The organism is Siculibacillus lacustris, assembly GCF_004328075.1.
In the GTDB taxonomy this organism is placed as follows: domain Bacteria; phylum Pseudomonadota; class Alphaproteobacteria; order Rhizobiales; family Ancalomicrobiaceae; genus Siculibacillus; species Siculibacillus lacustris.
In genome coordinates, this window is sequence record NZ_SJFN01000012.1 from 55036 (window position 1) to 110608 (window position 55573).

Consider the following 55573-nt stretch of genomic DNA (forward strand, 5'->3'; position numbering starts at 1 on the left):
AGACGCCGAGGCGCGAGAACCAATAGGCGTCGTTGCGGAGCATGGTGCGGTAGGCCGAGCCGTCGAAGGCCAGCGAGGTGCGCTTGACGAAGCGCAGGAAGTCGGAGAGCCGGCCGAGGTCGAGCTCGCCGAGGCCATAGCCCTTGAGTTCGAGCCAGGCGGTGTTGATCGTCTCCCACATCTCGGCGGTCAGCGCGGTGCGCACCGCGCGGGCGTTGAAGCGGGCGATCTCCAGGCAGTTCTTGATCGACGAGGGATTGGCCGGCGAGAAGGCGAGGAAGTCGACGGCGCTCTCGGCGGTCGCCTCTTCGCCGTAGACCTCGGTGAACAGCTCAAGGCAGCCGGTGGCGGCCAGCGCCGATTCCCATTCGTTGCCGGTGGCGCCGTAGCTGCTCGGCAGGGCGGCCAAGCGGTGGGCGGCGTCGATGATCCGGGCGGTGTTCTCGGCGCGCTCGACGTAGCGAGAGAGCCAGAACAGACTGTCGGCGGTGCGGCTGAGCATGGGCGTCGTCCTGGGATGGCGCGGGCGGGCGCGCTCCGTCGTGGATATCAGGCGCGGGGGGCGGACTGCTGCTGCTGTTGCTGTTGCGACTGCTGGGCGAAGGTGCGGGCGACGTCGACGATCCAGGTGTCCTTGGTGCCGCCGCCCTGGCTCGAATTGACCACCAGCGAGCCGGATTCGAGGGCGACGCGGGTCAGTCCGCCGGGGACGATGCGCACGCCGTCGGCGCCGGTCAGCACATAGGGCCGGAGATCGACGTGGCGCGGGGCGACGCCTTCGTCGACGAAGGTCGGGCAAGTCGACAGCGCCAGGGTCGGCTGGGCGATGAACTTCTCCGGGTGGGCCTTGAGCTTGGCGCGGAAGGTCTCGATCTTGGCCTTGTCGGCCTTGGGGCCGACCAGCATGCCGTAGCCGCCGGAGCCGTCGACCTCCTTGACCACCAGTTCGGGCAGGTGGTCGAGGACGTATTTCAGGGCGTCCGGCTCGCGGCAGCGATGGGTCGGGACGTTCGACAGGATCGCGTCCTTGCCGGTGTAGAAGCGGATGATCTCCGGCATGTAGGAATAGACCGCCTTGTCGTCGGCGACGCCGGTGCCGACGGCATTGGCCAGCGTGACGTTGCCGGCGCGGTAGGCGGCCATCAATCCGGGCACGCCGAGCACCGAATCCGGGCGGAAGGCGAGGGGGTCGATGAAGTCGTCGTCGAGGCGGCGATAGATCACGTCGACGCGCTTCGGCCCTTCGGTGGTGCGCATGTAGACGATGTTCTCGCGCACATAGAGATCCGAGCCCTCGACCAGCTCGGCGCCGAGCTTGTCGGCGAGGAACGAGTGCTCGTAATAGGCGGAATTGAACGGGCCGGGGGTCAGGAGCCCGACGGTCGGATCGGCGGCGGCGGTGCGCGGGGCCATCGACTTCAGGGTGGCGAGCAGGTCGTCGGCGTAGTTCTCGACCGGGGCGATGCGGTGGCGGGCGCAGAGTTCCGGGAACAGCCGCAGCATCACCTCACGGTTCTCCAACATGTAGGAGACGCCGGAGGGGGTGCGGGCATTGTCCTCGAGGACGTAGAAGGTGTCGGCGTCGACGCGGACGATGTCGATGCCGGCGATCGACACCCAGATGTCGTGGGGCAGGGTGATGCCCTGCATTTCCGGTCGGTAGCAGGGATTGCGGTAGATCAGGTCCTCCGGAACGATGCCGGCCTTGACGATCTCGCCTTTGGAATAGACGTCCTTCAAGAACATGTTGAGCGCGGTGACGCGCTGGCGCAGGCCGGCGGCGAGGCGTTCCCATTCGAGGTTGGTGATGATCCGCGGCACGATGTCGAAGGGGATCAGGCGTTCCTCGCCCTCGGCGTCGCCATAGACCGCGAAGGTGATGCCGATGCGGCGGAACAGGAGTTCGGCCTCGTGGCGGCGCTGGCGCAACAACTCGACGGGTGTGTCGCGCAGCCAGGTCTCGACGATCTCGTAGCCCTGTCGGCACTCGCCGCCGAAGCCGGTCATCTCGTCGAAGGCCGTGGTCGTCATCGCTCGCCTCTCCCTCGCACGGCACGTCGAGCGCGTGCTTCGAGGATCATCTTCGACCCGGAAAATCTCGCGCGCAAGCGACTTCGGCGGTCAGGAAAATGGGAAAAACGGCTGATTTTGCTCAGGGTTCCGGCGGATTGCCCAAGGTTTGGGCAGGATTTCGGGCGCGGTCCGAGCGCGCGCCGGCGGGGCGCTCGCGGTGGCCGCGGGCGGCGCGGGCGGGGAGATCCGGCGCGGCGATTCCCGTCGTCCGGCGCCGTGCGGAAATCGCGTATGAGGGGATATTTCGAATCCCTACCGGCCGTGGGGCTTTCAGAACGAGTCTGCGTTCTGACCCTCATATTCGCGTAACGACCTGCGTGGACGTCGTCATCGTTCACGATGGGAGATTCGCAAAACGATTTCGCATCCGGTCGGCCTTCCCGACGAATGACTGACGGAGCATCAAAATGCCCATGCCGATGGTCTTCCGGAACTTCGCCGGTGCGTTCCACCAGGATGTGGTCGAGTTTCACGGCACGTTCGAAGCCGCGGTCGATGCGGTCGTCGACGAAGTTCCGGTCGGCGACTGTCGAGAACTGGCGGACTTCATCGACACACTGTTGACGAGCGGGCCGGACGTCTGTGAGCGCGTGTGGGAGGAATCGCCGACCAGTGTGCTGTTCTCGCATGCCGAAGGCTTGATGCTGATGCTCGCCGATTGTCGCGATCGGTTGCGCGCTCGGGCAGATCGAGGGCCGCGACCATGAGGACTCTCGATCCGTTCGAAACGGCGAGCGGCGGCATGCCGGGGTGAGGGTCTGCACCCACCGGTTGCGCGAGTCCGCCGTCGCCCTCACACATGATCCCGGACGGTTGCGGGGATTCCGCATCCACACCGCCTGCCCGACGAACTTCGACCGAAGGAGGACTCCATGAAAATTCCTCCCTACTTTCAACGAGCCTCCGAAGGCTTCTATCAGGGGGCCCTCGAGTACGGTGGCCACACGGTCGAGGACTGTGTCGGCTTCGGCGTCGGATCGGTCCCTCAGAGCCAATGTCCGACGCTGCTCGAATGGCTGGACTTCCTGATCGCCTCGCCGCCCGAGGTGGTCGCCGAAGCGTGGTCGTCGCTGCGCTGCGAGTACGATTGGGAGGATCCGGAGTTCATCCGCGACATCCTGCGCCAGATGCGGGAGCTATGCGCCCACCGTGTCGCCACCGGCGGCGGCGGCATGCCGGGGTGAGGGCCTGCACTCTCCGGTTGCGCGGATCCGCCGTCGTCCTCATACACGACCCCGGACGGTTGCGGGGATTCCGCATCCACACCGCCTGCCCGACGAACTTCGACCGAAGGAGGACTCCATGAAAATTCCTCCCTACTTTCAACGAGCCTCCGAAGGCTTCTATCAAGGAGCCCTCGAGTACGGGGGCCACACGGTCGAGGATTGTGTCGGCTTCGGCGTCGGAATGGTCCTCCAGAGTCAATGTCCGGCGCTGCTCGAATGGCTGGACTTCCTGATCGCCTCGCCGCCCGAGGTCGTCTACGACGCATGGTGGTCGCTGCGCTGCGAATACAAATGGGTGGAACCGGAGTACATCCGCGAGATCCTGTGCCAGATGCGGGAGATCTGTGCCCACCGTGTCGCCACCGGCGGCGGCGGCATGCCGGGGTGAGGGCCTGCACTCTCCGGTTGCGCGGATCCGCCGTCGTCCGGTGACCTCGGGTCCTTCGAAACCGCGGGAACGGTCCAATCCCGATGTGGCGGACACGCCGGCGGCCGGTCGCGCCGCGGATCATCTGGGAGATGTTCGTCGCGGTCCGGCGGAGCGTGGTCGAACGGCTCGCGAGCCTGCCGCGCGCGCGGGTGCGCCCCGACGGCTGAGACCCCGCGCGGCCGGCGCGATCGCCGGACCGGGCCGGGCGTGCGCTCATGGGCTTGTCCGGACGGCTGCCGCAGTGGTAGCTGAATGTGCACAAGCATTCACCGAGAGGAAACCACCATGAACAAGCTGCTGATCTTCGCCCTCGTCGCGGGAACCCTCGGCTGGGCGGGCGCCGTCCAGGCCGAACAACTGTTCCTCAAGGACACCTTGAAGACCTGGGATCGCGAGAAGGCCGGCGGCGGCGAGGGCACGCTGGCCGGCAAGTTCTCCTTCACCCGCAACGACACCAAGAAGGAAGAGGCGATCAAGGAGATCGGCTGGATGACCTTGAAGCCCGGCGCGTCGGTCGGCCTGCACAAGCACGACGCCAACGAAGACGCCTACATCATCATCTCCGGCGAAGGCATCTTCACCGACACCGCCGGCAAGGAGAGCCCGGTCAAGGCCGGCGACATCACCATCGCCCGCAAGGGCGAGTCCCATGCGCTGAAGAACGCCGGCAGCGAACCGCTGGTGTTCCTGGACGTCATCGCCGCGCAGCAGTGACGCGACCGGGACGCGCCGCGACCATCGGTCGGGCGATGCTTTCGACCCCGGCCCGGAACGCGAAAGGGCGGCCCCGTACGGGACCGCCCTCTTCTGATCTGCGCGAGGATCGGTGCGCTCAGGCGGCGCGGATGGTCGCCAGGAAGCCGACCACCTTGGTGTGGAGATCGGCGGCGTGACCGGCCACTTCGCCCGACACGTCGAGCACGCGGCGGGCGCCGTCGCCGGTGCGTCCGGCGGCCTGGGCGACGTCGGCGATGATCGAAGTCACACCGTCGGCGCCGACCGAGGCCTGGGTGACGCTGGTGACGATCTCGTTGGTCGCCTGGCCCTGTTGGTCGACGGTCGCGGCGATCTGTTCGGCGGAGGCGTTGATCTCCTGGACGGTGGTCGCGACGCCGCCGATCGCCGTCACCGCGCGGTCGGTGGTCGCCTGGATGGCGGCGACCTGCTGGCCGATCTCGGTGGTCGCCCGCGACGTCTGCGTGGCGAGTTCCTTGACCTCGGCCGCGACCACCGCGAAGCCGCGGCCCGCTTCGCCGGCCCGCGCCGCCTCGATGGTGGCGTTGAGGGCGAGGAGGTTGGTCTGGCCGGCGATGTCGGAGATCAGGTCGACGATGGCGTTGATCCGCGAGGCGGCGGTCTCGAGTTCGCCGATGATCTCGGCGGCGGAGCGCGCCGCTTCGACCGCCGAGCGGGCGCGCCCGACCGAATGTTCGACCTGACGGCCGATCTCCTGGACCGAGGTGCCGAGTTCCTCCGCCGCGCCGGCGACCGCCGCGACGTTGGTCGAGGCCTGTTCGGCGGCGGCGGCGACCGAGGTCGACTGGGCGAGAGTGGCGGTGGCCGAATCGCTCATCGCCCGCGCCGTGGACTGCATCTCGTCGGCCGACGACGACAGGGTGGTCACCGCGGCGCCGACCGCCCGTTCGAGATCGTCGGCGAGCGACAGCATGGTCTGGCGACGGCGCACCTCGGCCTGCTGCTGCAGATCGTGGGTGGCGGCCTCGAGTTCCTTGTTGCGCGCCAGGCTCTCCTTGAAGACCTGGACGGCGCGGGCCATCTCGCCGATCTCGTCGCCGCGCTCGAGCGACGGGACGATCGCTGCTTCGTCGCCCTCGGCGAGGCGGCGCATGGTCTCGTTCATGCGCTGGAGCGGACGGCTGATGCGGCGCTGGACCACGACGATGCCGCCGGCGACCAGCAGCAGCGAGGCGGCGAGCGCGGCGATCGACAGGGCGAAGGCGCCGCGCGCCTCGGCGACGACCTGTTCGGCGCGCAGCACCATCTGGTCGAGGGCGACGTTGGCGAGATCGACGACCAGGCCGGCGCGGGCGGTGTCGCGCGGCTGCAGGTCCTTGATGTCGATGCCGGCCGGCTGGCCGGTGGCCAGCGCCTCGAACAGGCGCACCGTATCGGCCCACGCCGGTCCGGAGAAGTTGCCCTCGTCGGCCTTGCGGAAGGCGGCGCGGACCACGTCGGCGACACCGTCGGCGGACGCCGCCTCCTTGACCACGGTCCAGGCGCCGAGGGCGCGGCCGCGATCCTCGAAGGCCGCCGCGGCCTCGGTCGGCGTCCAGGCCCGACCGGCGGCGACGGTGAACTGGGCGCGACCCTGCGTGACGCCGTATTGGACGCGGGTCGCCCAAGCGGCGCGCTTGATCGCCAGATACTGGTCGACGGTCTTGTCGGTGTTGCCGGCCGAGGCGTCGACCGCATCGGTGGTGGCGGTCAGGGCATCGAAGAAGGCCTGATAGGTCGCCAGTTCGGTCTGTTGCGCCTGCGGATTGCGGGAGGCCTTGGGGGTGCGGGCCTCGCGGTCAAACTCGGGCTGGAGGCGGACCATCGCCGCCTGGGCGTCGCGCAGACGCGGCAGGGTGGCGAGCGGACCGGGCAGGGCGGCGGCTTCGATCTGGGCGATCACCTCGCGATAGCCGCCTTCGATGGTCTTGCGATAGTCGGCGATCTTGGCGAGCTGGGCCCCGTCGGCGGCGGCTTCGCCGGACAGGGCCGAGCCGAGGGCGCCGCGCTCGAGGCGGGTGGTGAGCAGGGTCGACAGGAGAATCCGGCTCGACCGGCTCGACGACAGAATCGCCTCAGCCGCCGATTGGCGTTTGATCGAACCCTTGAGGTCGATCCCGCCGTAAGTAAATACCACGAGACCCATGGCGCCCAGGAAGAGTCCGAGGACCCATTTGATCGAGAGTGTGCGCAGGATAGCCATTTATCACCCGGATACGAAGCCACGTTACATGGCTGCACCATCGGAGAGCCCGATTAAGGTCGAGTGAACGCAACTATCCTTTGTGCTAGATTACGTTACGTCATGTTCATCTGCCGAAGCGCGCCGCGTCGGCGCCGCTCCGGCCGGGGTCACAGCAGCTTCAGGCCCTTGAAGCTGGCGTGGCCTTCGCGGCCGATGACGATGTGGTCGTGCACCGAGATGCCCAGCGACTTGGCGATGTCGACGATCTGGCGGGTCATCTGGATGTCGGCGGTCGACGGCGTCGGGTCCCCGGACGGGTGGTTGTGCACCAGGATGATGGCGCTGGCCGACAGTTCCAGCGCCCGTTTGACGATCTCGCGCGGGTAGACCGGCGTGTGGTCGACGGTGCCGGTCTGCTGGACCTCGTCGGAGATCAGGCCGTTGCGCTTGTCGAGGAACAGGATGCGGAACTGCTCGCGGGTCTCGAAGGCCATCGCCGAGCGGCAGTAGTCGATCACCTGGGACCACGACGACAGCACTGTCTTCTTGGCGACCTCGCCCTTGGCCATGCGCAAGCCGGCGGCGCGCACCAGCTTCAGGTCGGTGGCCACCGCCTCGCCGATCCCGGGGATCTCGCGCAGCCGCTGTTCCGGTGCGCCGAGCACCTCGGCGAAGGAGCCGAAGCGGGCGATCAGGGTCTTGGCGAGGGATTTGACGTCGCGCCGCGGGATCGAACGGAACAGCACCAGTTCGAGCAACTCGTAGTCGGGCAGGGCATCGCCGCCGGCGTCGCGGAAGCGCGCCTTGAGGCGCTCGCGGTGGCCCAGCCAATGGGCGTCGCCGGACGGAGGTGTGACGGCCGGCACCTCGTCGAATCCGCTCATGCGGTCCGCCTCCCCGATTCCCCCGCTCGCCCCTCGGCCATTGTCAGATGCGATAGGGGGGCTTGTGAAGACCCTTCGGCGACAGCGTGAAGATCTCGCAGCCGGTCTCGGTGACGCCGACCATGTGCTCGAACTGGGCCGACAGCGAGCGGTCGCGGGTGACCGCGGTCCAGCCGTCGGCGAGCACCTTCACGTGGGGGCGGCCGAGGTTGACCATCGGCTCGATGGTGAAGACCATGCCGGGCCTGAGCTCGACGCCTTCGCCGGGAATGCCGTAGTGCAGGATGTTGGGCGTGTCGTGGAACAGCCGGCCGATGCCGTGGCCGCAGAAGTCGCGCACCACCGAGCAGCGCTCGGCCTCCACGAAGGTCTGGATGGCATAGCCGATGTCGCCGGTGGTGGCGCCGGGCTTCACCGCGGCGATGCCGAGCATCAGGCTCTCGTACGTCACGTCGATCAGCCGCTCGGCGGCGCGCTTGACCTCGCCGATCGGGTACATGCGCGAGGAATCGCCGTGCCAGCCGTCGACCACGAAGGTCACGTCGATGTTGACGATGTCGCCGTCGCGCATCGGCTTGTCGTTGGGGATGCCGTGGCAGACCACGTGGTTGAGCGAGGTGCAGACGCTCTTGCCGTAGCCGCGGTAGTTCAGGGTCGCCGGCAGGGCGCCGCGATCGAGGGCGAAGCGATAGACGAAGTCGTCGATGGCCTCGGTGGTGACCCCGGGGCGGGCGAGCTCGGTCACCGCGTCGAGGCATTCGGCGGCGAAGCGGCCGGCGCGCCGCAACCCTTCGAAGGCATCCGCCCCATAGAGACGGATGGCTCCGGTGTTCTTCAGCGGAGCGGTGGCGGCATCGACGTAGGTGACCATGTCGGCGTGTTTCACCCTGTGGCTCTCGATCGTGCGGGGGGATCCCGGCGCGTCTCGGAACGGAACTGCGGCGCGGCGGCGGCGTTCGGCCGAGCGGTGCCCGGCGCAATATAGTGCGGCGAGGTCGCCGGGGCAAAGGCGGCGTCAGCCGAGCCCGTCGATCGGGATCTCCCGCTCGACCACGATGGTCTCCTCGGTGATCCGCGTCGCCCAGGCGATCGCCTCGACGCCGGCGGCGCGGGCCGCCGCGAAGGCCAGCGCATAGGCCGGGTCGATGTCGGCGGCGAGGCGGAAGCGGGCGCAGTCCGAGCGATCGACCAGATAGACCATCACCGCCCGGTCGCCGGCCGCGACCCGGGCGGAGAGTTCGACGAGGTGCTTGGCGCCGCGGGTGGTGCGCGCGTCGGGGAATTCGGCGACGCCCGGCACACGGCTCAGGGTGACGTTCTTGACCTCGACCCAGGCGCGACCGCGGATCGGATCCTTGAGCAGCAGGTCGACGCGGGAATTGACGCCGTAGGCGACCTCGCGGCGCAAGGTCGCCCAGCCGGCGAGCGTCGGGATGGCGCCTTGCGCGATCGCCTCGGCGACCACGGCGTTGGGCAGGCCGGTGTCGATGCACACCCAGGCGCCGTCGACGTCCTCGAGGATCCAGCTCCAGGCGAGTTTGCGCTTGGGGTCGGGGGAGCGCCACAGCAGGACGCGGGCGCCGGGGCGGGCGAGCCCCATCATCGAGCCGGAATTGGCGCAATGGGCGGTGACCGTCTCGCCGCTCGCGTCGAGCACGACGTCGGCGAGGAAGCGCTTGTAGCGGCGGAGGAGGCGGCCGGCGACCAGGGGCTGGGGCAGGCGCATCAGTCGCGGTCCTTCGCCGGGCGCTGCGGATAGGGCAGGGGATAGGGCGCGCGCAGATGCCGGCCGATGGCGACGCGGGCTTCGAACAGCACGGTCGAGCCGAGCGTCACCGGGATCGGCGGCAGTTCCTCGACATGGTCGAACAGCGGTGCGACCTCGGCGAGGCCGCGCTCGAAGCGACGCGGGCGGCCGATCAGCACCACGTCGCGGCCGAGATGAGCGGCGGGGTCGGCGAGGAAGGCGAAGCCGCGCGGATCGGCGTCGAAGACCATGACGGTGGCGCGCGAGCCGAGCGCCGCGCCGATCCGCGCCGCCTCGATCCAGCGGAAGGCGACGACCACCGGGCGGTCGGCAGGATCGGCGGCGGCGGTCGCCGGCACCAGACCGCGGGCGGCGAGCGCCTCGGGCAGACCGCGCCAGGTGAAGGATTCCTCGAGGAAGCCGCCGAGGCGAAGGCGGGCGATGGTCTCGGCCGAGGGCGGAGCGAAGCGGAGGCCGGCGATCAGCGCCGCGGCCAGCGCCAGAATCGTCGCGGCGGCGATCGCGAAGGCGCGGGCCGGGCGGGCGAAGCGGTGCTCGTTTTCGGCGATGGCGCGGCCGAGCAGCGGCAGCAGGAACAGCCAACCGGGCATCTGCCAATGGGGTAGACCGTCGCCGCCGAAGGCCGGGATCAGCGTGAACAGCACGATCGACGGCGCCGCCACGGCGGTGAGGAAGGCGGCGGGGCCGGCGCGGTCGCGGTCGCGGCGCAGGGCCGCCCAGGTCGCGGCTGCGGCGGCGATCAGGGTCCAGGGGCCGAGATAGGCGGCCTGGCCGAGCACGGCGCGCAAGGGGCCGAGGAGCGACCACCCGCGGCCACCGCCGCGCGCGGATTGGAACAGGAACGACACCCAGCCGTTCTCGGCGTTCCAGATCAGCGCCGGCGAAGCGACCGCGACGGCGAGGGCCACGCCCGCCCAGGGCGCCCAGGTCGCCAGCCGCCGGCGATGGGGGGTGGCGACGAGGAAGGCCAGCGCGCCGAGGGCGAACAGCGCGGCATGGTATTTCGACAGGCCGGCGAGGCCGAGGCCGATCCCGGCGGCGAGCCACAGCAGCGCCATGCGGCGCGGATCGGGATCGCGGAACAGGATCTCGACCAGGATCCGGGCGGTCAGCGCCAGGGCCAGCACCAGCGGTCCGTCGGGGACCAGCCAGGATCCGGCCGAGACCAGGAAGAACGGCGCCACGGTCAGCGCCAGCAGCGCCCAGAGGGCGGCGCGCGCGCCCCACAGGACGCGGGTGAGGTCGTGGAGCAGCCAAGAGGTGGCGGTGAAGGCGAGGACGAAGGGCAGCCGCAGGAAAGCCACCGGCACCTCGGGGCCGAACAGCGGCGCGGCCAGCGCCTGCATGCCGGCGACCCACCAGAAGGCCATCGGCGGATGGTCGAACCACGACAGTTGCCACCGGCCCGAGACCGCCATGGCATAGGCCTCGTCGAGGCCGGGATCGAGCAGCAGAGCCAGCCCGAGGCGTGCGACGAACCCGGCCACGAGCAGCGCCACCGCCCCGCGGAGGGCGTCGGCATCGTCGCGGGGCGTCTCGGATACGGGCATCGCGGCCTCGGCAAGGGGGTCCGGGGCGCCTTCATAAGGCGCGACGGGCGGCGTGGCCAGAGGCGACCGTCGGCAAGGTTTCGTCAACCCTGTGGCCCGACTTCATCGAAAGTTCATCCCCCAGATCCCTGCGAAAGTCTAACTGTAATTCCTGCGTGCGAACATCGCGTCAACCGGGCAGAAATCGACGAGTTTCCGCATTGCGAGCGTCGGGGGGAGTGCGATCCATGTTGTTGTTGTCGAAGGACGCGGCGGGCGTCGGAGACGAAGCGGCCGGCGACGTCGTCCAGATGCCGCCGATCGCCGCCGAACACGCGGTGTCGCTGGCCAAGCTGGTGATCGAACACGCCCTGCAGCCGATCGTCGAAGTCCACACCGGTCGGGTCTATGGCCACGAAGCGCTGATGCGCGGCCACGACCGGCTCGGGCTCGCCCACCCCTGGGACCTGCTCGACCTGGCGGCGGAGGGCGGCGAGATCGTCCGCCTGGAGCGCATGCTGCACGCCCGGGCGCTGGCCCGCTTCACCCAGGTCGAAGCGGTCGGCGCCAAGCTGTTCGTGAACCTCGATGCGCGGGCGGTGACGCCGAAGCTGGAGATCCTCGACGGTCTGGCGGACGCGGTGGGACGCGCCGGCGTGTCGCCGTCGTCGGTGGTGGTCGAGCTGTCCGAGCGCGCCGACCATTTCGCCAATGCGGCGTTTCCGGAGTTCCTGCGCCGTCTCAAGTCCACGGGCATGCGGGTGGCGATCGACGACTTCGGCACCGGCTTCGCCGAGCTGCGGCTGCTGTGCGATCACGGCATCGACTATGTGAAGATCGACGGCCACTTCCTGCGCGGGATGGCGACCAGCCAGAGAAAGCTGTTGTTCGTCAGTACGATGAGCGATCTCGCGCATGTCCTCGGGGTGCGGGTGATCGCCGAGGGCATCGAGACCGAGGCCGACTACATCGCCTGCCGCGAGGCGGGCTGCGATCTGGTCCAGGGCTATTTCGTGGCGCGGCCGCAGACCGAGATCGGCGATCTCCTGTCGACCTATGCCCATGTGGTGTCGGTGCAGTCGCGCCATCGCCGCGGGCGGCGCTCCGACGGGCTGCTGATCCGTTCGGAACTGACCGTGCTGCCGACCGTCGCCGACGGCTCGACGCTGGAGCAGGTGTTCGAGCTGTTCCGCTGCCATCCGGCCGAGAGCTTCTTTCCGGTGGTCGACGCCGGCGGGGTGCCGCGCGGCATCGTCCACGAGCGCGACCTGAAGCGGCACATCTACAACCCCTTCGGTCGCGATCTCCTGCGCAACAAGGGCTTCGGCCACTCGGTCGCGTCCTTCGTGCAGCCCTGCCCGATCGCCGACGTGGAATCGGAGGCGTCGCGGCTGTTCGACATCTTCACTCATTCGGCCGGCGCCGACGGGGTGATCGTCACCGAGAACCAGCGCTATCTCGGCGTGCTCAGCACCGCGGCGCTGGTCAAGATCATGAGCGAAAAGCAGCTGCGCCAGGCGCGCGACCAGAACCCCCTGACCGAACTGCCCGGCAATCTGTCGATCGCCGATCACGTCGCGACCACCGCGCTCGACGGCGACGCGCAACGGCTGTTCTGCTATTTCGACTTCGACGACTTCAAGCCGTTCAACGATCGCTACGGCTTTCGCCGCGGCGACGAGGCGATCACCACCTTCGCCAACTGCCTGCGGCGCGAATTCGTCGGCACCGAAGTGTTCCTCGGCCACATCGGCGGCGACGACTTCTTCGCCGGCTTCATCGGCGCGGCGGCGGACGAGGCGGTGGGGCGGATCGAACGTCTGCTCGGCGAATTCCGCCGCGAGGTGGCGTCGCTCTACCCCGAACAGGAGCGGCGCGACGGCGGCATCGTCGGGCGAGACCGCGACGGGCGGTTGCGGAACTACCCGCTGATGCGCTGCAGTGCGGCGGTGCTGACCCTGGAACCGGGTACGGTCACCGCCGAACTCGATCGCATCGGCCTGATGATCGCCGACCTGAAGAGCGAAGCGAAACGTTCGGTGAGCGGCCTGGTGGTGCGTCGCTTCGAGGACTGACCCTCAGCGCTCGACCGGCAGGCCGTGGGCGCGCCAGGCGCCGATGCCGCCGCCGACATGGGCGCCGTGGGGCAGGCCGAGCGAACGGGCGAGCTCGATCGCCTTGGCCGAGCGGCCGCCGGCGAGGCAGTAGAACACCACCGGCTTGTCGGTCGGAATCGCCGCGACGGTGGTGGCGAGACTCGACAGCGGCGCGTGATGGGCGCCGGGGACGTGGCCTTCGGCCCACTCATGGGCCTCGCGCACGTCGACCAGCAGAATCTCGCCGGCGACCGCCCGGCGATGGGCCTCCGGCGGCGTCAGGGTCTCGATCGGGGCGGCGGATTTTCCGAAACCGAACATGCACGTCTCTCCCGTCGCGCGACATATGAATAATTTCTAATATATACATAGGGCGCTCGCGGGCATCCCGCAAGTCCGCCGGCACCGATGAACCCGATCGCGGCGCTCAGGGCGCGCGGAAATCGAGAGTGACGGCCATCGCGAAGCGCCGGGTCTCGCCGGGGGCGAGCGTCACGCTGCCGGGCTTGTCGCCGATCTCGCCGGCGAAACCGACCGGGTCGGCATGGCCCTGCCAGGGTTCGATGCACAGGAAGCCGGCGCCGGGCTTCGACCACAGGCCGAGCTGCGGCATGCCCTCGAAGTCGACGATCAGGCGGGCGCCGGTTTCGCCGCTCCAGATCACCCGGCGGCTCGCCAGCGCATCGAAGATCAGGGCGTCGTCGGCGAACAGCGCGTCGTCGATCGGCAAGGTGTCGCCGATCACCGGCGAGGGCAGGGCCTCGGGGCGGAGCAGACCGGCGGCATCGAGACGGCGGACCGGTGCCGGCTCCGGCGACTCGAAAGTCAGGGTGTGGGCGGCGCGCGGGCCGGCATAGGGCAGCGGCCAGTGGAAGGCCGGGTGGAAGCCGAAGGCCACCGGCATGTCTTCGTCGCCGGTGTTGGAGACCTCGGCGGTGGTGGTGAGCGTCCGGCCGGCCACCGCATGGGTGACGTCGAGGCGGAATTCGAAGGGCCACACCGCGCGGGTGGCGCCGCTCGCCTCGAGGCGCAAGGTGGTGTGGGCGGTGCCGCGCTCGACCACCTCGAAGACGGAGGTGCGGGCGAAGCCATGGCGCGGCAGGGCGTAGGTCCGGCCGCGATGGCGGAAGACGCCGCCGGCGAGTGATCCGACGATCGGGAACAGGAGCGGCGCGCGGCCGCTCCAGAAGGTGGGGTCGCCGTTCCACAGGTAGGCGTTGCCGACCGCGTCGTCGAGCCAGGTCAGTTCGGCGCCGAGCAGAGCGACATCGGCGGACAGTTCGTCGGAGAGCAGCGTGACGGTCTGGGAAGAGCGAGACATGGCGGATCTCCGGTTGTCGCGCGCGGGCACCCCGCGAGCAAGCCGTGCCGCGGACCTCGCGTCAAGTCGCGAGATCGTCGAGGTCGCATTCGTCCGGAGGCCGATTCGGGAACGGCGGCCCACCCGACGGGCCGCCGCGGTGACGGCAGGACGCCGACGACCGTCACTTCATGTTGGCGGCGAGATTCTGGAAGGTCAGGTTGAGGTTGGTGCCGAGCAGGCCGGCGCCGCCGATGATGCCGACAGCGACCAGCGAGGCGATCAGTCCATATTCGATCGCGGTGGCGCCGGAGTCGTCGCGGAAGAGGCGGATCAACAGAGTCATGACTGCAAATTCCTCCTGGAAAGCGACGGTCGACTTCGCGGAAGTCGCCGTCAGGTTGCATCTGGAGGATTGCGCCATCGTCTTGACGAAGAGTGAAATTCCGGAGCGCAATGCATCCGGAAGTGGTGGAAATTCGCGGTCGCTCGGCGGATCCCCCGCGTGCGCCGGCGATCGCTCGATTCAGCCGGCCGGCTTGCCGGCGGCCAGCGCGACATAGGCCTTGCGGGTGCCGGGCGGCACCGCGCCGCGCTGCTCGAGCAGCAGGATCAGGCGCAGGGCGAGGTCGATCGAGGCGTAGCAGTGGTGGGCGATGGTCGCCAGATGCTTCAGCTGATCGTCGGAGAGGCCTTCGGGGTGGGCGAAATCGCGGACATAGACGAGATCGGCCTCGAGCAACTGGTTGAGCGGCCGGCGCGGGTCGCCGCCGATCACGCAAGGGGCGATCGGCCACAGTTTGACGCCGGCAAAACAGTGCGGGACGAAGCCCTGGGCGCGCAGTTCGACGTCGATCTCGCCGATCGCCGGTTGACCCTGGTAGAGGGTCATGAACGACACCTCGGTCTGGATCGCCACGGCTTCGGCGAGCTTGCGGCGGCCGGAGCGGAAGACGTCGAGTTCGCCGCCCTGGATGTCGATCTTGAGAAAATCGAGGTGCTCGATCTCGTCGATGTCGTCGAGGCGGCGGGTGGCGATCTCGACCCGTTCGATCACTTCCGACAGGGGTTTCAACACGTCGAACAGCGCGAAGGCGGCGGGATCGGGCTCGTAGAGGCTGGTCAGGCCCGAGGCGCGGCAGATCTTCAGCTCGTGGGTGCCGCCGTCGCCGACCGCGTGCGGCAGGTAGCGCTCGTGCGGCCCCTTGGCGGCGAGGAGGGCGGCGAGCGCTTCGGGTTGCGGCTCGAAGCCGGTGACCCGGCACAATCCGGCGGCGAGCATCGGCTTGTAGGGCGGATCGCCGTCGATCGGGTTGGCGCCGATGTCGACGATCTCGGTCGTGCGCGCGAGGCGCAACAGGTCGCGGACATTGCTCATGGCGTCGATTCTCGGCTCCCGGGATCGCCGGCGACCTTGCCCGAGTCGACGACGCCGCGCAAACCGGCCGGCGGACGCAACCCTGCGGCGAACCGTCGTCTATCGTCCGAACGCGATCGCCCCTCCTGTGGGACGACATCCGCCGGTTGCACCGCGAGTCCCGGGACCCGAGGCGCGGCTTCGGCCAGCGGAATCGACCACCGCCGAGAGGAAACGTCATGAAGCGCGTCGCAGTCTCCGTCGCCGTGGTCGTTCTCTCGGCGTCGGCGGGGTGGGCCGACGACGTCGTGCTGCCGCAACAGAAGCCGGGTCTGTGGGAAGTCCGCTCGACCACCCCCTCGATCCGGACCGAGCGCTGGGCGACCCCGGAATTCCGATCCACCTACCGATATTGCCGTTCGCCCGCCGGCCGGCCGGCCGAGATGTCCAAGGAGATGTCGGATGCGGTCGCCAAGCTCGGATCCTGTTCCACCGCGACGGTGACGCGCAGCGGCACTGACTATGTCACGACGGCCGACTGCCGGACGCCCCGGGAGCTCTTCCAGAGTCGTGCGGTCTACAGCGGCGATTTTCGGTCGCAGCTGACCATCCGAAGCTACCATGTGACCGACGGCAAGACCGTCCTGGTGAACGTCGAGACGGAGCGGCGCATCGGGGAGTGCCCGGCGACGAAGTGACGGGCCGGCCGGTCGGGGCCTCGGCGGGGCCGATGCGTCCGCCTCAGCCGCCGGGCGGGCCGAGGATCGCGCGGGCGGCGCGTTCGCCGCTGCGGTGAGCGCCGTGGACGGTGGCGTGCCAGGGGAAGTCGGTGTGTTCGCCGGCCAGGACCAGGCGGCCGTCGATCGGTGCCGCCAGGGCGGCATAATGCTTCGGCGTGGTCCCGACTTTCGGCAGCGAATAGGCGCCGAGCGCGAAGGGATCGCGCGACCAGGCGGTGGCGACGATGCCGCGCGGCGCCGGGAGCCCGGGGCCGAACATGTCGGCGAGCACCGCGACGACGTCTGCCCCGACGTTCGACGCGGTCATGGCGTCGGCCTTGCGGGCATAGGGGCCGGTGGCGAAGCCGACCAGAACCGGCGCCCCGGACACCGCCGACAGATCGAGGAACGACGCCCAGCGCCCCCGTTCGGCGTCGACATGGCCGTGGAAATGGTTGCCCTCCGGCCAGAACCGCCGGTCGAAGGCGAGCGCCGCCTTGGTCACGGTGCCGACGCCGATCGCCTCGACGGCGGCCTGTACCGCCTGCGGCAGGGCCGGGGCGAAGGTCACGCCGCCGGCCTTCAGCACCCCGAGCGGCAAGGTGCAGACCACCGCGTCGGCCTCGAAGCGTTCGTCGGCGGTGGTCACCGTCACGCCGTCGGCGCGGCGCTCGATACGCGTGACGATCCGGTTCAGGCGCAGATCGAGGCCGCGCGCCAGCGGCGCCAGGATCGCGTCGTAGCCGTCGGGCAGCAGCACTTCGGGGCCGGACAGGGCCTGATCCTCGTCGAACCAATAGGCCGAGGCGTCCTCGATCGCCGCGCCGAGGTCGTCCTCGGTCTTGGTGGTGACCGTCCAGGCGTTGACCGGATCGTCGAGGAAGGTCGGATCGCGAGCGCGGATCGCCTCGGCCAGCGAAACGTCCTCGCTCTCGTCGAGCTCGCCGTCGATGGCCGCGAGCAGCGCGTCCCAGCGGTCCTCGGCGCGGTCGAGTTCGGCCTCGGGGATCGGCCGCCCGCCGGGGCGGTGGACGGTGCGGCGGTCGTCGTCGGTGCGGACCAAGCGGGCGCCGACGCTGCGGGCGAGATCGGCGATGGGGTTGCGATCGATGCCGTGGATCCAGGCGGCGCCGCGCTCGATCGGGACCCCGAGGCTGCGGTCGGTGGCGAGGCGGCCGCCGATGCGGTCGCGGGCCTCGAGCACCACCACGGAGCAGCCGCCGTCGACGAGGCGGCGGGCGGCGGTCAGGCCTGCGACCCCGGCGCCGACGACGATCACCCGGCGCAGTACCGGCGCGGCGCTTGCGGCGCGTGGCCGCAGGAGCGGCGGCAGGCCGAGGAGCGCGGCGGCGGCGAGGAGGGCGCGGCGGGTCGGGTCACGCGACATGGGTCGCCCTTTCCGTCGGTGCGAGATCCGCGTCGGGCGCGTCGATCGTGACGGGGGCCGGATCGGGCCCTTCGTGGGCGAAGACCGCGCAGCCGCGACCCCGGGCCTTGGCGCGGTAGAGCGCGGCATCGGCGGCGTCGGCGATGGCGTCCGGCGACAGGCCGGGCCCATCGGCCAGGGCGATCCCGAGGCTGACGCCGACGTCGGTCGTGGCGCCGCCGTCCAGGGCGATCGGCGCCCGCACCCGGGCGACGATCTCGCCGGCGAGGATCGCCAGCCGCGGCCGGTCGTGCCAGGCGGTGACCAGCACCACGAATTCGTCGCCGCCGATGCGCCCGACCAGCCCGGCCGGGCCGACCGCCGCGCGCAGCCGTGCGGCGACCTCCCGGATCACCGTGTCGCCGGCGGCATGGCCCCAGGTGTCGTTGACCGCCTTGAAGCGGTCGAGGTCGCAGGCGATCCAGGCGAAGGGCGCCGCGGGCAGGCGCGCCGCCGCCTCGGCGAGGCGTTCCTCGATCTCCAGGCGATTGGCGAGGCCGCTGAGGGCGTCGATGCGGGCGATCCGGCGATTGTGCGCCTCGCTCGCCTCGAGGCGGCGCGACAGGCCGCCGATGTGACGCACCAGGAGCCCGCCGACCCCGCTCAGGATCACCGCGGCGGCGGCGATCAGCGGCACGATCAGCGCCCAGATGCGATCGCCGGGAGTGTCGGCGCGCCAGGCGAAGCCGCCGAGCGGGCGTCCGTCGAGGGCCAGGACCGGTCGCAGCGTGGCGGCGCTCGCACGCTCCGGGCCGAAGCCGAGATCGGTGAAGCCGAGTTCGGCGCCGAGTTCGGCGACCACCTCGGCGTCGATCGGCCGGGCCGAGATCAGGATCACCGGCGGACCGTCGGCGAGGGTGGTGTCGCCGTCGTCCTCGGGCACGATCGCCATGGCGCTGGCCAGCGCCGGCGTGCCGTCGACCACCACGAAGCCGGACGTGGCGAGTTCGGCGACCCGGGCGGAGGGCAGGTGGGTCTGGCGGAAACCGCCGTCGACGGCGATGCGATGGCTCATGAAGCGCTCGACGGCGCGGGCGCGCAGCAGGGCGAGGTCGCCGTCGAGGGGCGGGCGGGGGCTCGGAAAGGCCACCGATTCACCGCGCGCCGACGCCAGGACGGTGCCGTCGGCGCCGACCACGACATTGACGGCAAAGGAGAAATCGGACCACAGCGGATCGAAGAACTCGTCGCGCAGCCAGCGCCGATCGAGTTTGCGCACGACGTTGGCGACCGAGCGGTCCCAGCGGGCGAGCGACAGCTGGTCGCGGGCCATCAGGCGGAAGCGGCCGGACAGCACGTTCTCGAACAGGGCGCGCTCGCTCGCCACCGCCTGGGCGTCGGCCTCGGCCGAGGCGATCCGCCCGACGTGGACCAGGGCGCCGGTCGCCAGGACGATCAGCACCGTGGTCGCCAGGGCGACGAGGCCGGACAGATCGAAGAGCCGTACACGTCGAATCGCCATCGGGCCTCGCCTCGCCGCACCGACCTCGCGCGGCCGGACCTCGGGACCACCATGCCGCAGACCGAGAAACATTCGGTAAATCGGCGGATTTCAGCGCCTCGGCTCCGGCTGCGACGTCGATTCCGCCGGGCCGTCGCCCGGTCTTCGGTCATTCGCGCGCCGGAGCGCGGTTCAGGACGAACGGATCTTGAGCGTCGAGGCGCTCGCCAGGAGAGCCACGAGCTCGGCTTGGCGCGAGACTCCGGTCTTGTGGAAGACCCGCTTGAGATGACTGCGGGCGGTCTCCCGGCTCATGCCCGCAGCTTGCGAGATCTCTTCGAGCGTCGCGCCGCCGTGGATGCCGGCGGCGATCACCGCTTCGGTCGGCGTCAGATCGTAGAGGCCCTTGAGCAGCGTCGGGTCGCCGCCGGCGCGGGCGTCGAGCACCGACAGGACCAGGATCGTGCGGGCGTCGTCGAAGACGTCGTGGGCCGAGCGCCGGACCGGCAGGAGATGGAGAACCGCCACGGGCTTGCCATGGGCATCGCGCAGCGGAATCGACCGCGGTTCGCCGTCGCCTGCGCCGAGGGTGGCGAGGAACAGGGCGTTGGCCGAGCGATCGGCGAGCGCCACCCGGTCTCCGGGGCCGATCTGCAGCAGCGCCCGGTGGGGGCGGAAGGCGTCGTTCAGGGCGATCAGGCGGCCGCCCGATCCGAGCAGCGCGGCGGCGATGCCCGAGGCGGCGAAAGTGTCGAGCGAAGCGCGATGACGGCCTTCGCCGGCGCGGCCGGCGAGCAGGGCGGCGCGGGCGAGATGCGGGCGCAGGCGATCCAACAGGTCGAGGGTCGGGCGATCCCATGGGCCCTGGGCCCGGGTGCGCTCGAAATGGAAGATGGTCACCGCGGAATCCGGGCTCTCGATCATCGTCGCGGTCGCCCAGCCGATGCCGCGCGGATGGTAGAAGTCGCGATAGACCGGAAGCGTGCCCAGGATCTCGGCGGGCCAGAAGTCCAGTTCGTGGACGAAACCGGCGCGTTTCGACCGCAGGAGGGCGGTGCGGCGCGGGTCCTGCTCGGTCCAGCCCTGTTCGAAATAGTCGGTCATGATCGCGCGGGCGCGGGCGCAGCCGACCCAGGCCTGTTCGCCCTGGCGGACGGTGACGAGAAGGCCGAATTCGGCGTTGAGGACGGCTCGGAGGTGCTCGAACAGGGCGCTCCAGAGTTCCGGAACGGCGCCGGCTTCATAGATGCGGCCGATCAGATCGTCGAATACGAGGTCGATCATGCGGGGACCCGGCAAATTTCGAGATACACAACGCGAGTTAGAAAAACCAAAACCATCAATTCATGATCGCATGAGATTCCTGGATCTGCTGTTCTGACGATCAGTGGTGCGAGTATAGGTGGCCGACCGACCTGTATGCAATTGCACTTTTCCCCGACGCGCCCTCGGAACGGGGGCTGGTGGGCTCGGTGCGGGAGTCGTGGCGGGGGGGGCGGGCGCGGCGACCGGGCGAGGGGGGATCTCCGCGCAACGCGACATCGGGCATCGTCGCCCTTGACAGGGCTCCCGACCGGCTCCTATCGTCACGCCAGATCCGAAGCGGCCCCGATCACTCCCGAAACCTCCTTTCGATGACGTGTCCGGCGAGCGGCTTTTGTTCGGTGCAAAATATGTAAACGTTTACAATGCGAATGGTGGTCGAGTTTTCGCTCCGATTTGTCTATGTAAACGTTTAATAAGGTCGACGGTCATGACCCTTCGCCCCGAGAGACCCGCGACGATCCGCCAGGTGGCCGAGCGCGTCGGTACGTCGATCGCCACCGTCTCCTATGTCCTCAACGGCAAGGACCGGGCGATGCGCAAGGAGCTGCGCGAGGCGGTGTGGACGGCGGCGCGCGACCTCGGCTACGTCGGCAACGCCGCGGCGCGGGCGCTGAAGGGCATGCAGCGCGGGCTGATCGCCGTGCTGGTCCCGCAGTTCGGCAACAACTTCTTCACCCGCATCTGCGTCGAGGTGGAGGCGGTGATGCGCGACGCCGGCTCGGTGGTGATCACCGGCAACAGCGACGAGGATCCGGCCCAGGAGCGCAGCATCCTCGAGCGGCTGATCGCCCAGCAGATCGACGGTTGCATCATCGCCCCGGCCCTGTCGCGACCCGAAAACCTGGAGCTGCTCGCCCGTCACGGCGTGCCGACGGTGATCCTCGAGCGCTCGATCGGCGCCGACATTCCGTCGACCGATTTCGTCGGCCACGACAACTTCGGCGCCGGCCTGCTCGCGACCCGGCAGTTGATCGCCGCCGGCCATCGCCGCATCGCCTATGCCGGCTGGAATTCGCCGATCGCCAACATCCACGATCGCATCGAGGGTTATCGCGCCGCGCTGGCCGAGGTCGACGTGGTGCCCGATCCCGCCTGGGTGCTGATCGACGACCTCACCCTCGCCGGCGGCCGCCAGGTCGGCGAGCGCCTCGCCGGGCTCGACGTCACCGCCCTGGTGATCGGCCACCATCACGAACTGGCCAAGGGCATCCTCGGCGAGCTCGGCCGCCAGGGCCGGCGCTGGCCGGAGGATCTGTCGATCGTGCTGATCGGCACGCCGGAATGGCGCGATCTGGTGCGGCCGTCGCTCGCCTGCATCGAGCGCCCCGAGGGCGAGATGGGCAGGCGCGCCGCCGAACTGCTGTTGAAGAAGGTCGAGACGCCCGCTCACGTGGCGCCGGCCCTGCTCCTCGCCAACACCTTCCTGCCGGGCGGATCGATCGCGCCGCCCCGCGTGCCATGAGGATGGGAACCGCATGATGCAGAAAGTCACCGTGGGGCTGGTCGGTGCGGGCTTCGTCGCCGAACTCCACATGCACGCCTACGCCCGGGTCTACGGGCTCGAGGTCGAGGTCAAGGCGGTGGCCGCCCGCGGCGACGCGGTCGAGGACTTCGCCCGCCGCTTCGGCATTCCCCACACCACCCGCGATTGGCGCAGCCTGCTCGACGATCCGGAGATCGACGTCATCGATCTGTGCACGCCGCCGGCGCTGCACGTCGAGATGGTCGTCGCGGTGATGCGGGCCGGCAAGCACGTGATCTGCGAGAAGCCGTTCTCCGGCTATTTCGGCCGCCCGGGCGACGCCACGCCGATCGGGCGCGCGGTGCCCAAGGCGGTGATGTACGAGCGGGTGATGGCGGAGATGGAGACGGCGCGGGCGGCGATCCGCGAGACCGGCCGGCTGTTCTGCTACGCCGAGGACTGGGTCTATGCCCCGGCGGTGGTCAAGACCGCCGAGATCCTCACCGCCACCCGCGACAAGATCCTGTTCATGAAGGGCGAGGAGAGCCATTCGGGCTCGCATGCGGCCCATGCCGCGCGCTGGGACATGACCGGCGGCGGCGCGCTGATCCGCCAGGGCTGCCATCCGTTGTCCGCCACGCTGCACCTCAAGCAGGTCGAGGCGGCGGCGCGCGGCGAGACCATCGGGATCGCCAGCGTGGTCTGCGACACCGGTCAACTCACCCCTCTGCCCGGCTCGCCCGATCGCGGCCATCTCCACGCCACGCCCGAAGACGTCGAGGACTGGGGCGTGCTGACCACCACCTTCACCGACGGCACCAAGAGCACGGTGTTCGCCGGCGACATGATCCTCGGCGGGGTGCGCAATCTGGTCGAGACCTTCACCACCGGCGGCGCGCTCCTCGCCAACATCGCGCCCAACGACCATCTCGTCAGCTACCAGACCGACGAGGCCAAGCTCGCCGGCGTCTACATCACCGAGAAGGTCGATCGCAAGACCGGCTGGCAGTTCGTCTGCCTCGAGGAGGAGTGGACGCGCGGCTATCGCCAGGAAATCCAGGACTTCATGGAATGCGTGGCGACCGGCCGGCAGCCGCTCGCCGGGCTCGATCTGGCCTTCGACACCATCCGCGTCCACTACGCCGGCTACTGGTCGGCCGAGGAGGGACGACGCGTCGCGCTGTGAACCGTCCCGCCACGGGCCGGCACCAAGAACACCACGTCAGGGAGACGAAACATGAAACACCTCACGCATGTCTCTGGAAGTGCAGCCGAGTTCACCCGCCGTGCGGTTCTCGCCGCGACCCTCCTCGCGGTGGTTCCGTGGGCCGGTGGGCCGGCTGCCGCCGCCGACTGGAAGCCGACCCGGCCGATCAATCTGATCGTGCCGTGGGCGGCCGGCGGTGCCACCGACCAGGTGCTGCGGGTGGTCGCCTCCGAGCTCGAGAAGTCGCTCGGCCAGACCATCGTGGTGATCAACCAGCCTGGCGCCTCCGGGGCGATCGGCACCAAGAGCGCGCTCGACGCGGCGCGCGACGGCTATGTGTGGACCGGCGGCGCGGTGCAGGATCTCGGCACCTACGAGACGCTCGGCTCGGTCAAGACCCGGGTCGCCGACTGGAACCTGTTCCTGTGCGTCGCCAACGTGCCGGTGCTGTCGGTGCCGGCCAAGTCGGAGGCCAAGTCCGCGGCCGAGCTGATCGCCGCGATGAAGGCCAAGCCCGGCGCGGTGAAGGTGTCGACCGCCGGTCTGACCTCGTCCGGCCATGCCGCGATGGACACCATCGCCGCCGCCGCCGGGGTCACCTATCGCCACGTCGCCTATGACGGCGGCAATCCGGCGGTGGTCGCGGCGACCGCCGGCGAGGTCGATGCCACCACCCAGCTCGCCAGCGAGCAGGCCGACCTGATCCGCGGCAAGATGATCCGCCCGCTCGCCGCGGTCGGCGACAAGCCGCTCGATCTCGAAGGCTTCGGCCGCATCCCGGCGCTGAGCGACACGTTGCCCGGCTTCAAGGCGCCGCTGTCCTACTACGGCATCTTCGTGCCCAAGGGCGTGCCGGCCGAGGTGACCGAGACCCTGACCCGGCTGTGGGCCGAGCAGATCGCCAAGAGCGAGGCGCTCCAGGCCTTCGCCCAGAAGCGCGGCGCGCTGTTCGCGCCGTCGACCGGCGAGGCGGCCCAGGCCGTGGCCTTCCCGGCGGTCCAGGCCAATGCCTGGTCGCTGTTCGACAGCGGCAAGGCCAAGGTGTCGCCCGACACCGTCGGCATTCCGCGGCCCTGAGGGTCGCTCGGAGAGCGGGGCGCGGCTCGCGCTTCCGCTCCCCTCGGCCGGCGGCCGTGGCCGCCGGTCCCGCGCAGACGTCGAAAGGATCGCCGCCATGACCGAAGTCCCCGATGCCGCGGCCGTCGCGCCGCCGGCGGAGACGCCGCATCGCTCGCCGCATGCCGACCTGTGGGGCGGCGTCGCCTGGATGGGGCTCGCCGTCGCCATCCTGGTCGCCTCGATCCGGATGGATCGCCTCGCCGATCAGGACATCAACCCCTACACCATCCCCGGCCTGCTGCCGGGGCTGTTGTCGATCCTGATGCTGTTCTTCGGGTCGATGCTGGCGCTGCGCGGCCTCCTCGCCGGGGGCTTGCGCCAACGCTTCGCGGCGGCGGGGAGGGAAGCCATCGCGCCCGGCCGCACGCTGCTGGTGATCGGCCTGTGCGCCGCCTTCGACGTGGGGCTGGTCGGTCGCGGTCTGCCGTTCTGGGCCGCCGCGGCGATCTTCGTGACGGTCGCCGTGCTGGCGCTGGAGCGGAGCGGGGAGGGACGGATCGGCCGTCGACCGACCCCTGCCGCGATGCTGAAGGCCGCGGTCATCGGGCTCGCCACCGGCGGGGCGGTGACGGCGCTGTTCCAAGAGGTCTTCCTCGTCCATCTCCCCTGAATGCGCCCGCGCGGAGACCCGCCATGCTCACCGGACTCGCCCAACTCGGCCACGCCTATCTGAGCTTCCTCAACCCGCTGTCGATCCTGTTCGGATTGGGCGGCGCCCTGGTCGGCATCATCGTCGGCTGTCTGCCCGGCCTGTCGGCGACGCTGTGCATCGCGCTCTTGACGACGATGACCATCAAGCTGCCGGCCAACGACGCGATCCTGATCCTGGTGTGCTCCTATGTCGGTACGCTCTACGGCGGTTCGCGCACCGCGATCCTGCTCAACATTCCCGGCACCGCGGCCAATGCCGCCTCCTGCGCCGACGGCCACGCCCTGGCGCTGCGCGGCGAGGCGGGACGGGCGATCGGCATCGCCACCTCGGGGGCCTTCACCTCGACGCTGATCGGCGTGCTGTGTCTGGCGGCCTTCACCCCGGTGCTCGGCAACGTGGCGCTGTCGTTCGGCTCGTTCGAGTTCTTCTGGCTGGCGCTGTTCGGCGTCACCATGTCGGGCACCCTGGTCGGCGACGATCCGCTCAAAGGTTGGCTGATGGGCCTGCTCGGCCTGTTCGTCGCGCAGATCGGTCAGGACGGGCTCTATGCCCACGACCGTTTCACCTTCGAGTGGGACCAGTTGTCCGGCGGCATCGCCCTGATCCCGGCGCTGGTCGGGGCCTTCGGTTTCGCCGAGATCCTCACCACGCTCGCCCGGCCGAAGGAACCGAAGCTGGTCGAGCTCAAGGATTCGGTGCTGCCGCGCTTCCGCGAAGTGGTCGAGCACTGGCCGACGGTGGTGCGCTCCGGCCTGATCGGGGTGTTCACCGGCCTGATGCCGGGGGTCGGCGAGGACGCCGGCGCGTGGATGTCCTATGCCGCGGCCAAGGCGGTGAGCAAGAAGCCGGAGGAGTTCGGCAAGGGCTCGATCGACGGGTTGATGGCGGCGGAGACCGGCGACATGGCGTCGATCCCCGGGCACATCATCCCCTGCCTGGCGCTCGGCATCCCCGGCTCGGCGCCGTCGGCGGTGCTGATGGCGGCGATGATCCTGCACGGCATCCAGCCGGGGCCGATGATGATGATCGAGCACCCCGAATTCGTCTACGACGTGGTGGCGATGACCACGCTGGCGATGTTCTCGATCCTGGTGTTCGGCCTGTTCCTGGTCAAACCGCTGCTCCTGGTGCTGCGGGTCAAGCGCACCATCCTGATGCCGATCATCTTCGTGCTGTGCACCATCGGCGCCTTCGCCACGGCGTCGCGGCTGTTCGACGTCTACGCCATGTTGGTGATCGGCATCGTCGCCTTCTTCCTGCGCGGCAAGGGCTACCAGATGGCGCCCTTCGTGCTCGGACTGGTGCTCGGCGGGATCCTCGACAAGAACCTGCGGCGCGGTCTGGTGCTCTCCGACGGGGCGATCGAGCCGTTCTTCACCCGGCCGATCTCGATGGTGCTGGCGGCCGCGACGATCTTCACGCTGCTGCTCTACGTCCCGGCCTTCAAGGCGGGGCTGCGGGCGCTCGGCCGGCCGGTCCGCCGCCTGCTGAGCCGCCGCCCCGTCGCGGACGGCTGAGCGCGGGAGGCCGAGGGATTCGGCCTGAATTGGGTCGGGGGAGGCCCGCCCGAACCGATCCGATGTGCCGGGGGAAGGCGCGCCCGAGAACATCTGGTCCCAGGTCCCGACCGGCTCCGACCGGGCCTTCGGGCGGATCTACCGCCGCCACGCCGGCATCGGCCCGCCGACCACCTTGTGCGGGCGGGCTCAGGCGATCGCGGTCGGCACGCCCGTCGGCGCCAGGTTCATCTCGGCGGCGATCCAGTCGAGCAGCAGGGCCAGCGTCGGGCCGTCGCCGCGGGTCGGGTCCCAGATCCCGACCAGCGGCGTGCCGAGGGCGACGATCTCGGGAAAGGGCATGATCAGGCGGTCGTGGTGGACGTCGGTGGCCAGCCACGGCGGGCCGACGATCACCCCCTGATCGGCGAGCGCGGCTTCGATCGCCAGATAGAAATGCGGCAGCGAGCGGAGGGTCGGCGGCGCCGGCACGCGGGCGGCCGACGTCCAGGCCTCGACTTCGCCGATGCGGGTGCGGGCGATCAGCAAGGTCTCGCCGGCGAGGGCGGCGAGCCCGCCGGCGACGAGGCGCGCGGCGCGGCCCGGCGCCGCGAGCAGCGTCAGGCGTTCGCGCCCGAGCACCCGGCCGGCGAAGCCGGGCGGCACCGCGCCGCCGCGGCGGATCGCCAGATCGAACGGCAATTGCCGCCAGTCGTCGGTGGAATGGACCGCATGGACCCGGATCTGGCGCCCGCCGATCGCGGTCTGGGCGGCGAGCACCCGCGGCACCAGCCAGTGCATGGCGAGGCTGGCGTTGGCGGTCACCGTCAGCACGCCGCGGCCGCGCGCCGTGGTGACGTCGTCGCAGGCGCGGCGCAGCAGGCCGATCGCCGCCCCGACCGCCGCCGCGAGGTCCTGCGCCGCCTCGGTCGGCACCAGCCGATGGCCGGGCTCGAACAGCGCGACGCCGAGATCGCGGGCGAGCTGCGACAGGTGTTTGCTCAGCGCCCCGGGAGTGACGCCGAGGTCTTCCGCGGCGCGCACCACGTTGCCCTGGCGCACGACCGCCTCGAGGGCGCGCAGCGATCGGAAGGAGGGAAGTTCTCGCGTCATGTCGTTTGTGCCGAAAACTCACATATGACGTATTTAATATCGTTTTTCTTCGCGATCAAGAGCGAATATGATCCGTGTATGAAGTAAACCAAAATAAAGCGCGAGATCATAGAGCCTGAACGTATCAGTCTCGTGACACGTCGTGCGGTTCGGAGTTCGACGCATGACGGCGACGATCGAAGTCAATGGCCGCGGTTATCGAATACCGCAGCGACCGGTGGTGGTGATCTGTTTCGACGGCTTCGACCCGTCCTATCTCGCCGACGCCGCACCGCGCGGCCTGATGCCGCGCCTCGTGCGTATGATGGCCGGGGGCTTTGCCGCCACGGCGACGTCGGCGATGCCGAGCTTCACCAATCCCAACAACGTGTCGATCGTCTGCGGCGCGCCGCCGCGGGTCCACGGCATCTCCGGCAATTACTGGTTCGACCGCGAGACCGGCCGCGACGTGATGATGACCGACGCCGGGCCGATCGCCGCGCCGACCATTCTCGCCGGCCTCGGCGAGGCCGGGGTGGCGGTGGCGGCGGTGACCGCCAAGGACAAGCTGCGTCGGGTGCTCGGCCTGGGGCTCGCCGGCGCGGGGCGCTCCGGCATCGCCTTCTCGGCGGAATGCGCCGACACCGCGACGGTCGGCGAGCACGGTCTCACCGCCGCCGAGGCGCTCGGCGGGCGGGCGCTGCCCGATCCCTATTCGGCCGAGTTGTCGCTGTTCGTGCTCGATGCGGGGATCGATCTGGTGGCGCGCGGCCGCGCTCGGGTCGCCTATCTGTCGCTGTCGGACTACGTCCAGCACGCCCATGCGCCGGGAGCGCCGGAGGCCGACGCCTTTCTCGCCGCGGTCGATGCCCGGATCGGGCGGCTGCTCGATCTCGGCGCGGTGGTCGGAGTCACCGCCGATCACGGCATGACCGATCTGGCGCTCGCCGACGGTCGGCCGAACGTCGTCTATCTCGGCGATCTGCTCGACGCCCGGTTCGGGGTGGGCCACGCCCGGGTGATCTGCCCGATCACCGATCCCTTCGTGCGCCACCACGGCGCGCTCGGCGGCTTCGTGCGCATCCACCTTGCCGCGGGTGCCGACGTCGAAGCGGTCCGCGACCATGTCGCCGGGCTGCCGGGGGTGTGGATGGCGCTCACCCGCGAGGAGGCCTGCCGCCGCTTCGATCTGCCGATGGCGCGCGAAGGCGACGTCGCGGTGGTGGCGGTCAAGGGCGTGGCGCTCGGCATGCACCGCGGCGATCACCGTCTCGATGATCTCGCCGGGGCGCGATTGCGCTCGCACGGCGGCCTCGCCGAGACGCCGGTGCCCTTCGTCCTGTCGCATCCGCCGGCGCCCGAGCCGCGCCGCGCCGGTCCGCTCGCCAACTGGGACGTCTTCGACTTCGCCCTCAACTGTCCCGCCGCCGGGGAGATCGCATCGTGACCGCACCTCGGGCTCGCCGCGCCGTGATCGTCATCCTCGACGGGCTGCGGCGCGACTTCGTCGACGATCGGTCGACGCCGCATCTCGCCGCGTTGCGCCGCCGCGCCACGTGGTTCGCCAGCCATCGCGGGGTGTTTCCCTCGGTCACCCGGGTGTCGGCGGCGTCGATCGCCACCGGCTGCCGGCCGTCCGGCCACGGACTCGCCGGCAATGCGGTGGCGCTGGTCGAGGACGGACGGCTGGCGGTCCACGACGTCGGCCCGCCGGAGTTCGTCGACACCAAGCGCCGCCTGACCGGCCGTGTCCTCGACCGGCCGACGCTGGCCGAACGGCTCGGGCCCCATGGCGGCGCGGTGGCGATCTCAAACGTCTCGCCGGGGGCGGCCTACATGCTCGACCCCGACGGCTTCGGTTCGGTCTACCACCGCGCCGGCTCCTACGGTCCCGGCCGGGTGGCGATCGACGGCGCCGAGGCGCTGGCGATCACCGGCGACGGGGCGGGCGATGCCGCGGCCACCGAGCGCTTCATCGACGAGGTGCTGAAGAGCCGCCGGCCGTCCCTCGCGACGCTGTGGCTGTGCGAGCCCGACAAGACCCAGCACGGCAGCGGGCTCGGCGGGGCGACCCATCGCGCGGCGCTCGCCGCCGCCGATGCGCTGGCCGGCCGGGTGATCGCGGCGGTCGCCGCGCTGCGGGCGGCGGGCGAAGAGATCCTGCTGGTGGTCGGCTCCGACCATGGACACGAGACGGTCGACGAGGTCGTCGACGTCGAAGCCGAACTGATCGCCGCCGGGCTGAAGGACGGGGCCGACTCGTCCGACGTGGTGGTGGCGCCGAACGGCACGGCGGCGCTGATCTACGTCGATCCGGCGTTCGCGACACGCCGGCCGGCGATCGGGCGCTTCCTCGCCGGGCGCCCCTGGGCGGGGCGGGTGATCGAACCGCAGAGCTTCGCCGAATTCGGCATCGCGGAGGCCGGCCATCTCGCCTTCGCGGTGTCGCTGGCGCAGAGCGACGTGCCCAACGCCGCCGGCGTGCCGGGCCGGTCGCGGGCGGTGAAACCGCTCGCCGGCAAGTCCGATCGGCTCGGCGTCGGTCAGCACGGCGGCCTCGGCACCCATGAGCAATCACCGTTTCTGATCGTCGACGGGGCGGGCTTCGCGCCCGGCGCCACCGTCGACGCGCCGACGTCGATCGTCGACATCGCGCCGACGATTCTCAGCCATCTCGGCCTGTCTCCCGACGGAATGGACGGACGTCCGCTCCAGACCGTCCCAGCTTCGAGGATCTCGTGATGCCCCGTTCGTCCTTGTCCCTCAGCCGCCGCGGGCTGCTCGCCTCCGCCGCCGGTCTCGGCGTCGCCGCGCTCGCCGGCCGCAGCGGCTTCGCCGCGACCCCGACGGCCGGCGGCGTGCTGCGCTATGCCACCCTCGGCCTCGACACCTCCGATCCGCATCGCCACACCGGCTCGATCGCCGTGCAGCAGTGCTACGTCGAGGCGCTGACCTCGATCGCCGCCGACGGATCGGTCGAGCCGTTCCTGGCCGAGCGCTTCACGGTGTCGCCCGACGGGCGCAATTACCGCTTCGAGCTGCGGCCCGGCGTGACCTTCCACAACGGCGATCCGCTGACCGCGGCCGACGTCGTCGCCAACATCGAGCGAGTGAAGAGCAAGGTGAAGGGTGGGTGGTTGGCGTCCGCGATGAAGCTCGTCGACGGTGCCGCCGCCGACGGGCCGAACGTGGTGACGCTGAGTCTTTCCAAGCCCTACGCGCCGCTTCTCAACCTGTTCTCCGAACTGTGGATCCTGTCGCCGAAGTCGGACGGCTGGGCCGAGACGATCAAGACGCCGATCGGCACCGGTCCCTTCACCTTCGGCACCTGGGTGCCCAAGGTGAAGCTCACCGCCCCGGCCTATCGCAATTATTGGCGCAGCGGCGAGCCGCATCTTTCGGCGATCGAATTCGATCTCGGCGACGGCACCGACAAGGCCCTGGCGCTCCGGGCCGGCGATCTGCATGTCGCCAACGTCGAGCGCGACACGGTCGAGGCGCTGGTCGCCTCCGGCAAGGTCGACATCAAGGCGCTGAAGGACACCGCCTGGTTCTCGATCGCCTTCAACAACCGCAAGCCGCGCCCGCCCTTCGACGATCCGCGGGTGCGCAGCGCCATCGCGCTGGCGGTCGACAAGGCGGCGATCATGAAGTTCGTCGGCGGTGCCGAGGGGGTGGTCACCAATCAGTTGGTGGCGCCCGGCAACGTCTATTTCGACCAGGCCCTGCACGACGCCGATCCCTTCGCCAAGCCCGATCTCGCCAAGGCCAAGGCGCTGCTGGCGGAGGCCCGGGTCAAGCCGGAGGACCACACCATCGAGTTCGTCTCGTGGGTCGGGCCCTATCCGCAGATCGTCGTGCAAATGGTCCGCAAGCTCGGCTTCAAGGTCAACCACGTGGCGCTCGACGACATCGGCGCGCAGAAGCGGCTCGGCCAATACGACTGGGACATGAACGCCATGTCGTCGGGGCCGCGCGCCGACCTGTTCCTGCGCTGGGTGCGGCTGATGACCGACGGCCCGAACCCGGTGCTGTGGGGCGGCATCCAGGACGCCGAGCTCGACCGGACGATCACCGCGGCGGTCGAAGAGCCCGATCTCGCCCGGCGCAAGGCGATCTATCTCGATGCCACCCGGCGGGTCGCCGAGAAAGTCTATTTCGTGGTGCTCGGCCATGCACCGGACCTCGTCGCGGTCGCCAAGACGGTGCAGGGCTACGAGCCCGGCTTCACCTGGGCCTGCCATTGGGCGAGCGGCGGGGTGGCGCGCGCCGCCCTGGTCGCGGCATGAGCCCGGCGGGGACGATGGCGTCGGGGGGCGGGCGCCGGATGGCGCCCGGCACGGCGGCGGCGCTGGTCGTGGTCGGCGCGATCGTCCTCGGGGCGGTCGCGGCGCCCTGGCTCACCGACCTGTCGCCGCTCGACCAGGATCTCGGCGGGCTCAACCGCGGGCCGTCGGCGGAACACCTGCTCGGCACCGACGTGCTCGGCCGCGACATCCTCGCCCGCCTGCTGTGGGGGGCGCGGACCACGCTGATGGTCGGTACCCTCGGGACGTTGCTCGCCTTCGCGCTCGGTGCCGGGGTCGGGCTCGCGGCGATCGTCTTCGGACGGCTCACCGAGACGCTGTGGTTCGCGGTGATCGACCTCGTCCGCGCTCTGCCGGCGACCCTGCTCGGGGTGCTGCTGATCGTCGCGCTGGGCAGCGGCATGGCGCCGGTGGTGATCGCCCTCGGCCTCTCCTACGCGCCGCTGGTGGCGCTGGTGGTGCGCACGGCGCACGCCCGCGAGGCGGCGCGCGACTATGTCGCCGCCGCGGCGAGTTTCGGCGGCGGCCGGCTGCACGTCCTCGTCCACCACATCCTGCCCAATCTCGCCGGCACCCTGGTGACCCAAGCCGCGATCGTGCTGCCGCGCTGCATCGTCACGGAATCGGTCCTGAGCTTCCTCGGCCTCGGGTCGTCGCCCGACGAGCCGACCTGGGGGCGGATGATCGCCGACGCCAGCCGCTTCATCGAGAAGGCGCCGCACGCCATCCTGGCGCCGATCGTCGCGCTGGTGGTGCTGACCACCGCGCTGTCGATCCTCGGCGGGCGGCTGCGGCGGGCGCTCGATCCGACCCGCGCCGCGGTCGCGCCGGCGGAACCCTCCGCAGCGATCCTCGCCGGCGAAGGAGCCCTGTCATGAGACGTCTCCTGCCGGTCGTCACGGCGCTCGCCGCCGGTCTCGCGCGGGCGCTCGCCATCGTCGCGGTGGCCTTCTTCCTGTGCCGGGTGATGCCGGGCGACGTGGTCGACGTGCTCGGCCTCGAAGGCGGGCTGACCGACGCCCAACAGGCCGAGTTGCGCGCCGCCCTCGGCCTCGATCGGCCGGTGATCGCGCAGTTCGTCGATTGGGGCGCCCAGGCGCTCGGCGGCGACTTCGGCCGCTCGGTGCGGTTCGACCGCCCCGTCGCCGAGATGCTGGTCCATGCCGCGCCGGTCACCCTCGAACTGGCGCTCGGCAGTTTCGGGGTCGGCATCGGTCTCGCCTTCGGCCTGGCGATCGCCGCGACCAGCCTGCGCTCGCGGGTCCTCGACGCGGTGATCGACGCCCTCAACGTGTGGTCGATCGCGGTGCCGACCTTCTGCGCCGGGGTGGTCGGGATCATCGTGTTCTCGCTGTGGCTCGGCTGGCTGCCGGTGATCGGCAGTCTGGTGCTGCCGATCCTGATCATCGGCCTCGACAATGCCGGGCAGATCGTCAAGCTGGTGCGTGAGGATCTCGCCGAGGCGGTGATGCTGCCGCATGTGCGCACCGCCCGTGCCAAGGGCCTGTCGCCCTGGCGGATCGCGCTCGTCCACGTTCTGCCGGTCGCCGCGCCGATCGCCCTGGTGCTGTCCGGGCTGGTGCTGTCGGGCCTCGTCGCCGGCACGCTGACCATGGAGATCCTGTTCGGCCTGCCCGGCATCGGCAGCCTGATGCTCAACGCCGTGCACGGTCGCGATCTGCCGGTGGTGCTCGCCGCGGTGACCGTCGTCGCCGTGGCGCTGGTGGCGATCAACACGCTGGTCGATGCGCTGCATCGGCTGATCGATCCGAGGGTGACCCGATGACCGCGACCACCGAGCTGCGAGACGCGCCGATCGACGCCGCCGGCCACCGGGCGCCGTCGGCCGCGGCGAGCGACCGGACGCCCGGCGATCCGCGCGCCGTACCGGTGCTCGAGGTGCACGATCTCGGCATCCGCACGGGGGGGCGCGACCTCGTCGCCGGCGTGACCTTCTCGATCGGCGCCGGGCGGACGCTGGCGCTGATCGGCCAATCGGGCTCGGGCAAATCGATGACCGCGGCGGCGATCATGGGGCTGTTGCCGCCCGACGTCACGGTCTCGGCGGAGACCCGCATCGAGCTCGACGGTCGCCGCCTGCCGCACGCCGACGACGGCGCGATGCGGGCCTTCCGCGGCACGGCGCTGGCCATGGTGTTCCAGGACCCGATGAGCTGCCTCAATCCGTTCATGACGGTCGGGGCGCAGATCGAGGAGGCGCTGTGGCGGCGCGGCGTCGTCGATCCGGTGGTCCGACGGGAGCGCTCGCTGGCGCTGATGGCGGCGGTCGAACTGCCGACGCCGGAGAGCTTGCGCCGGCGCCTGCCGCACGAGCTGTCGGGTGGCCAGCAGCAGCGCATCATGCTGGCCATGGCGCTCGCCGCCGAACCGCGGCTGCTGATCGCCGACGAGCCGACCAGTGCGTTGGACGCCAGCGTCCAGGCCGAGATTCTCGCCCTGCTGGCGCGGCTGCAGGCGCGCTTCGGCATGGCGATCCTGTTCATCACCCACGATCTCGCCGCCGCGCGCCGCCTCGGTCACGAGATCATGGTGATGCGCCACGGCCGGGTGGTCGATTTCGGCGCACCGCGCACGATCTTCACCACCCCGCGCCACCCGCACACCCGGGCGCTGGTCGCGGTCCGCGAGATGCTCGAACGGCCGCCGGCGCCGCGCCGGAGCGCGGGGACGCCCGTCCTGGAGATCGCGGGCGTCGGCTTCGACTATCCGCCGCGCCGCTTCCTCGATCGGCCGTCGCCGGCGCTGCGCGAGGTGTCGTTGACGCTCACCGCCGGGCGGTCGCTCGGGGTGATCGGCGAATCCGGGTCGGGCAAGAGCACGCTGGCGGCGATCGTCGCCGGGCTCAAAACGCCGATTTCCGGCGACGTCCGGCTGTTCGGCACCTCGCTCGCCGCCCATCGCTTCGCGCTGCCGCGGGCGCTGCGGCGCCGGGTGCAGATCGTCTTCCAGAACCCGCACGGGGCGCTCAACCCGCGTCACACCATCGCCACGGCGATGCGTGAGCCGCTCGACCTCCTCCACATCGGTCCGCGCCGCGCGCGGCCGGAGCGGGTGGCCGAAGCGCTCGGCTGGGTCGGCCTCGATCCGGACCTGCGCCTGCGCCATCCGCATGCGCTGTCCGGCGGTCAGCGCCAGCGGGTGGCGATCGCCCGGGCGCTGCTCAGCGAGCCGGATCTCCTGGTGTGCGACGAGGTGGTCTCGGCGCTCGACGCGACGGTCGGCGCCGAGATCCTCGATCTGCTGCGCCGGCTCCAGGCGGAGCGGGGCTTCGCGCTGATGTTCGTCGGCCACGATCTCGAGGTGGTGCGGTGGATCGCCGACGAGATCGCGGTGCTCGCCGACGGCCGTCTGGTCGAGCACGGGCCCGCCGACCGGGTGCTCGTCGCGCCGGCGAGCGTGGCGGCGCGACGGCTGGTCGAGGCGGGTCGGCGCGCCGATCAGCCGTCCGATCCGGCGAAGTGACTCCGCGCCAGGGCGATGAATTCGCGCACCGATCCGATCGCAGCGATCGCCTCGGTGGTCACCAGATATTCGGTGGCGCGCAGGGCGGCGCCGGTGATCGGTAAGGCGCGCAGGCGCGGGTCGTGGCCGAGCTCGTGGTCGAGCACGTAGCCGAGGCCGAGGCCGGCGGCCACCGCCTCCTTCATCGCCTCGCGGCTCTCCAGGGTCAGGCAACGGCGAGGTCGCCATCGGCCTGTCCTTCGACACCACCTGCCACCAGATCAAGACCTCCGGCAAACCGGTCGAGGTGGTCTACGGCCGCATCACCCCGAACGTCTCGGAAGGCGGCGGTCTGGTCGCCGGCGGACCCAACCCCAAGGAAGGCAAGCTGTTCCTCGACTTCATGGCGAGCGAGGAGGCGGCGAAGGTGCTCGGCGGGCTGGTCGGCGCCACCGCCGTGCCGGGTTTCGGTCTGGTCGATCTGACCCGGATCAGCCTGTGGCAGATGCGCCGGCCGGTCGACATGGCCGCCTTCCGCCGCGACTTTTCCGCTCGCTTCACCCAGAACTGAGATGCACGCACCGCTCGCCACCTGCTCGGACGGCCGCAGTCTCGGCGCCGTCCGACCGCATCTCGAGATCCGCAACGCGGTCCGCCGCTTCGGCGCCACGACCGCCGTCGACGACGTGTCGCTGGAACTGGCGCGCGGCGAATTCGTCACGCTGCTCGGCGATTCCGGCTGCGGCAAGATCACGCTGCTGCGCATCGTCGCCGGCTTCACCGCACCGGACGCCGGCACGGTGGTCTGCGCCGGCACCGACGTCACGCGGCTGGCCCCGGCCGAGCGGCGGATGGGTTTCGTGTTCCAGTCCCATGCGCTGTTTCCGACCAAGACGGTCGCCCAGAACAGCGGCTTCTCGCCGACCATCGCCCGGCGGCCGCGACGCGAGATCGAAGACCGGGTGCGGGCGCCGGCGGCGCTGGTCGAGATCGAGCCGCTGCTCGGCCGTTTCCCCCACGAACTCTCCGGCGGTCAGCAACAGCGGGTGGCGCTCGCCCGCGCGCTCGCCGGCAATCCGGAAGTTCTGCTGCTCGACGAGCCGATGTCGGCGCTCGACGCGCGGATCCGGGCGCGGCTGCGCCAGGAGATCCGGGCTCTGGTCGGTCGTCTCGGGCTGACCACGCTCTACGTCACCCACGACCAGGAGGAGGCGCTGGCGTTGTCCTACCGGGTGGCGGTGATGCGGGCGGGGCGGATCGAACAGATCGGCACGCCGCGGCAGATCTATCATCACCCGGCCTCGCGCTTCGTCGCCGAATTCGTCGGCACCGCCAACCTGACGCTCGCCGCCCTGTCGGTGGTCTTCACCGTCGCCGCGGCGCTCGGCCTCGCCTATGCCGTCGACTGCGGCGGCGTCCGGCGTCCGGCGCTGGTGCGCTCGGTGGTCCTGATGCCCCTGGTGGCGCCGCCGGTGCTGATCGCCGCCGCCACGGTGATGCTGTTCGGCCGGCGCGGTCTCGTGACTCACGGGTTGCTCGACCACGGCCTCGGCCTGATCGACGCCGACGAGACCAACATCTACGGCCTGTTCGGGGTGGTCTTCGCCCAGGTCCTGTCCTTCCTGCCGGCGGCCTTCATCGTCCTCGACAACGTGTTGCGGCGCCAGAACGGCCGTGTCGACGAGGCCGCCGCCGGCCTCGGCGCCGATCGACGGCAGATCGTCGGGGGCGTGACGCTGCCGCTCGCCTGGCCGGGGATCCAGCGGGCGATCGTGCTGGTGTTCATCATGAGCCTCACCGACTTCGGCAATCCGTTGATCCTCGGCCGCGACACGCCGGTCCTCGCCGGGGTGGTCTATGACGAGATCACCGCCTTCCAGAACGTGCCGCTGGCCGCGGCGCTGTGCGTCTGGTTGATCGTGCCGGCGCTGGGGTCGCACCTCCTGCTCGAGCGGATCGGCGGCCGGCGCCGCTATGCCAGCCTCGAGGCGGCGGGCGCTTCCGAACTGGCCCTGCCGAGATCCTGGCGGATCGGCCTCGGCGCGCTCGCCGGCGTCGTCGCGGCGCTGGTGCTGACCATCTACGGCACCATGGTGCTCGGCGCCTTCGTCCGGGTGTGGGGGGTCGACTGGAGCCCGACGCTCGGCCATTTCGGGGGAAGCGGGGTCGACGTCGGCCTGCCCGGGACCGGTTACGGCAGTTCCGACCGCGGTCTCGCCACGGTCTGGGACAGCGTGGTGGTCGCCGGCATCGCCGGGCCGATCGGCGGGCTCCTCGGCGTGGTCGTCGCCCATGTGGTCGAACGCATCCGGCCGCCGGGCGGCGAACTGATCGCCTTCCTGGCGCTGGTCCCGGCGATCCTGCCCGGCATCGTCTTCGGCGTCGGCTACATCATCGCCTTCGAGCATTTCGGCGTGGTGCCGGACGCGGTGGTGCTCGGCAAGGCGCTGGGCGGCGGATTGTTGCCGATCGCCGCGGTGATCGCCGATCGGCGGATGGACGTCGCGCCGGATCTGAACCTCGGCCACTACACCCACGAGAAGAACCCGCTGACCACCCGCGTCGCGCTGGAGACGCTGCGGGTGATCGCGCGCGACGGTCTGGTCGAGCGTGCCGCCCGGCGCGGTCGACGGGCGCGCGCGCTGATCGACGCGCGCGCCGGGGCGGGCGGGCCGATCCGCGGGGTCCGCGGGCTCGGCCTCTTGTTGGCGGTGGAGCTCGATGAGGCGGCGTTTCCGGCGGATCGGCGATCACCGGCGCAGCGCGTGGTCGAGGCCTGTTTTCGGCACGGTCTGTCGACGACCACCAAGGGCGCGACGGCGATCGGCTTCTCGCCGCCGCTGATCATCGGCGAAGACGAAATCGCCGATGCGGTGGCGCGTCTGTTCGCCGCCGCCGTCGGGGCGAGCCGGGGGGTGTGAGGCGCCCTGCCGCGAGGGCGGGCGGGTCACTGCGGCGTCGCGAACCGAGGCGCCGGCGATCGAGCACGGATCTCGGAGGGTGACGTCGTCACTGCGATCTCTCTTTCCTCGTGATGCGGGCGAACAGCTCCTCCATCGAGGACGGCGGCTGCACGTCGAACACCGCTTCCAGCACCTCGCCCAACGCCGCGGGCGTCGACAGATCGCGTTCGGCGATGATTTCGCCATCGCGCGCCTCGACGACATATCGATTGTTGATCAGCTTGTGCCGTTGTTCCGCGCCGAGCCGCTCCATGATCAGCACATGTAGGAAAGGCGCCTTGGGGCTGGTCGAGGTGTACCAGTTTCCGAGTTCGTAATCCGACGGCAGCTGGGGTTCGAGATCGAAGACATACATCGTGCGCCATCCGCCCGGTCGGCGCGCCGCGAGTGTGTAGAGCCCTTCGGTTTGCGTCAGCAGAAACGTACCCATCCGCGTCCGTTGCTCGACGCCCGTCGTCAAGCGGAGAGGCGCGTCCATCAGGCAGGCGCCGAAGCCGACATCGGCGAGATAGGTCCCTTCGGGGACATCGATCTTCAGCAGCATATGGTCGCGCGGCCCGAGCGGACTGTCGGGCGGTGACAGCCAGCGGACGCGCGCGCCGAGGCCGGTCACCGCGAAGCCGATCCGTTCGAGGACGGCCTTGAACAAGGCGTTCTGCTCGAAGCAATAGCCGCCGCGCCGGCTCTGGACGAGCTTGGCCTCCAGCGACGGCAGATCGAGCAGGACGGGACGGCCCAGCAACGGGTCCACCCCTTCGAAGGGAATTGCGTCGACATGAGCGCCGTGAAGCGCCGTCAGTGTCGTGAGGTCGCTGTTCGACGATCCCTTGAAGCCGATCCGATCGAAATCTCGGCCGATGTCCATATGCGCCTCCACGTTCTCTGGTCGCCGATCATCTTCCATCAACGGTGATGCGATAGGTTTGGTGACAGGCGATACAGTTGTGCATCGTCTCGGCGAGCGCCTTGTTGATCTGCATGGCCGGCGCGCGTGCGGTCGCCTCGTCGGCGATCTGATCGAATCCGGTCCGCATGGATGCGATCATCGCTTTCCAGGCGTCGCTTTCCTTGGCGGCCAAGGTCGGCGGTCGGACGAGCGTGGTCGTCGCCTTGCGGCCGCGTGCCGCCGCCACACGCGCGACCTGATCCAGATCGCCCGAGCCGAGCCCCTCTTCGATCTCCGCCACGGCGGTCAAGAAGGATCGCATCTGAGTGAGGACGAAGATTCTCTCCGTTTCCGTCCGTTCGGTCGGCGCGCGGGTATCCGGCGAGTCGTCGGCACGGCTCGGACATGAAAGTCCACCGAGCAGGAGAAATTGGGCGATCACGATCGATGCGAGGTGATGGCGCATGGGGAAACTCTCCGGTTTTCGGCGCGCGGGCCGTTCTCGTAGGGATGGAAAGTTCAGGCGCCGAGGGCTCGCCGATCGGCAACCTGATCGGATCGATCGGCGTCGGCGCTCGTCGCCAGGGCTTCGAGGTCGGCAATCAGCGAACTCGCGCGCGCCTCCGCGGCGACGGCATCGCCCAGCGTTCCGGCGGCCCTGCGGAATTCCGGCTCGGTGAGGAGACGGGCGAGCGCGGCGCGGATCTCTTCGGTGGGGGCCGTCCGCGCGACCGCCAGGCCTGCGCCGCGCTCCACGATCCGCGCGGCGTTGTCGGCCTGATCGCGGCCATGGGGGATGACGAGCATCGGCAGCCGATGGACGAGCGTGGCCATGACCGTCCCGTGGCCGCCGTGGGTCACGACGAGCGCGGCATCCTTCAGAACCTGCAGATGCGGAGCGCTGCGAACCACGGCCGTGTTCTCGGCGGGCACCAATGCATCGGGTTCGATCGGACCACCCAGCGTCACGAGAAGGCGGACCGGCAGCGACGACGCGGCGTCGATCACCCGTTGCAGGACGCCGGCATGGTTCTGAAAGCTAGTGGAGAAGCCGACGACCACGAGCGGACGCGCGTCGTCTTTCTCCCAAGGCGAATGCCAGGTCTCGGCCCAGAGGGGATCGCCGAGGAGCGGGCCGGCGTAGCGCATGTTCGGCCGCAGCACCGCCTCCGCGAAATCGAAGGCCTCGGCGGTGCCGAGCCAGTGAACCGCGGCGGCATTCCATTGATCCGCCAAATGGTCGAGCGGCGCCAGACCGAACGATGCGCGTGCCGCGTTCAACGCCGGCAGAGCCGAATCGAAAACCGCATCGGTCTCCGCTCGCAAGGTCTCATGGACCGTCCGCTCCTCTTCGGTGCGCGCCGTGCCGAGGCCGGAGCCGAAGGGCGGGATCCCAGGCAGCGGAAAGAAGCTGATCATCGTACCGAGAAGCGCAAGTCTCTGGCCGATGGCTTCCGCGCCGAGTATCGGGCCGAGCAGCATGTCGAACGCGACGAGGAGATCGGCCGGTTCGCGCCGCAATTCGTCGATCGTATCCTCGGCATAAGCCTGCGCCGTGCCGGCCAGGAAACCGGCCACCATGCCGATGCCTTGCCTGTCGCTCACGCTCCAGTCGGGCGGATCGCCCTGCGGTGCGCGGTCGGTGCGGTTGGGCGCGCGACGCCAGGGCACGAACCGTGCGCCGACGGCTTCGGCATCGGGGCGGTTCACGCCGTCGCTCATGACGCGCACCGCGTGTCCCGCCGCGACGAGCCGACGGACGACCGGCATGACCGGCGAAACATTGCCGCCGAGGTGGGCCGTCGCGAACAGGAAATTCAATGGCTCTGGCTCGGTCATGGCGAAGTGCCCCCATTGGACGAGATCAGCGAGGCTTGGGCGAGAACCGCGTCGACGAGCATCTGGACGATCCGTGCCGCTTCGGCGCGCGATCGCTGCAGGTCCTGCCGCGCGAGCTTCCAGACATGGACGTCGGTTGCCGCGACGAGCGCGTCGAGCGTTCGCACGCGGTCCGAGGTCGATCGTCGTCCTGCCTGGAGCCTGTTCCGATCAGGCCGAAACAGCCCGATCGACGAGACTTCGTTCCGACGGAAACCGCTCTAGAGCCCGGTTGCCTCGAAGCCGGCCCGCAGATCCTCCGCTGTCATGCAGGGCGACAGCGTGACCTTGCAGCCCAGATCGAAAAACGGCTCTGCAATCACCACGCTCAGGCTCGGTTCCTTCATGTCGAAGACATAGAGGCCCGACCGCAGGCCGTTGTCGGTCGTGTAGTAGGCCGCCTCCGGCTTGAATTTCTCGATGAACGCGCCGATCGCCTTTTGCAGGGCGCCGGACTTGATCGCTTCGCTTCCGTCGTGCGCATCCAGATGAGTTCGCAGCATCATTCGCATTGTCCTGCCCTCCTGGGTCATGACTCGGAAAAGAGAAGTTCGGCCATGAGCCGGTGCGGAAGCCTGCGCCGATCCGCTTCGCAGCGTCGCGTGTGCTGTCGCGTGCCAAGTCGCGAGCGCGCCCGACCCGATGAGCACGAACCCGTCGGCGCGACGGAGTCGCGTCAGAGCGGCTTCGCGGTGTGCGACACCACGAGCCAACGACCGTCCTGTTTCCGAAGCACGTCGGTCTCGACGAAATCGGCCTCTCGCGCCTCCTGCGACTTGAAGCGCAGGCCGACGTGAACGATCCCGACCGCGTGGGCGATGGTGTCCGTCACGGTAATGTAGGGACCATCGGTCTGCTTGATGTCCACCCCGCTCAGGATCGTGAACACGGCCTCCCAGCGGCCTCTGACGGCGTCCCAGCCGACCGCAACCGTCTTGTCGCCGGGATTGACCAGCGTGACATCGGCTCCGTGCGACCAGACCTTTGCAATGGCGCCGACGTCGCGCGCGTGGATGGCCGCCTGACTCGCGTCGATGGCGGCCTTCACGTCCGCTTCCTGGGCCCCGACGTCGGACGGCCACGCGAGCGAGAGCAGGGCTGCGACAGACAAAGTGGCAGCAGCAACACGGTTGCGACCGGTCGTCTTCATGGGGTCCTCCTCCCAAATCCCGAATAGTCTCGATCGGGAAATAACAGGTCACCAGGAGGGGCGGTCGAAAAACATTGCGCCTATCGATCGTCCTCCGTAAAATCCCTCAAACGGGCGTATATCGGGGGGGGACGACGTTGGAACAAGCGGAGATCGAACGTCTCGTCGGCGGGCCACCGCGTCTTTCCTTGGCGGAGATCGGCGATCATCCGCGCATTTCCGAGGCACGTGAGGTCTTTCTCGACCGGTTACTAGGTCTATATAGCGGAGATCCTCATACGGTCAGGCTTCTGATCGAATCCGGGCGGTTTCTCGTCTATCACATAGCCGGCGTCCTCGATGCGGGCGTCGACCCGGCCCGTCGCGAGACCTGGCTCACGATCACGCGGCTCAAACAGGAAATGAGCCGCTTCGGCCTGGCGAGCGACCGCCACATCGACGGTCTGATCGCACGGCTGTGCTCGACCGGCTTCCTGGATCTGAAGCCCGCCGAACAGGACCGCCGCGTGCGCATCCTGAAGCCGACGGAAAAGCTGAAGGCGCACGACCGCGATTGGCTCGCCGCCCATGTTGCGCCGCTCGCCGTGCTCTATCCTGAGCACGACTATCGATCCGTCATGGATCGGGATCCGCAGTTTCACAGCCTCTATCGTCGGATCAGCATCGGCGTTCTGCCGCTCGCGGCTTCGCTGTTGCTGTCGCTCCCCGATACCATGCTGTTCTTCAATCACGCCGCCGGCGCCGTGGTACAGGCGGAACTGCTGCGGGCCGCCATGAGGGCACCGGACCATCCCGCCGCTGCCGTGCCTTACGCCGATGTGGGCAAGCGATTCGGCGTCTCCCTCACGCACGTCCGCCAATTGCTGATCGCGGCCGAGGCGGCGAGCCTCGTCCGGCTTCACGCCCGCGGTGGCCGCCGTGTCGAGATCCTGCCCCGGCAATGGGCGAGCTACGATCGCGGCATGGCGGTCGGCATGTATCTGCACGACCTGGTGTATGTCGCGACCGAGCGGGCGTCACGTGGCGCCGGTGCGGGGCAGCCGACGGTCGTGCGATAGTCCCGATCGAAGACATCGTTCCGATATGGTCGCGGGTTTGTCTGCGCATCGTGGAAGATCGGCGCGCCATCCGACGCGAAGTCCGCCCGGCGGGCCGCGTGTCGATGTGACCCGTGCCGCCGCCGAGACGATCAGGGCGCGGTCAGGAAGGGCAGGGCGCGATCGCGGTCGGACAGGGCTGCGACGGGCCGCGGCCAGGCGATGGCGAGGCGCGGGTCGAGCGGATTGACCCCGGTTTCGGCCGCCGGCGTGTGGGGCTGGTCGTGCAGATAGACGAGGCCGCAGTCGTCGGTGAGGGTCTGGAAGCCGTGGGCGCAGCCCTGGGGTATCAGCAGCGAGCGATCGCCGTCCTCGGCGAGCTCGACGCCGACCCATTGGAACCGGGTCGGCGAGTCGGGCCTCAGGTCCACCGCGACGTCGAAGATCTCACCGCGCAGGCAGGAGACCAGCTTGGTCTCGCTCCACGGTGCGCGTTGCAGGTGCATGCCGCGCACCGTGCCGGCGGCGCGGGTGACGGAATGATTGATCTGGCTGAGGACCGTCGGCCCGCCGAAGGCGGCGAATTCGTCGCGGCAGAACAGGCGAGCGAACGACCCGCGGGCATCGGCGAGGCGCAGGCGCTCGACGATCCGCACCCCGGCGATGCGGGTCTCGACGATGGTGAAGCGGGTCATGATCTCCTCCCTGTCGCCGCCGCGGGGCGGGGCCTCACGTCCGGCGTCGCCGCTTCAGCCGCCGCGTCCAGGCGAAGCGCAGCGCGGTGATCGGCCAGGCGAGGCGGAAGGCGAGGCGCTCGAGCCGGCTGCCGGCGCCCGCGAACTGCTCGTACATCGTCGCCTCGGCCAAGGTGGTGCGCACCGGCGGCGTGGCGCTGCGGGGGACGGGCGGGCGGTCGCGCTTGTAGAGGCGGCTCGGGCCGGCGCAGTCGATCGCACGGGTGGCGAGGCATTCGTGCAGCATCATCACGTCGCCGGGGGCGCCGAAGGTCATGAAGGCGTGCAGGGCTTCGGCGCGCAGCGCCTCGCGCGGGAACAGGCCGTAGATCGGATTGGCCTTGCCGAGGTAGCCCGGCTCGGTGGCGTAGACGAAGCGCCGCCACCACACCGGCCCGGTGAAGCGGATCGGATGGCCGTTGGCGTGATGTTTCATCGGCGCGCCGTCCCAGGTGACCATCTGCAGATGGCCGAAGGCGATCGCCCCGGTCCGCCGCACGTGGCGGACCATCGTCCCGAGCCAGTCCGCGTCGAGCCAGTCGTCGTGCGCCGCCCAGCGGAACAGCGGCGCCCGGGCCTTCTCCCATACGAACAGGAAGTTCGGGAGCGCGCCGATGTTGGCGTCCTGGCGGAAATAGCGGATCCGCGGGTCGGCGGCGGCGAAGGCCCGGCACAGCGCTTCGGTGCCGTCGGTCGAGGCATTGTCCGAGACGATCAGCTCGAAGTCGGGAAAATCCTGGGCGAGGATCGATCGCAGCGCCTGCTCGAGATGCGGCCCGCCGTTGTAGACCGGCATGCCGATGCTGACCGCCGGGGCGGCGGGCGGTTCGGAGGTGGCGGCGTCGGGTCGTGTCGCCTCGGTCATGCCCGCGCGTCCGTCTCGAACACCGTCAGGGTGGGCACGGCGACGACGAAGCGGCCGCCCCAGTCGGCGACGGTGGCGTTGGAGCGGCGGATCTCGTCGGCGAGGTTCCACGGCAGGATGACGATCCGGTCCGGGCGCGCCACCGCGAGATGCTCGGGGGCGAGGACCGGGATGTGGCTGCCCGGGGTCAGCTTGCCCTGTTTGACCGGGTTGCGGTCGACGACGAAGGCGACGTCGGCGGCGGTGGCGCCGCAGACGCTCAAGAAGGTGTTGCCCTTGGCCGCCGCGCCATAGGCCGCGACCGTCAGGCCGCGGCGCTTGGCATCGTCGAGGAAGGTGCGGAAGGCCGCGGCGACCGCGGCGATCTTGCCGTCGAACTGCGCGTAGGTCGCCGGATCGGCGAGACCGAAGGCGATCTCGGCGTCGCGCAGGCGCCGAAACCGGTCGTCGACCGGGCGCGCACCGCCGGCGTGCTGGACGAAGACGCGCACCGATCCGCCGTGGGTCGGCAGTTCCTCGACGTCGAAGATCGCCAAGCCCGCGCCGGCGAGGATCCGCTCGACCGCCAGCATGGAGAGGTAGGAATAGTGCTCGTGGTAGATCGTGTCGAACTGCAGGCCCTCGATCAGCCGCAGGAGATGAGGAAACTCGAAGGTCGCGACGCCCGTGGGAGCGAGCAGCGTGGCGAAGCCGGCGACGAAGTCGGCGATGTCGGGGACATGGGCGAGCACGTTGTTGGCGGCGATCAGATCGGCGCGCCGGCCTTCGGCGACCAGATCGGCGGCGGTCGTCTGCCCGAAGAAACGGACCAGCGTCGGCACGCCCTTGGCTTCGGCGATCGCCGCGGCATTGGCGGCCGGCTCGATGCCGAGCACCGGGATCTGCCGCTCGACGAAATACTGCAGGAGATAGCCGTCGTTCGAGGCGATCTCGACCACCAGGGAGCGCTCATCGAGGCCGAAGCGGTCGATCATCGCTTCGGTATAGGCCTTGGCATGGGCGAGCCAGCTCGACGAATAGGACGAGAGATAGGCGTAGTCGCCGGTGAAGATGCTCTCGGCCGGCACCGTCTCGGTGGTCTGGACCAGGAGACAGACGTCGCAGACCATCACCTTCAGCGGGAAGATCGGCTCGGCGGCGATCCGCGCCGGGTCGTCGGCGGGCAGGAAGGCGTTGGACAGCGGCGTCCGGCCGAGGTCGGCGAAGACGGTTTCGAGCGGGCGGGAACAGTGGCGGCAGAGGACGGTCATCGGCTCACGGCCCTTCCATGAAGGCATCGATCTGGGCGCGCGTGACGGCGAGCGGCGGCCGTCCGGCGCGCCAGTCGGCGTACCACGCGGCCGTGCGCTCGACGATCGCCGGCGCGTCGAGGCGCGGCCGCCAGCCGAGCGTGGTCACGGCCAGGGCGGGGTCGAGGTGGAGGCGGTTCATCTCGCGGGGCTGGTCTTCGGCCGACACGTGGTCCCAGGCCGGGGCGAGGCCGAGCGCCGCCTGGACCGCCGAGGCGAGGCGGCCGACCGGCATCGGCGCCTCGTCGGCGAGCGGGCCGAAATTGAGCGCGCCGACCGTCGTCCGGCCGGCCGCCAGCGCCTCGACATAGAGGAAATAGCCGGCGAGGCAGTCGAGCACGTGCTGCCAGGGGCGGGTCGCCTGCGGATTGCGGATCGCCAAGTCGCGGCCGGCCAACGCGGCGCGGACCACGTCGGGGACCAGCCGGTCGGCGGAGAAGTCGCCGCCGCCGAGCACGTTGCCGCCGCGCGCGGTGGCGATCCGCGCATCGTGGCCGGCGAACAGCGAAGCGCGATAGGCGGCGACGACGTGTTCGGCCGCCGCCTTCGACGCCGAATAGGGGTCGTGGCCGCCGAGCCGGTCGTCCTCGCGGAAGGTCCGGCCGGATTCGTCGTTGTGGTAGACCTTGTCGGTGGTGACGATCAGGGCGACTGCGACCGAAGGCACCTGCCGCACCGCGTCGAGCAGGTGGACGGTGCCCATGACGTTGACCTCGAAGGTCTCGGTCGGCCGCTCGAAACTGCGTCGGACCAGCGGCTGGGCGGCCATGTGCAGGACGACGTCCGGCGCGGCGGCAGCGAGCGCTCCGGCGAGGGCGCGGGCGTCGCGGATGTCGGCGATGGTCTCGCCGGCGAGGCCGGCGGCGCCGACCAGATGGTGCAGCGCCGGATCGCTCTCGGGGGTGAGCGCATAGCCGTGCACTTCGGCCCCGAGCCGCGACAGCCACAGCCGCGCCCAGGTGCCCTTGAACCCGGTGTGGCCGGTCAGGAACACCCGGCGGCCGGCCCAGAACGCCGGGTCGGGACGCGGACCCGAGGGCGGCGCGGCGCTCACGCCCAGACCTTCCATGGCGCCTTCCCCCGTTCCCACAGCTCCTCGAGTTGGTTCTTGTCGCGCAGCGTGTCCATCGGCCGCCAGAAGCCGTCGTGATCGAAGGCCGCGAGCTCACCGTCGGTGGTGAGGCCCTCGAGCGGGCCGCCTTCGAAGGTGGTGCGGTCGCCCTCGATGCGGTCGAGGATCGACGGTTCGAGCACGAAGAAGCCGCCGTTGATGCGGCCGTTGTCGCCGGCCGGCTTCTCGACGAAGGACAGCACGCGGCCGTTGTCGACCGACAGCGCGCCGTAGCGGCCGGGCGGCACGACGCTGGTCACCGTCGCCGCCCGACCCTGGGCGCGATGGAAGGCGACCAGGGCGCCGATGTCGACGTCGGCCACGCCGTCGCCGTAGGTCAGGCAGAAGGGGCCGTCGATATGGGCGGCGACGCGCTTGATGCGGCCGCCGGTCAAGGTGTCGAGGCCGGTGTCGACCAGGGTCACCCGCCAGGGCTCGGCGTGATTGGCATGATAGGTGGTCTCGCCGGTCTTCATGTCGAAGGTGACGTCCGACGAGTGCAGGATGTAGTTGGAGAAATATTCCTTGATCATGTAGCCGCGATAGCCCAGGCAGATCACGAAGTCGTTGAAGCCGTAGTGGCTGTAGATCTTCATGATGTGCCAGAGGATCGGCTTGCCGCCGATCTCGATCATCGGCTTGGGCCTGAGATGGCTCTCCTCGGAGATGCGCGTGCCGTAACCGCCGGCGAGAATCACGACCTTCATCTCGGAGCCTCTTCGCGTGCCGCGGTGCGTCGCCGGGCGGCGGATCAACGCGTCTGTTTCAGGAGGTAGCCGCCGTGGGACGACGAGAACACCAGCTTGCCGTTGATCACCGGATCGACCACGAAGTCGTCGCGTTCGGCGAGGAACAGGCGGGCGGCGGTCAGCGGATCGTCGCCCGGGGTCCAGGTCTTGGAGCGGGTGATCGACTGGCCTTCGTGGAGATGGCCGACCACGGTGTCGGCGACGATCAGATAGCATCCGTCGGAGACGAGATCGCCATAGGCGCGGCACTCGGCCAGGACGTGGTCGCGGGAGTGATCGCTGTCGAGGACGACCATCACCCGGGCGCCGGCGGGAATCGCCTCGCGGACCTTGCGGATCACCTCCGGGTCGGTCGAGCCGCCCTCGATCAGGGTGATGTAGGACGCCAGCGGGTGGCTCTCGATGGTGTCGCGGTTGTGGGCGCGGATGTCGATGTCGATGCCGATGACCTTGCCGTCGCGGCGGCCGGTCGCGGCGAGGATCGACGCCATGAACACCAGCGAGCCGCCGCGCGCCACGCCGGTCTCGACGATCACGTCGGGACGGGTGTTCCAGATGACCTCCTGGGTCGCGACGATGTCGGGCGGGATCTGGATGATCGGCACCCCCAACCACGACCACAGGTAGGAATAATCGAAACCGTTCATATGGACGAAGAATTCGGTGGCGCGGTCGAGGGTCTCCCGATCGCCGCCGAGGCGCCGGCAGAGCTCCGCCTTGTTCGCCTCGAACTCGCTCCTGTCGTCGTGCGTCGTCATCTCATCCCCATCGAGTCGCCGTGACCGGTCGCCGTCCGTCTTGCCACGAAGCCTAGGGCTTCGTCTTCCTGGTGATCGAGATCGACACCTCGTAGGTTTCGTCGCCGTCGACGAAGCGGGCGGAGGGGTATCCCGTGAAGGTGCGGGCGCGCAGCAGATCGAACAGATCGCGGGCGCGGTAGGCCGAATCGAGATCGATCAGCGACGCCGGCTCGAGTTCTCGCGCCAGATGAAGGCGACCCTGCGACAGATCCTGTTCGATCGCTTCGACGGTGCCGCTGCGGATCGAGCCGTAACAGGTCTGGAACAGGGTGACGATCTCCCGCGTCGCGGCGCGATGGAGAGTTTCCCCGGTATCCTCCCAGCCGTAGGGAATCCGGGTCTGACCGACCACCGCGCCGTTGTCGATCCCGGTGGTGACCCGGTGGAGGCTGACGCCGAAGGGCGTCCTCTCGACGATCGCCCAGAAGTTCGGGTGTTTGCCGCGGCCGAAGGGGAGGAGGCTCGGGTGGGTGTTGAAGAAGCCGCCGGTCGCCGTCGCCAGCGCCGCGGCGCTCAGGATGCGCGGCCACCAGATCAGGAACCCGAGATCGAATGCGGCGGCGCGGCGCCCGGCGGCGATCTCCTGCGCCCACACCGCTTCGGTGATCACCGCGATCCCGGCCGCCGAACAAGCGGCGTGGATGGCGTTTTCCGCGGTGGTCACAACCAGGGCGAGGTCGTCGGCGTGACGGGCGATCAGCCAATCGATCAGGGTGGCTCCGACCGGTCCGTCGGCGAGGACGACGGCCCTCATCGCAGGCACTCGCGGATCACGTCGCACACCCGCTCGATCTCGCCGTCGGTCATGTCGTGATGGCTCGGCAGATTGATGGCGCGGCCGGGGAGGTCCCAGGCGACGGTGTTGTCCGGACGATCGTCGAACGACGGCAGCGAACTGAGCGGCCAGAAGAACACCCGGGCGTCGATGTTCTCCGCCGCAAAGGCCGCCTGCAGCGCTTCGCGGGTGACGCCGGTCTGCCGGTCGAATACCACCGTCGGCATCCAGAAGCCGTTGACCGTGCCGGCCGGTTCGGGATTGAGGGCGATGCCGTTCAGCGCGCCGAGCCGGTCGCGATAGGCCCGGAAGATCGCCCGCTTGCGGTCGACCAACTCGTCGATCCGCTCGATCTGGCCGAGACCGAGCGCCGCCTGGATGTTCGACATCTTGTATTTGAAGCCGACCTCGTCGGCCCAGAACTGCTTGGCCTGCCCGCGCGCCCGGCCGTGGTTGGACAGCGTCAGGACCTTCTCGTAGAGGGCGGCGTCACGGGTCACGAACATGCCGCCTTCGCCGGTGGTCACCGTCTTGGTGCCGTGGAAGGAGAAGGCGCCGAAGGCCCCGAGCGAGCCGGCGCGGGCGCCGCGCCACACCGAGCCGATGGCTTCCGCGGCGTCCTCGACGATCGCCACGCCGCGGCGCGCGCCGATCTCGGCGAGCGCGTCCATGTCGCAGAGATTGCCGTAGAGGTGGACGGCGAGGATCACCTTGGTCCGCGGGGTGATCGCGGCTTCGGCCCTCTCGGGATCGATGCACCAGCTGTCGGGGCGCACGTCGACGAACACCGGGGTGGCTCCGAGGTGGACGATCGGCGCGGCCGAGGCGATCCAGTTGGTGTCGGCGAGGATCACCTCGTCGCCGGGCCCGACCCCGAGGGCGGCCAACCCCATGTGCAGGGCGCCGGTGCAGCTCGACGTGGCGATGGCGTGGGGGACGCCGAGGTGGTCGCGGAAGGCGGCTTCGAAGCGGTGGAGATAGTCGTAGCAGCGCTCGCCCCAGCCATGGGCGGCGGCGTCGGTCGCGTAGGCGATCTCGCGATCGGTGATCGACGGCTTGGTGTAGAGGATGCGCGGCTTCATGACGTGCGATCTGGCACGGCTCCGCGCGCCTTGTCCATGGGGAAGCGGCGTGCGCGGGGCGATCCGTTCGGCGGGGGCCGTGGGTCCGGACGCCCCCTCGTGCCGGCCCTCCGAGCCGTCGATCACCCACCCGGCGATCCGTACCGCCGTTCGGATCTGCGCCTTCGGCCCGGATGTCTCGGGCTCCGAGCCGAGCAGTCCCTTTCGACGAGGCACCCGTCCAACGCCACGCAACCGCCCTTCTGCCGTCGCTGCGGAATGATGCGAAGCGCGTCGACGGCCACGGGGGTGCGGTCTGCCGCGTCGCATCCGTGCGGTGAAGCGTCCCTGGTGGATCTGAGGGTCTCGCCGCCCGGCGCTCGATTTGCCTCGAATTGGACGGCGGCGGAGCCGGTTCCGCCCTTCCTGGGCAGACCCTCGCCGCAGACCCTCGCCGCCGACCCTCGCGGCAGAGGCCGACGGCTTTCTCCGCGCTGCACGTTATAGGGCACGATCACCGAACCGCATAAAATGAAGGCAGATGCGCTCGGGTCGTGCCGCAGTCTCGAGCTCCGCCCACTGCGGAGGCGACCCCGTACCCCGAGCGGCCCTGCCCGAACCGAGCAATTTCGCCGTGAATCGTCCGTCGGGTGCGGCTGGCACGGAACCTGCGAAGGAGTGCTCGGTCAACGACGACCCACCGTCCGCAGTTCGAGCCCAGTGTCGGGCCTCGAAGAACGGGGACGCACCCCTCGGCCCACTCCGGCTCGCGCCGCGAGACCGGCGACGACGAGAGCGGTGCCGGGTCGTCGACGCGCAGTGCAAGCCGCGACCCACCCCCGAAGATCCGTTCCGTTCGTCACGAGGGGTGACCATGTCGCACGAGCTTTCCCACACCCGTCTCTCCCGCCGCGGCTTCCTCCTGTCGAGCGCCGCCTTCGGCGCGGCGGCCGTCGCCTCGACCTCGATCGTCTCGAAGGCCCTGGCTGCGCCGCTGAAGCTCGAGAAGGACGTCGTGAAATTGGGCTTCATCAAGCTGACCGACATGGCGCCGCTGGCCATCGCCCAGGAGAAGGGCTTCTTCGAAGACGAAGGCCTGCAGGTCAGCCTCGAGGCGCAGGCCAATTGGAAGGTCAATCTCGACCGGGTCATCACCGGCGAACTCGACGGAGCCCACATGCTGGCGGGCCAGCCGATCGGCGCGACCATCGGCTTCGGCACCAAGGCCGACGTGATCACGCCGCTGTCGATGGACCTCAACGGCAATGCGATCACCGTCTCCAACGCCGTCTGGGCGGAGATGAAGAAGACCATTCCCACCGGGGCCGACGGCAAACCGGTGCATCCGATCTCCGCTTCGGCACTGAAGCCGGTGATCGAGAAGCTCAAGGCCGAGGGCAAGGCCTTCGCCATGGGCATGGTGTTCCCGGTCTCGACCCACAATTACGAGCTGCGCTACTGGCTCGCCGCCGGCGGCATCCATCCCGGCTTCTATGCCCCCGACAACAGCGCCGGCCAGATCCTCGCCGAGGCGCTCCTGTCGGTGACCCCGCCGCCCCAGATGCCCGCCACCATGGAGGCCGGCACGATCATGGGTTACTGCGTCGGCGAACCGTGGAACCAGGCCGCCGTGTTCAAGGGCATCGGCGTGCCGGTGATCACCGACGACGAAATCTGGAAGAACAACCCGGAAAAGGTGTTCGGCGTCACCAAGAAGTGGGCCGAGGAGAACCCCAACACCCTCCTCGCCATCGTCAAGGCGATGATCCGCGCCTGCCAGTGGCTCGACGAGGGACAGGGCCGGAATCGCGCGGAAGCAGTCAAGATCCTGGCGAAGTCGGACTATGTCGGCGCCGACGAGAAAGTCATCGCCAATTCGATGACCGGCACCTTCGAATACGAGAAGGGCGACAAGCGCGCGGTTCCCGACTTCAACGTGTTCTTCAAATACTTCGCCACCTATCCCTTCGCCTCCGACGCGGTGTGGTACCTGACGCAGATGCGGCGCTGGGGCCAGATTCCGACCGCCCAGACCGACGCCTGGTACGCCGAGACCGCCGCCAAGATCTATCGCGCCGACCTCTACCTGAAGGCGGCCGAGATGCTGGTGGCCGAGGGCAAGGCCCAGCGGGCCGACTTCCCCCTCGGCTCCGACGGCTACAAGGCGCCCGACGAGGGCTTCATGGACGGCATCGTCTACGACGGCCGCCGACCCAACGCCTATCTCGCCGCGCTGAAGATCGGTCTCAAGGCGAACCAGACGGTCGCCGGCGGCACGGTCGTCGACTGAGCCGGCCCGCGTCGTTCGACCCTCCATCCCCAGGCCGCAGCGACTGCGGCGCGATGCAAGGATCCGATCCCATGACGATCGCCTCCGACACGCTCCGGCCCGACGCCGAGACCCAAGCCACCCGCGACGCCCGCCGCCGGCGCTGGTTCGCGTGGATCGACGCGGTCGCCAGCTATCTCGCGGTGCTCGGCCTCGGTTTCCTGGTGCCGATCCTCAAGATGATCGGCGGCGACGACGTCCGCACCCAATCGAAGGAGCTGTGGCGGCAGGCCGGCGTGCCGCTGCTGGCGATCCTGATCTTCCTCGGCATCTGGTCGGTGCTGGCACCGCGGATCCAGACCTCGCTCGGCGCGATTCCCGGACCCGCCGCGGTGTGGGAACAGGTGGGGGTGCTCGCCGCCGACCATGTCGCCGAGCGGGCCAAGGAGAAGGCCTTCTACGAGCGTCAGGAGGCGCGCATCGCCGCGACGCTCGCCGCCGATCCCAAGGCCGAGATCAAGCGCAAGTCCTACGTCGGCAAGCCGACCTACGTCGACAAGATCCTGACCTCGCTGAAGACCGTCTTCACCGGCTTCCTGTTCGGCACGATCGTCGCCATCCCGCTCGGCATCCTGTCCGGACTGTCGCCGACGGTGAACGCCGCGATCAATCCGCTGGTCCAGATCTTCAAGCCGGTCAGCCCGCTGGCCTGGCTGCCGCTGGTCACCATGATCGTCTCGGCGCTCTACGTCAGCTCCGATCCGCTGTTCGAGAAGTCGTTCCTGGTCTCGGCGATCACCGTCACCCTGTGCTCGCTGTGGCCGACGTTGATCAACACTTCGCTCGGCGTCGCCTCGATCGACAAGGACCTGATGAACGTCGCCCGCGTCCTGCGGCTCGGCTGGGCCAAGAAGGTGTTCAAGCTCGTCCTGCCGTCGTCGCTGCCGCTGATCTTCACCGGCATGCGCCTGTCGCTGGGCGTCGGCTGGATGGTGCTGATCGCCGCGGAAATGCTCGCCCAGAACCCCGGGCTCGGCAAGTTCGTGTGGGACGAGTTCCAGAACGGCTCGGCCGCCTCGCTCGCCCGCATCCTGGTCGCGGTGTTCACCATCGGCATCATCGGCTTCCTGCTCGACCGCGTCATGCTGGCCCTGCAGTCCGCCTTCACCTGGTCCGCTCAGCGCTGAGGAGAGGCATCATGACCGACCGATCGCCGATCCTGCAGCTGAGAGCCGTGTCCAAGAGTTACGGCACCGGCGACGACGTCACCCGGGTGCTCGCCGGTATCGATCTCGACATCCGCGAGGGCGAATTCGTCGCCATCCTCGGCTTCTCCGGGGCGGGCAAGACCACGCTGATCTCGACCCTCGCCGGCCTGACCCGTCCGGATGCCGGCACGGTGACGATGCGCGGGCAACCGGTGACCGAGCCGGGGCCGGAGCGCGGGCTGGTATTCCAGTCCTATTCGCTGATGCCCTGGCTCACCGTCCACGGCAACATCGAACTGGCGGTCTCGGCGGTGTTCCCGAAGGCCACCAGGGCGGAGCGCGAAGCCCGCATCACCCGCTACATCGCCATGGTCGGCCTCGGCCACGCCCGCGACCGTCGGCCGGCAGAGCTCTCCGGCGGCATGCGCCAGCGCGTCGGCATCGCCCGGGCGTTGGCCATGAGCCCCGACGTGCTGCTGCTCGACGAACCCTTGTCGGCGCTCGATGCGCTGACCCGCGCCAAGCTCCAGGACGAGATCGAGCGGATCTGGGAGGAGGACAAGAAGACCGTCGTTCTCGTCACCAACGACGTCGACGAGGCGCTGCTGCTCGCCGACCGGGTGATCCCACTGACCCTCGGTCCCGGCGCGACGCTGGGCCGGGAGTTCGTGATCGATCTGCCGCGGCCGCGCGATCGCACCGCCGTCAATCACGATCCGGCCTTCAAGGCGCTGCGCGCCGAGATCACCCAGTATCTGATGGACATGGGCATCGAGCGGGGCTCCGGCGACGACGACGGCCGAAGTCTGCCCGCCGTGCGCCCGGTGCATTTCCGCGAGGACGTCGCCCGCGCGGTGGCGGAGGCGCGGGAGGCCAGGAAGCATCCCGACCTGCCCAAGGCCTGGGCCGAGGCGGCCAAGCCGAAGACCGGCATCAACGCGCGCTTCGTCGAGTTCGACGAGGTCAAGAAGATCTATCCGACGCCGAAGGGGCCGCTGACCGTGGTCGACGGCTTCGATCTCGACATGAAACGCGGCGAGTTCGTCTCGCTGATCGGCCATTCCGGCTGCGGCAAGTCGACGGTGCTGACCATGGTCGCCGGGCTCACCGACATCTCGGCCGGCGGCATCGTCCTCGACGGGCGCGAAGTCTGGCAGGCCGGTCCCGACCGCGCCGTGGTGTTCCAGGCGCCGAGCCTGTTCCCCTGGCTGACGGCCAAGGAGAACGTGCTGCTCGGCTGCGACGAGGTCTATCCGACCGCGTCGCGCGCCGAAAAGCGCGAGGTCGCCGAATATTACCTCGCCCGGGTCGGCCTCGCCGACAGCCTGGACAAGCCCGCGTCCGACATGTCGAACGGCATGCGCCAACGGGTCGGCATCGCCCGCGCCTTCGCGCTCAGCCCGAAGCTGCTCCTCCTCGACGAGCCCTTCGGCATGCTCGACAGCCTGACGCGCTGGCAGCTCCAGGAAGTGCTGATGGAGGTTTGGACCCGCACGCAGGTCACCG

At 69.8% G+C, this 55573-nt stretch carries 53 protein-coding genes (2 of these 53 running past the window's edge); 23 read left to right on the forward strand and 30 right to left on the reverse strand.

The annotated features are described in order from the left end of the window. Together EYW49_RS09805 and EYW49_RS09810 are read right to left on the reverse strand one after the other, a co-directional pair. On the reverse strand, nt 1-502 hold the 5' portion of the coding sequence (locus EYW49_RS09805; RefSeq protein ID WP_131308980.1) for an alpha-E domain-containing protein. It extends 443 nt beyond the left edge of the window; the window shows 502 of its 945 coding nt (coding positions 1-502); its start codon is at nt 500-502; its stop codon lies beyond the left edge, outside the window. 47 nt (nt 503-549) lie between these two features. Then, on the reverse strand, nt 550-2031 hold the full coding sequence (locus EYW49_RS09810) for a circularly permuted type 2 ATP-grasp protein (RefSeq protein ID WP_206365436.1): 1482 nt from the start codon (nt 2029-2031) through the stop codon (nt 550-552). Between the two features lie 449 nt (nt 2032-2480). Between EYW49_RS09810 and EYW49_RS09815 the strand changes: the two genes are divergently transcribed. The 4 genes from EYW49_RS09815 (at nt 2481) to EYW49_RS09830 (ending at nt 4443) form a co-directional block, all read left to right on the forward strand. Continuing rightward, complete coding sequence (locus EYW49_RS09815) at nt 2481-2780, forward strand: hypothetical protein (protein WP_131308983.1); 300 nt, start codon at nt 2481-2483, stop codon at nt 2778-2780. A gap of 165 nt (nt 2781-2945) precedes the next feature. Beyond that, nucleotides 2946-3257 carry a hypothetical protein gene (locus EYW49_RS09820; protein ID WP_131308986.1) on the forward strand — a complete coding sequence of 104 codons (312 nt, stop codon included), beginning with the start codon at nt 2946-2948 and terminating at the stop codon, nt 3255-3257. Between the two features lie 118 nt (nt 3258-3375). Then, complete coding sequence (locus EYW49_RS09825; protein ID WP_131308988.1) at nt 3376-3687, forward strand: hypothetical protein; 312 nt, start codon at nt 3376-3378, stop codon at nt 3685-3687. A 327-nt stretch (nt 3688-4014) separates the two neighbouring features. After that, the gene (locus tag EYW49_RS09830) at nt 4015-4443 is read left to right on the forward strand and encodes a cupin domain-containing protein (RefSeq protein WP_131308991.1); all 429 of its coding nucleotides are present in this window, start codon (nt 4015-4017) and stop codon (nt 4441-4443) included. Between the two features lie 118 nt (nt 4444-4561). On the opposite strand, the gene EYW49_RS09835 is transcribed toward EYW49_RS09830, so the two are convergent. From EYW49_RS09835 to EYW49_RS09855, 5 genes are all read right to left on the reverse strand, one after another. Next, nucleotides 4562-6667, reverse strand: a complete 2106-nt coding sequence (locus EYW49_RS09835) for a methyl-accepting chemotaxis protein (protein WP_131308994.1) — start codon at nt 6665-6667, stop codon at nt 4562-4564. A 149-nt stretch (nt 6668-6816) separates the two neighbouring features. After that, entirely contained in the window at nt 6817-7533 is a 717-nt protein-coding gene (gene radC / locus EYW49_RS09840) for a RadC family protein (protein WP_131308997.1), read from the reverse strand. Between the two features lie 43 nt (nt 7534-7576). Further along, nucleotides 7577-8404: a type I methionyl aminopeptidase gene (gene map, locus EYW49_RS09845; RefSeq protein WP_131309150.1), complete on the reverse strand. Its 828-nt coding sequence runs from the start codon at nt 8402-8404 to the stop codon at nt 7577-7579. A 144-nt stretch (nt 8405-8548) separates the two neighbouring features. Continuing rightward, nucleotides 8549-9259, reverse strand: coding sequence for a DNA/RNA nuclease SfsA (gene sfsA / locus EYW49_RS09850; protein ID WP_131309000.1), 711 nt, complete (start codon nt 9257-9259; stop codon nt 8549-8551). Continuing rightward, the gene (locus EYW49_RS09855) at nt 9259-10851 is read right to left on the reverse strand and encodes an ArnT family glycosyltransferase (RefSeq protein WP_131309003.1); all 1593 of its coding nucleotides are present in this window, start codon (nt 10849-10851) and stop codon (nt 9259-9261) included. Before EYW49_RS09855 ends, sfsA begins: the two co-directional genes overlap by 1 nt. Nucleotides 10852-11078: 227 nt before the next feature. Between EYW49_RS09855 and EYW49_RS09860 the strand changes: the two genes are divergently transcribed. Next, on the forward strand, nt 11079-12905 hold the full coding sequence (locus tag EYW49_RS09860; RefSeq protein ID WP_228259555.1) for a GGDEF domain-containing protein: 1827 nt from the start codon (nt 11079-11081) through the stop codon (nt 12903-12905). Nucleotides 12906-12908: 3 nt separating this feature from the next. On the opposite strand, the gene EYW49_RS09865 is transcribed toward EYW49_RS09860, so the two are convergent. From EYW49_RS09865 to EYW49_RS09880, 4 genes are all read right to left on the reverse strand, one after another. Then, the gene (locus EYW49_RS09865; protein ID WP_131309006.1) at nt 12909-13247 is read right to left on the reverse strand and encodes a rhodanese-like domain-containing protein; all 339 of its coding nucleotides are present in this window, start codon (nt 13245-13247) and stop codon (nt 12909-12911) included. Between the two features lie 106 nt (nt 13248-13353). Further along, complete coding sequence (locus tag EYW49_RS09870; protein ID WP_131309009.1) at nt 13354-14247, reverse strand: aldose 1-epimerase family protein; 894 nt, start codon at nt 14245-14247, stop codon at nt 13354-13356. Between the two features lie 163 nt (nt 14248-14410). Beyond that, nucleotides 14411-14572, reverse strand: a complete 162-nt coding sequence (locus tag EYW49_RS09875) for a Flp family type IVb pilin (protein WP_131309012.1) — start codon at nt 14570-14572, stop codon at nt 14411-14413. A 180-nt stretch (nt 14573-14752) separates the two neighbouring features. Further along, entirely contained in the window at nt 14753-15604 is an 852-nt protein-coding gene (locus tag EYW49_RS09880) for an FkbM family methyltransferase (protein WP_131309015.1), read from the reverse strand. Between the two features lie 218 nt (nt 15605-15822). On the opposite strand from EYW49_RS09880, the gene EYW49_RS09885 reads away from it, so the two are divergent. Further along, nucleotides 15823-16281, forward strand: a complete 459-nt coding sequence (locus EYW49_RS09885; RefSeq protein WP_131309020.1) for a DUF3617 domain-containing protein — start codon at nt 15823-15825, stop codon at nt 16279-16281. A gap of 43 nt (nt 16282-16324) precedes the next feature. Here EYW49_RS09885 and EYW49_RS09890 read toward each other — a convergent pair whose 3' ends face one another. The 3 genes from EYW49_RS09890 to EYW49_RS09900 all read right to left on the reverse strand — a co-directional run bounded on the left by EYW49_RS09890 (nt 16325) and on the right by EYW49_RS09900 (nt 20453). Continuing rightward, nucleotides 16325-17689, reverse strand: a complete 1365-nt coding sequence (locus EYW49_RS09890; RefSeq protein ID WP_165498198.1) for a flavin monoamine oxidase family protein — start codon at nt 17687-17689, stop codon at nt 16325-16327. After that, nucleotides 17679-19190 (reverse strand): diguanylate cyclase domain-containing protein, encoded by a 1512-nt coding sequence (locus EYW49_RS09895; RefSeq protein ID WP_165498199.1) that lies wholly within the window; start codon nt 19188-19190, stop codon nt 17679-17681. Before EYW49_RS09895 ends, EYW49_RS09890 begins: the two co-directional genes overlap by 11 nt. A 171-nt stretch (nt 19191-19361) precedes the next feature. Continuing rightward, nucleotides 19362-20453, reverse strand: coding sequence for a helix-turn-helix transcriptional regulator (locus EYW49_RS09900; protein WP_131309029.1), 1092 nt, complete (start codon nt 20451-20453; stop codon nt 19362-19364). A gap of 469 nt (nt 20454-20922) precedes the next feature. Between EYW49_RS09900 and EYW49_RS09910 the strand changes: the two genes are divergently transcribed. The 5 genes from EYW49_RS09910 to EYW49_RS09930 all read left to right on the forward strand — a co-directional run bounded on the left by EYW49_RS09910 (nt 20923) and on the right by EYW49_RS09930 (nt 26452). Next, the gene (locus tag EYW49_RS09910) at nt 20923-21957 is read left to right on the forward strand and encodes a LacI family DNA-binding transcriptional regulator (RefSeq protein ID WP_131309035.1); all 1035 of its coding nucleotides are present in this window, start codon (nt 20923-20925) and stop codon (nt 21955-21957) included. A gap of 16 nt (nt 21958-21973) precedes the next feature. Continuing rightward, nucleotides 21974-23143, forward strand: a complete 1170-nt coding sequence (locus tag EYW49_RS09915; protein WP_131309156.1) for a Gfo/Idh/MocA family protein — start codon at nt 21974-21976, stop codon at nt 23141-23143. A gap of 51 nt (nt 23144-23194) precedes the next feature. Then, nucleotides 23195-24241, forward strand: coding sequence for a Bug family tripartite tricarboxylate transporter substrate binding protein (locus EYW49_RS09920; protein ID WP_131309038.1), 1047 nt, complete (start codon nt 23195-23197; stop codon nt 24239-24241). Between the two features lie 97 nt (nt 24242-24338). Then, nucleotides 24339-24893, forward strand: a complete 555-nt coding sequence (locus EYW49_RS09925) for a tripartite tricarboxylate transporter TctB family protein (protein WP_131309041.1) — start codon at nt 24339-24341, stop codon at nt 24891-24893. A 23-nt stretch (nt 24894-24916) separates the two neighbouring features. Beyond that, nucleotides 24917-26452, forward strand: a complete 1536-nt coding sequence (locus tag EYW49_RS09930; protein ID WP_131309044.1) for a tripartite tricarboxylate transporter permease — start codon at nt 24917-24919, stop codon at nt 26450-26452. Between the two features lie 189 nt (nt 26453-26641). Here EYW49_RS09930 and EYW49_RS09935 read toward each other — a convergent pair whose 3' ends face one another. Next, complete coding sequence (locus tag EYW49_RS09935) at nt 26642-27544, reverse strand: LysR substrate-binding domain-containing protein (RefSeq protein ID WP_131309047.1); 903 nt, start codon at nt 27542-27544, stop codon at nt 26642-26644. 163 nt (nt 27545-27707) lie between these two features. Between EYW49_RS09935 and phnA the strand changes: the two genes are divergently transcribed. From phnA to EYW49_RS09965, 6 genes are read left to right on the forward strand one after another with little or no spacing between them, the layout of a single operon-like run. After that, nucleotides 27708-28970, forward strand: coding sequence for a phosphonoacetate hydrolase (phnA, locus tag EYW49_RS09940; RefSeq protein WP_131309049.1), 1263 nt, complete (start codon nt 27708-27710; stop codon nt 28968-28970). After that, on the forward strand, nt 28967-30265 hold the full coding sequence (locus EYW49_RS09945; protein WP_206365437.1) for an alkaline phosphatase family protein: 1299 nt from the start codon (nt 28967-28969) through the stop codon (nt 30263-30265). The genes phnA and EYW49_RS09945 overlap by 4 nt, the downstream gene beginning before the upstream one ends. Beyond that, a complete protein-coding gene (locus EYW49_RS09950) occupies nt 30265-31812 on the forward strand; it encodes an ABC transporter substrate-binding protein (protein WP_131309052.1) in 1548 nt (515 codons plus the stop codon). Before EYW49_RS09945 ends, EYW49_RS09950 begins: the two co-directional genes overlap by 1 nt. 38 nt (nt 31813-31850) lie before the next feature. Beyond that, complete coding sequence (locus EYW49_RS09955; RefSeq protein WP_206365438.1) at nt 31851-32708, forward strand: ABC transporter permease; 858 nt, start codon at nt 31851-31853, stop codon at nt 32706-32708. Next, on the forward strand, nt 32705-33616 hold the full coding sequence (locus EYW49_RS09960; protein ID WP_131309057.1) for an ABC transporter permease: 912 nt from the start codon (nt 32705-32707) through the stop codon (nt 33614-33616). Before EYW49_RS09955 ends, EYW49_RS09960 begins: the two co-directional genes overlap by 4 nt. Continuing rightward, nucleotides 33613-35313 (forward strand): dipeptide ABC transporter ATP-binding protein, encoded by a 1701-nt coding sequence (locus EYW49_RS09965; RefSeq protein ID WP_131309060.1) that lies wholly within the window; start codon nt 33613-33615, stop codon nt 35311-35313. The genes EYW49_RS09960 and EYW49_RS09965 overlap by 4 nt, the downstream gene beginning before the upstream one ends. Here the strand turns inward: EYW49_RS09965 and EYW49_RS09970 are convergent. Then, nucleotides 35289-35522: a LysR substrate-binding domain-containing protein gene (locus EYW49_RS09970; protein ID WP_131309063.1), complete on the reverse strand. Its 234-nt coding sequence runs from the start codon at nt 35520-35522 to the stop codon at nt 35289-35291. The genes EYW49_RS09965 and EYW49_RS09970 overlap by 25 nt on opposite strands. 77 nt (nt 35523-35599) lie before the next feature. Here EYW49_RS09970 and EYW49_RS09975 point away from each other — a divergent pair, with 77 nt between their 5' ends. Beyond that, nucleotides 35600-35863 carry a hypothetical protein gene (locus EYW49_RS09975; RefSeq protein WP_228259556.1) on the forward strand — a complete coding sequence of 88 codons (264 nt, stop codon included), beginning with the start codon at nt 35600-35602 and terminating at the stop codon, nt 35861-35863. A 1-nt stretch (nt 35864) separates the two neighbouring features. Further along, complete coding sequence (locus EYW49_RS09980; RefSeq protein WP_131309066.1) at nt 35865-38213, forward strand: aminotransferase class III-fold pyridoxal phosphate-dependent enzyme; 2349 nt, start codon at nt 35865-35867, stop codon at nt 38211-38213. Nucleotides 38214-38301: 88 nt separating this feature from the next. Here EYW49_RS09980 and EYW49_RS09985 read toward each other — a convergent pair whose 3' ends face one another. From EYW49_RS09985 to EYW49_RS10005, 6 genes are all read right to left on the reverse strand, one after another. After that, on the reverse strand, nt 38302-39120 hold the full coding sequence (locus tag EYW49_RS09985; protein ID WP_131309069.1) for an arylamine N-acetyltransferase family protein: 819 nt from the start codon (nt 39118-39120) through the stop codon (nt 38302-38304). A gap of 28 nt (nt 39121-39148) precedes the next feature. After that, complete coding sequence (locus EYW49_RS09990) at nt 39149-39607, reverse strand: cytochrome c (RefSeq protein WP_131309072.1); 459 nt, start codon at nt 39605-39607, stop codon at nt 39149-39151. 53 nt (nt 39608-39660) lie between these two features. Continuing rightward, entirely contained in the window at nt 39661-40980 is a 1320-nt protein-coding gene (locus EYW49_RS09995) for a nucleotide disphospho-sugar-binding domain-containing protein (RefSeq protein WP_131309075.1), read from the reverse strand. Beyond that, nucleotides 40977-41147 (reverse strand): hypothetical protein, encoded by a 171-nt coding sequence (locus EYW49_RS22985; protein WP_165498200.1) that lies wholly within the window; start codon nt 41145-41147, stop codon nt 40977-40979. Before EYW49_RS22985 ends, EYW49_RS09995 begins: the two co-directional genes overlap by 4 nt. Nucleotides 41148-41240: 93 nt before the next feature. Beyond that, nucleotides 41241-41525, reverse strand: a complete 285-nt coding sequence (locus EYW49_RS10000) for a hypothetical protein (RefSeq protein ID WP_131309078.1) — start codon at nt 41523-41525, stop codon at nt 41241-41243. Between the two features lie 170 nt (nt 41526-41695). Further along, on the reverse strand, nt 41696-42169 hold the full coding sequence (locus EYW49_RS10005; RefSeq protein WP_131309081.1) for a YybH family protein: 474 nt from the start codon (nt 42167-42169) through the stop codon (nt 41696-41698). A 137-nt stretch (nt 42170-42306) separates the two neighbouring features. On the opposite strand from EYW49_RS10005, the gene EYW49_RS10010 reads away from it, so the two are divergent. After that, entirely contained in the window at nt 42307-43227 is a 921-nt protein-coding gene (locus EYW49_RS10010) for a hypothetical protein (RefSeq protein ID WP_131309084.1), read from the forward strand. A gap of 131 nt (nt 43228-43358) precedes the next feature. Here EYW49_RS10010 and EYW49_RS10015 read toward each other — a convergent pair whose 3' ends face one another. Genes EYW49_RS10015 through EYW49_RS10050 form a run of 8 tightly spaced genes read right to left on the reverse strand, consistent with a single transcriptional unit; the run spans nt 43359 to nt 50611 of the window. Continuing rightward, nucleotides 43359-43901 (reverse strand): dTDP-4-dehydrorhamnose 3,5-epimerase family protein, encoded by a 543-nt coding sequence (locus EYW49_RS10015; RefSeq protein WP_131309087.1) that lies wholly within the window; start codon nt 43899-43901, stop codon nt 43359-43361. A gap of 34 nt (nt 43902-43935) precedes the next feature. Further along, the gene (locus tag EYW49_RS10020) at nt 43936-44805 is read right to left on the reverse strand and encodes a glycosyltransferase family 2 protein (protein WP_131309090.1); all 870 of its coding nucleotides are present in this window, start codon (nt 44803-44805) and stop codon (nt 43936-43938) included. Next, nucleotides 44802-46055 carry a class I SAM-dependent methyltransferase gene (locus tag EYW49_RS10025; RefSeq protein ID WP_131309093.1) on the reverse strand — a complete coding sequence of 418 codons (1254 nt, stop codon included), beginning with the start codon at nt 46053-46055 and terminating at the stop codon, nt 44802-44804. The genes EYW49_RS10020 and EYW49_RS10025 overlap by 4 nt, the downstream gene beginning before the upstream one ends. A 4-nt stretch (nt 46056-46059) precedes the next feature. Next, on the reverse strand, nt 46060-47148 hold the full coding sequence (rfbG, locus tag EYW49_RS10030) for a CDP-glucose 4,6-dehydratase (RefSeq protein WP_228259557.1): 1089 nt from the start codon (nt 47146-47148) through the stop codon (nt 46060-46062). Next, nucleotides 47145-47912 (reverse strand): glucose-1-phosphate cytidylyltransferase, encoded by a 768-nt coding sequence (gene rfbF / locus EYW49_RS10035; protein ID WP_131309099.1) that lies wholly within the window; start codon nt 47910-47912, stop codon nt 47145-47147. Before rfbF ends, rfbG begins: the two co-directional genes overlap by 4 nt. A 44-nt stretch (nt 47913-47956) precedes the next feature. Then, on the reverse strand, nt 47957-48712 hold the full coding sequence (locus tag EYW49_RS10040) for a cephalosporin hydroxylase family protein (RefSeq protein WP_131309102.1): 756 nt from the start codon (nt 48710-48712) through the stop codon (nt 47957-47959). Nucleotides 48713-48764: 52 nt separating this feature from the next. Then, a complete protein-coding gene (locus EYW49_RS10045) occupies nt 48765-49508 on the reverse strand; it encodes a formyltransferase family protein (protein WP_131309105.1) in 744 nt (247 codons plus the stop codon). Further along, on the reverse strand, nt 49505-50611 hold the full coding sequence (locus EYW49_RS10050) for a DegT/DnrJ/EryC1/StrS family aminotransferase (protein ID WP_131309108.1): 1107 nt from the start codon (nt 50609-50611) through the stop codon (nt 49505-49507). The genes EYW49_RS10045 and EYW49_RS10050 overlap by 4 nt, the downstream gene beginning before the upstream one ends. 853 nt (nt 50612-51464) lie before the next feature. Here EYW49_RS10050 and EYW49_RS10055 point away from each other — a divergent pair. The 3 genes from EYW49_RS10055 to EYW49_RS10065 all read left to right on the forward strand — a co-directional run. After that, nucleotides 51465-52880: a CmpA/NrtA family ABC transporter substrate-binding protein gene (locus EYW49_RS10055; protein ID WP_131309111.1), complete on the forward strand. Its 1416-nt coding sequence runs from the start codon at nt 51465-51467 to the stop codon at nt 52878-52880. Between the two features lie 71 nt (nt 52881-52951). Further along, nucleotides 52952-54046, forward strand: a complete 1095-nt coding sequence (locus EYW49_RS10060) for an ABC transporter permease (RefSeq protein ID WP_206365439.1) — start codon at nt 52952-52954, stop codon at nt 54044-54046. An 11-nt stretch (nt 54047-54057) separates the two neighbouring features. Beyond that, nucleotides 54058-55573, forward strand: the 5' portion of a protein-coding gene (locus EYW49_RS10065) for an ABC transporter ATP-binding protein (protein ID WP_131309117.1). 230 nt of this gene lie beyond the right edge of the window; 1516 of the gene's 1746 nt are visible here — the first part of the coding sequence; its start codon is at nt 54058-54060; its stop codon lies off the right edge, out of view.

Bases quoted from the DNA above. Each gene is read 5' to 3' on its own strand.
- EYW49_RS09810 (WP_206365436.1), bottom strand. From the start codon at position 2,031: ATGACGACCACGGCCTTCGACGAGATGACCGGCTTCGGCGGCGAGTGC.
- EYW49_RS09815 (WP_131308983.1), top strand. From the start codon at position 2,481: ATGCCCATGCCGATGGTCTTCCGGAACTTCGCCGGTGCGTTCCACCAG.
- EYW49_RS09820 (WP_131308986.1), top strand. From the start codon at position 2,946: ATGAAAATTCCTCCCTACTTTCAACGAGCCTCCGAAGGCTTCTATCAG.
- EYW49_RS09825 (WP_131308988.1), top strand. From the start codon at position 3,376: ATGAAAATTCCTCCCTACTTTCAACGAGCCTCCGAAGGCTTCTATCAA.
- EYW49_RS09830 (WP_131308991.1), top strand. From the start codon at position 4,015: ATGAACAAGCTGCTGATCTTCGCCCTCGTCGCGGGAACCCTCGGCTGG.
- EYW49_RS09835 (WP_131308994.1), bottom strand. From the start codon at position 6,667: ATGGCTATCCTGCGCACACTCTCGATCAAATGGGTCCTCGGACTCTTC.
- radC (WP_131308997.1), bottom strand. From the start codon at position 7,533: ATGAGCGGATTCGACGAGGTGCCGGCCGTCACACCTCCGTCCGGCGAC.
- map (WP_131309150.1), bottom strand. From the start codon at position 8,404: ATGGTCACCTACGTCGATGCCGCCACCGCTCCGCTGAAGAACACCGGA.
- sfsA (WP_131309000.1), bottom strand. From the start codon at position 9,259: ATGCGCCTGCCCCAGCCCCTGGTCGCCGGCCGCCTCCTCCGCCGCTAC.
- EYW49_RS09855 (WP_131309003.1), bottom strand. From the start codon at position 10,851: ATGCCCGTATCCGAGACGCCCCGCGACGATGCCGACGCCCTCCGCGGG.
- EYW49_RS09860 (WP_228259555.1), top strand. From the start codon at position 11,079: ATGTTGTTGTTGTCGAAGGACGCGGCGGGCGTCGGAGACGAAGCGGCC.
- EYW49_RS09865 (WP_131309006.1), bottom strand. From the start codon at position 13,247: ATGTTCGGTTTCGGAAAATCCGCCGCCCCGATCGAGACCCTGACGCCG.
- EYW49_RS09870 (WP_131309009.1), bottom strand. From the start codon at position 14,247: ATGTCTCGCTCTTCCCAGACCGTCACGCTGCTCTCCGACGAACTGTCC.
- EYW49_RS09875 (WP_131309012.1), bottom strand. From the start codon at position 14,572: ATGACTCTGTTGATCCGCCTCTTCCGCGACGACTCCGGCGCCACCGCG.
- EYW49_RS09880 (WP_131309015.1), bottom strand. From the start codon at position 15,604: ATGAGCAATGTCCGCGACCTGTTGCGCCTCGCGCGCACGACCGAGATC.
- EYW49_RS09885 (WP_131309020.1), top strand. From the start codon at position 15,823: ATGAAGCGCGTCGCAGTCTCCGTCGCCGTGGTCGTTCTCTCGGCGTCG.
- EYW49_RS09890 (WP_165498198.1), bottom strand. From the start codon at position 17,689: ATGTCGCGTGACCCGACCCGCCGCGCCCTCCTCGCCGCCGCCGCGCTC.
- EYW49_RS09895 (WP_165498199.1), bottom strand. From the start codon at position 19,190: ATGGCGATTCGACGTGTACGGCTCTTCGATCTGTCCGGCCTCGTCGCC.
- EYW49_RS09900 (WP_131309029.1), bottom strand. From the start codon at position 20,453: ATGATCGACCTCGTATTCGACGATCTGATCGGCCGCATCTATGAAGCC.
- EYW49_RS09910 (WP_131309035.1), top strand. From the start codon at position 20,923: ATGACCCTTCGCCCCGAGAGACCCGCGACGATCCGCCAGGTGGCCGAG.
- EYW49_RS09915 (WP_131309156.1), top strand. From the start codon at position 21,974: ATGCAGAAAGTCACCGTGGGGCTGGTCGGTGCGGGCTTCGTCGCCGAA.
- EYW49_RS09920 (WP_131309038.1), top strand. From the start codon at position 23,195: ATGAAACACCTCACGCATGTCTCTGGAAGTGCAGCCGAGTTCACCCGC.
- EYW49_RS09925 (WP_131309041.1), top strand. From the start codon at position 24,339: ATGACCGAAGTCCCCGATGCCGCGGCCGTCGCGCCGCCGGCGGAGACG.
- EYW49_RS09930 (WP_131309044.1), top strand. From the start codon at position 24,917: ATGCTCACCGGACTCGCCCAACTCGGCCACGCCTATCTGAGCTTCCTC.
- EYW49_RS09935 (WP_131309047.1), bottom strand. From the start codon at position 27,544: ATGACGCGAGAACTTCCCTCCTTCCGATCGCTGCGCGCCCTCGAGGCG.
- phnA (WP_131309049.1), top strand. From the start codon at position 27,708: ATGACGGCGACGATCGAAGTCAATGGCCGCGGTTATCGAATACCGCAG.
- EYW49_RS09950 (WP_131309052.1), top strand. From the start codon at position 30,265: ATGCCCCGTTCGTCCTTGTCCCTCAGCCGCCGCGGGCTGCTCGCCTCC.
- EYW49_RS09955 (WP_206365438.1), top strand. From the start codon at position 31,851: ATGGCGCCCGGCACGGCGGCGGCGCTGGTCGTGGTCGGCGCGATCGTC.
- EYW49_RS09960 (WP_131309057.1), top strand. From the start codon at position 32,705: ATGAGACGTCTCCTGCCGGTCGTCACGGCGCTCGCCGCCGGTCTCGCG.
- EYW49_RS09965 (WP_131309060.1), top strand. From the start codon at position 33,613: ATGACCGCGACCACCGAGCTGCGAGACGCGCCGATCGACGCCGCCGGC.
- EYW49_RS09980 (WP_131309066.1), top strand. From the start codon at position 35,865: ATGCACGCACCGCTCGCCACCTGCTCGGACGGCCGCAGTCTCGGCGCC.
- EYW49_RS09985 (WP_131309069.1), bottom strand. From the start codon at position 39,120: ATGGACATCGGCCGAGATTTCGATCGGATCGGCTTCAAGGGATCGTCG.
- EYW49_RS09990 (WP_131309072.1), bottom strand. From the start codon at position 39,607: ATGCGCCATCACCTCGCATCGATCGTGATCGCCCAATTTCTCCTGCTC.
- EYW49_RS09995 (WP_131309075.1), bottom strand. From the start codon at position 40,980: ATGACCGAGCCAGAGCCATTGAATTTCCTGTTCGCGACGGCCCACCTC.
- EYW49_RS10000 (WP_131309078.1), bottom strand. From the start codon at position 41,525: ATGATGCTGCGAACTCATCTGGATGCGCACGACGGAAGCGAAGCGATC.
- EYW49_RS10005 (WP_131309081.1), bottom strand. From the start codon at position 42,169: ATGAAGACGACCGGTCGCAACCGTGTTGCTGCTGCCACTTTGTCTGTC.
- EYW49_RS10015 (WP_131309087.1), bottom strand. From the start codon at position 43,901: ATGACCCGCTTCACCATCGTCGAGACCCGCATCGCCGGGGTGCGGATC.
- EYW49_RS10020 (WP_131309090.1), bottom strand. From the start codon at position 44,805: ATGACCGAGGCGACACGACCCGACGCCGCCACCTCCGAACCGCCCGCC.
- EYW49_RS10025 (WP_131309093.1), bottom strand. From the start codon at position 46,055: ATGACCGTCCTCTGCCGCCACTGTTCCCGCCCGCTCGAAACCGTCTTC.
- rfbF (WP_131309099.1), bottom strand. From the start codon at position 47,912: ATGAAGGTCGTGATTCTCGCCGGCGGTTACGGCACGCGCATCTCCGAG.
- EYW49_RS10040 (WP_131309102.1), bottom strand. From the start codon at position 48,712: ATGACGACGCACGACGACAGGAGCGAGTTCGAGGCGAACAAGGCGGAG.
- EYW49_RS10045 (WP_131309105.1), bottom strand. From the start codon at position 49,508: ATGAGGGCCGTCGTCCTCGCCGACGGACCGGTCGGAGCCACCCTGATC.
- EYW49_RS10050 (WP_131309108.1), bottom strand. From the start codon at position 50,611: ATGAAGCCGCGCATCCTCTACACCAAGCCGTCGATCACCGATCGCGAG.
- EYW49_RS10055 (WP_131309111.1), top strand. From the start codon at position 51,465: ATGTCGCACGAGCTTTCCCACACCCGTCTCTCCCGCCGCGGCTTCCTC.
- EYW49_RS10060 (WP_206365439.1), top strand. From the start codon at position 52,952: ATGACGATCGCCTCCGACACGCTCCGGCCCGACGCCGAGACCCAAGCC.